The sequence below is a fragment of the Scandinavium tedordense genome, from assembly GCF_024764965.1.
Taxonomy (GTDB): domain Bacteria; phylum Pseudomonadota; class Gammaproteobacteria; order Enterobacterales; family Enterobacteriaceae; genus Scandinavium; species Scandinavium tedordense.
In genome coordinates this window covers 230,685-287,415 of the sequence record NZ_JALIGG010000053.1, presented here as the reverse complement: position 1 = coordinate 287,415, position 56,731 = coordinate 230,685, and the positions used below count along the sequence as shown (strand labels likewise).

Here is a 56,731-nt window from a genome sequence, read left to right as displayed (position 1 = left end):
GGTAATGCCCCTCACGCACGAAAGCCGCGACCGCCAGCTGTGTGGTGGGCACGTTGGTGCCGGTGGCGGCGTATTTCATGTGCAGCACCCGGTCGTGGTAGCGGCCAGGCACAATCCAGCCCACACGCAGGCCAGGCGCGATGGTTTTGGTGAAGGAGCTGCACAGCAGCACGCGGCCGTCGATATCCCAGGATTTGATGGTGCGCGGGCGCGGATAATCGTTCGCCAGTTCACCGTAAACATCGTCTTCGAAAATGACGATATCGTGACGCTGAGCCAGCGCCAGCACCGCACGTTTACGCGCATCCGGCATGATAAAACCGAGCGGATTGTTGCAGTTCGGCACCAGGATCACCCCTTTGATCGGCCACTGCTCCAGCGCCATTTCTAGCGCTTCTACGCTGATCCCGGTTTGTGGATCGGTTGGGATCTCAATCGCTTTAATGTCGAAACCGCGCAGCAATTGCATGGTGCCGTAAAACGACGGCGATTCAATGGCGACGATATCGCCCGGTTTGCACACTGCCAGCAGGGCAATCGCCAGCGCCGCGTGGCAGCCGCTGGTGATGATAATGTCGTCGGCGCTGACCACCGCTTCACTGTCGAGCATCAGGCGGGCGATTTGTTCACGCAGCTCGCGACGGCCAGCGAGTTCGTCATAGCTGAAAATATCGGTGGCATGATGCTGCACAAGGCGCGTCATTTCACGCCAGAGCGGTTTCAGACTCGGCTGGGTGATATCCGGCGATCCGCCGCCGAAGGGGATTATCGATTTGTCGTGGCGTGCATCCAGCATGGTGAGGATCTGATCCCAATGGGTGACATCCACCGGGCGCTGCACCGGGCGTGACATCGCCGGCACAGGCGGCTGGGCTTTACGCGGCGCGATAAAATAGCCAGAACGCGGCTGCGGCGTTATCAGCTGCAGCGTTTCCAGCGTCTGATAGGCCTGCTGTACGGTGCTGATACTGACGCCGTGCTCCTGACTTAGCGCGCGCACCGACGGTAATTTCTCGCCATGACGGTACAGCCCCTGTTCGATCCGTTCGGCGATCAGATTCGCCAGATGCTGGTAACGCGTCATCGCTGTATCCTTATTTGATGCCATACAGATGGCAAAACCAGTACAGATTGGCGTGAAAAACGCCGTGCAGATACTGTTTTAGCGGATCTGTATGTTAAATAAAAGTACAATTTGAATCTGTATTGTTAACCCTTCTCGCGGTGAAAATAGCGTCATTGACAGCGTGAGGAGGTGCAGGATGGAATTTCATGAGAATCGCGCGAAAGCGCCATTTCAAATCTTCGTATTGATGGGCCGCTGGCTGAGACAAACCTGGCGTATCTGGAAAACGCGCCGGGAACTGGACCGGCTCAGTGATGCGCAGCTGAAGGACGTTGGGCTGCGACGCGAGGATTATTGATTGCATCACCCGGCCTGAGCGCCGGGTTTTTTATTTCGCATTCCATGCTCTTTCGCTAAGACGTTTCTTGATACCTATCAGGGTAAGTATTAATCTTCTCCTGCCTTGTTAAGGAGACCCTATGACTGAAGATGCTTTGTTCGCCCGCCGCCCGATGGGGATGCGCATGGCGATGGTGGTGCGCCAATGGCGAGCCATTATCGACAACGCAATAACTGACACCGGCCTGACGCAGTCCAGCTGGACGACGTTGATGCAGCTGCAACAACTGGGTGATAACGTCTCAACCAGCGAACTGGCGGAAGTGCAGGGCATTGAACTGCCGCCGCTGATGCGCACGCTGATACATCTCGAGGAACAGGGCTATCTGCTGCGTACGATATCGCCGTACGACAAACGATGCCGCTTGTTAATGCTGACCCCGAAAGGCCGTACAGTACTCGAACGGTTGACCCACGTGATCGAAAGCTGCCAACAGCGGGTCACGGAAAATATTCCTGCCGACGTCATGGACGCCTTCAGCAACACGCTTAACCAACTCGCCTGCAATATGCGGAACATCCGCGACGACATTAAATAAGACCTAAAAAAATGATGAGCCCCGAACAAAAATTTGCCCGCTGGGTAAGGGTAAGTATTGCCTCTTTCCTGCTGATGTTTGTCTATTTCATCGTGGCGGATATCTGGATCCCGCTGACGCCCGATTCCACCGTCATGCGTGTGGTAACCCCAGTCTCGTCGCGCGTCTCCGGCTATGTGGCCCACGTCTACGTGCACAACAACAGCCCGGTGAAAAAAGGCGATCTCTTGTATGAGCTGGACCCGACGCCGTTTATCAATAAGGTGCAGGCGGCGCAAATCGCGCTGGAACAGGCGAAGCTCACCAACCAGCAACTGGACGCGCAAATTGCTTCCCAGCAGGCCAATCTCAAAACCGCGCAAATCACTGCCCGCAATAATCAGGCAACGTTGAGTCGTTATCAGCGTCTGGCGACGATGCAAAACGTGTCGCAGCAGGACCTGGATAACGTCCGCACCGCGTGGCAAAACAGCGAACAGTCGGTGAGTGCTATCACCGCGAGTATTCATAATTTGCAGATTCAGCGCGGCGAACGTCACGATGATCGCAACGTCACGCTGCAAAAATACCGCAACGCGCTGGAAGAGGCGCAGCTCGATTTGGGCTGGACGAAAATCCGCGCGGAAGCGGCGGGCACCGTCAGTAACTTGCAGTTAAGCCCCGGCCTGTATGCTTCGGCAGGCACCGCACTGCTGGCAGTGGTGAATGACGAGACCGATATCGTGGCGGATTTCCGTGAAAAAAGCCTGCGCCATACGCAGCCCGGAACCGATGCGGCGGTGGTCTTTGACGCGCTGCCGGGCAACGTTTTCCGCGCCCATGTGACCAGCAGCGATGCCGGGATCCTGGCCGGGCAGGAAGCAGTTAGCGGCAAACTTTCGCAACCAGAAGAATCCAACCGCTGGGTACGTGATGCTCAGCGGATGCGCATTCACGTGGCGCTCGATGAGCCCATCGATAAAACGCTGCCAACCGGGGCGCGTGCCACGGTGCAGCTATATAACAGCGAAGGTGTGCTGGCCCGCTTTTTCTCCGGGGTGCAAATTCACCTCGTAAGCTGGCTGCATTATGTCTATTAACACCCTGGCGCGGGTATTTACCCCGCACGACAACATCGTCTACAGCGCCAATGATTTTCGCCAGACGCTGCGCATTGTCTTCGCGGGGATGATTGCGCTCAGCATTTCCACCTTCTACAACGTGCAGTACGGCGTCTTTTTTGTCGTTTATCCGGTCATGCTGCTGTCGCTGGTGCCGGTTTTTAACCGTCATGTGGCAACGCAGTTTATCTTTAGTGCAGCATTGAACTGTGTCGAAATGGTGCTGATCATCGGCTATCTTTCGCAATGGCCAATCGTCATGACGCTGGTGGTATTTGCGCTTTACGTGATGCGTTTTCGCTTTATGAGTCAGGGCCCGTTGTTTCTGTTTGGCTCGATGGGCGTGGTGTGCCAGAGCGTGATGCTCAATTTTATGAGTTACCCCGCCAACAGCTGGCACACGCTGCTGTCGTCCAATATGGAAGCCAGCGTCATGGCCGTTAGCCTCAGTGCGTTGATGCACTTCCTTCTGCCCGACGTCGAACCGCGCCAGCCGCCACCGCGCATTGAAAAGAATGCGGCGCGCGTGCGCCATGAATCCTTGCTGTCCGGCACGGTGGCGACGGTTATCTTTGTGATTTTCCAGGTCTGCGATCTCAGTGATTCACTGTCGGCGCTGATGGCAGGGATCCTTATCCTGTTTCCGATGCATTACCGAGGGGCAGTACTGAGCTCACTCTGGCGTGTGGTGGGTGTAGTGCTGGCCTGTCTGTATATTCTGCTGGTGCAGCTGATCCTCTACGATCACAGCAGCCATATGCTGTTGATGATGCCGCTGATTGGCCTCGGGCTGGCGTTCAGTGCCCGCCTGCACGTGATGGAAAAAGTGGGGGCAGGCGTTGGATTTGCCAGCATTACCACCATCGGGATCATGTTTGGGCAGAATCTCCATCCCGAACAGGATCTGGTGTTCAGCGATCTTTACCGCGTGGTTTCGGTCACCGTGTCGCTGCTGGCAACGCTAACGATGGTGTTTCTGGTTCACCTGATCCTCAACCGCTTTGCCGCCACGCGGTTCGTGGTGAATAACCCGAACGCGTGAGTTCCAGACCCGTAAGCGCTTTTTTGCCCGGCAAGCGTCAGCGTGCCGGGCGCCACCCTAATGTATTAACGGCATCACCAGCGCCGGGAGCTGTGAAAGCAGCCACAGGATCAGGCCAATCGTGCCGCCAACCAGCGTGCCGTTGATGCGGATAAACTGCAGATCCTTACCGATGTTCAACTCAATCTGATGCGACATATCGCGCGCGTCCCAGCTTTTCACTGTGTCGCTGATATGACGCGTGAGGAAAGTGGCGAAGTCTGGCGCCACACGGCGTGCAGCCTGTTCGAGATGCCCGTTGAGCGAGGCACGCAGCGCGCCGTCGGTCACCAGCGCTTCACCGAGCCACATTCCGGCTTCCGCAATCCGTTTCTGCGTGCGCGAATCCTCGGTCTGTAGATCGTTCTTCAGCCACTGACGGAGATCGGCCCACATTTCCCCCAGATAACGGTTAAACGCCTCATCGTCTTTCAGGTAGCGTTTGATGTTCTCCGCCTTCTCGGCCATCTCCGGATCGGTTTTCAGGTTGTCGATAAGCTTTCTCACCGCTTTATCAAACGCGTGGCGCACCTGATGCGCGCTGTCCTGGCTGACATCGTCCAGCAGCGTATTCACCGCCTCAGTGACCATTTCGGCGCTGTGTTCGCCGAGCCATTCGGTCGGCAGTATTTTGGCTTTTAGTGGGTGCTCTTTCTCCAGCCAGTGAATGATTTGCCGGGCAATAAATTCGCGGCTGCTGTCGCGCTGGAGCAGGGCTATCAGCTGCGCAATCAGCGCGTCGAGCAGCTTCTGATGCCGGTTGTTTTTGGTCATGCTTTCCAGCATCAGCGCGCTGGTGCCAGTTAAATCGACCTTATCAATCGCTTTATGCACCGCGCGTTTGAGCAGGCCCTGAATGCGCGAATCATCGGTCAGTTCGAGAAAACCGCTCATCACCTTAATCAGATGTTGCCCCACGCGCTGGGCGTTTTCGGGCTGGCTGAACCAGTTGCCAATCATCAACGCCGGTTCATGCTTCTGAATTAAATTCACCAGCGACTGAGTGTCGAGAAACTTTTCTTGCACGAAATGGCCGAGATTGTCGCCGATCCGGTCTTTATTGCGCGGAATAATCGCCGTATGCCGAGAGATGAACGGCAGCGGCACGCGACGAAACAGCGCCACCACGGCGAACCAGTCTGCCAGTGCGCCGACCATCGCCGCTTCGGAAATGGCTTTCAGCGCGCTGACCCACCGCGCAGGGGGCAGGAACAGCGTGGTCACAAAAATGGCTGCCGCAATGAGCAGCAATGAGAGCGCCAAAAGTTTGGCACGTTTGAGTTCAGCTAATTTATCCATGATCTAAGCATAGAGCGGGACGGCGGTGGAGTGCAAAGCCTGGCATTAAATCGCGACACGGCGGCTGATCTCCACCACCTGATCGCCCGGCAGTCGATAATAGTGGGTGGCATGTGTGCAGTTGCGCACCATGAAAGCGAAACAGCGGCGCTGCCACTGGGCGATACCCTCTCCGTCTTCGCGCCCAACCAGGGTTTCATGGCCCAAATAGTAAGTGGCGTCGGCCAGTTCAAACGGGCAGTTTCGTTTCTTAATTTCGTACTGTAACGCCGGGATGTTCGGATGTTCCATAAAGCCGTAATAGGCCACCGCGCGCCAGTAGTCGGGTGCGGCTTTACGGATGACCAACCGGTTCACATTGGCAATATGCGGCACGTTAAGAATGGTGACGGTCAGGGCCATCACCTGCTGCTGCAATGCGCGATTGCGTATCACATGCCAGCGCATTACCGGCGGAACACCGCTTTGTGAGCGGGTTAAAAACACCGCCGCGCCTGGCCCGCGGGGAATATCGTTCTCGCGAAGTTTATCGAAAAAGGCCTCTGTGTTCATGCCTGTATCGTTCAGCGCCCGCAGCGTGGCGGTATGGCCGCGATGCCAGATAACCATCACGCAGCAAATCACGGCGGCCAGCAGCAGCGGAATATAACCGCCTTCCAGCACCTTAATCAGATTGGCAATCAGGAAACAGGTATCAATGGTCAGGAACAGCAGGGCGGCCAGCGCGCTGGCGGTGCGGTTCCAGTGCCAAATCCGCCGCATGGCGACGTACAGCAGCCCGGATGTCATCAGCATGGTTAACGACACCGCGATACCGTACGCGGCAGCGAGGTTATCAGATGATCGGAAGAACACCGCGAGAAACACCGTCGCCCCCATCAGCAGCCAGTTGACGATGCCGATGTAAATCTGGCCGTAGTTATCTTCAGCCGTCTGTTTGATCCGCAAACGCGGCAGCCAGCCGAGCTGGATGGTCTGGCGGGTCATCGAGAACGCGCCAGTAATGATGGCCTGGCTGGCGATAATCGTGGCCAGCGTGGCGAGGATAACCAATGGGATTTGCAGTGCGGGCGGGCACAGGCGAAAGAAGATGTTGTGCGAAATGTCCCCGCCGGAAAGCAGCAGCGCCGACTGCCCGGCGTAGTTCAGCAGCAGGCTCGGGAACACCAGGCCGAACCACGCAATCCAGATAGGCTTTTTGCCGAAATGCCCCATGTCAGCGTACAGCGCTTCCGCCCCCGTCACGCAGAGGAACACCCCGCCGAGTACCAGAAAGCTGACGAAACCGTGCGACAGCAAAAAATGCACGCCGTAATACGGATTAATCGCCATCAGCACTGCCGGATGTTGGCCGATTCCCCAGATGCCCAACCCGGCAATCACCAGGAACCACAGCATCATAATTGGGCCGAACACAATGCCTATTTTGGCCGTGCCGAAGGGCTGAATGGCAAACAGCGCCACCAGAATGGTCACGGTGCCCGGCAGGATCAAATGCTGGGCCTCGGGGAATACGATGTTCAGCCCCTCAAGCGCCGACAGCACGGAAATCGCCGGCGTAATGGCGCCATCACCGTAAATCAGCGCCGCGCCGAGCAGTCCGGCAAAGATGATCAGCGCCCGGCCCTTGCCGTTATGCTGCAAAAGCGACATTAACGCCATGATCCCGCCTTCGCCGCGGTTATCAAAACGCATCGCGAAGGCTGCGTATTTTATCGAGGTGACGAGGATTAGCGTCCAGATAATCAGCGACAGCAGACCGAGAATAATGCCGGGCGTCGGGCTGCTGCCGGAAAGGAGGATGACGGTTTTGAGGGTATACAGCGGGCTGGTGCCGATATCGCCGAACACCACGCCGAGTGCGCTGCCTGCCAGCAGAAGCGCGTTAGGCGGTTTTTGTGCCGTGTCGTTTTCCGTCGCCAGTGCCGTCTGGTCCATGAAAACATCCTGTGAGTGAATGTGGCCCTTTTACACTATAGCCCTGAATAATGCGTCTCACGGCGGCAGGCAGTTATTGGTCGCGCAGTGCCTGTAAAAAGCGGGCGAAAAGATCCGGCAACGGTTCGTCGTACCACAGCGCGTAGAGATCGGCGGGGATCGACTCTTCGAGTTGCAAAAAAGCCACGCCAGGCCAATGGATCAGCGCGCAGGATTCGGGCAGCAGTGATACACCGTTTCCGGTGCTGACCAGTGCCAGCGCGGTTTGTGGTTCAAAAACCTGATGGGTGATCAGCGGCGACACGCCCAGCTCGAGGCAGCTGTCATACACCTGACGGGCGAAATCACTGCGGTTGAAGGAAAGCGAGATAAAGGCGCGATCGGCCAGATCTTTCAGGGAAACCGTGGCGCGCGCACACAGCGGATCGTTCTCATGCACCGCCACGCATATTGCCTCCCGGGCAAACAGCTGACAGCGGATCTTCGCTTCCACGTGCGGGATAACGTTGCGGTTAATGGCGATATCGATGGTTCGCGCGCGCAGAGCTTCGGTTTGTTCCTGTTGGCCCAACTCATGCAGCGACCAGTTCACGTCCGGGTTGGCTTCACGAAAGGCCTTCATCCGTGTCAGCAGCGGGCCCCACATCGCGCTGCCGATAACGCCGATGTTGATGTGCTGTTTTTCGCTGCGGCCAATCTGGCGAACGTAATTCAGTGATTGCTCGGTGGCACTGAGGAGTTTATCGACCTCCGCTTTCAGTACTTTTCCGGCGTGAGTCAATGCGACTTTACGACTGGAACGTTCGAACAATTCAACGCCGAAGATCTCCTCAAGCTCTTTGATTTGCATGCTGAGCGGTGGCTGGGAGATGTTTAGCCGGGCAGCGGCCCGGCCAAAATGCAGTTCTTCGGCGAGGATTTGAAAGTAACGCAACATCCGCAAACGAACGCGGCTATTAGCCTGGGGATCGAGCATGCCGGGCACCGAGAAAAAGGAGGGTGGCGGTATCATGCAACCCTCCCTGAAGGCTGTCAAACCGCGACCGCCTCGCCCTGATGCAGGCGTTCTGCTTTGCTGCAGGCAATTGCGGCGAGCAGCGTCACCATCAACAGCGCATACGCGCAGGTGGACGCATTGACCGCGCCGTGCAGGCCGTAATGGCTGTTGACCAGCGAAGAGACGGTGGCGAACAGCAGCGTGCCCACAGTGCCGCAGGTGAGCAGCGCCGAAATCAGCGTCGGTGAACTGCGGCTGACCTGCAACGTACCGTAACTCATCAGGCCGGAGAACAAACCAGAGTTAAAGAAGCCGAACGCGCCACAGGCAATCAGGATAAGCGTGGTATTGGTGCTGTTGCTGATAAGCGCAATCGAGCCCAGCCCGACGGCGGTACACATCAGCAGGAAGGTGCGCAGCTTCATCCATTTCACGGTGAACTGATTGAGGAACAGGCCGGTGGCTTTCGCGACCCAGTATACGGTGGTGAACAGTGCCGCTTGTTCAGGTAAGAGCTGGAAGCGCCATTGCAGATAACCCGGAGTCCACAGGGTGAAAATCGGTTCAGCCAGCAGGAACAGGAACAGCGCGGCGCACAACAACCATACCGAGCGACCCCACGGTTCGTGAGTCACTGCATCCTGATGCGTGTCCACCGGCGCTTCGGTAGCCGGGTAACGGCTGCGCAGCGTCAGTAGCAGCATCAGCACGCCGAGGCCACCCATAATGCCGTACATCGCAATCCAGCTGGCACCCATTTTGAACAGCCACGCCAGCAGGAACGAGAGTGTGGCGCCGGCCAGGCTGAAGAAGAAGTCTGTGAAAATCAGGCTCGACGAACGGCTTTTCTCGTCCGGATTGATACGCACCACCAGATAGCTACCAATGGTCATGAAGATACCGCCGCAGGCGCCGATAATAGCGACCGCCACGCTAAACATGGTCAGCGTTGGAGTGATGAACAGCAGGGCGCTGATGAGGATAGTCAGCGCGGAGGCGATCACCAGCGGTTTTTGCAGACCCCATTTTTTCATCAGGATACCGCCGAGCATAATCGGCACGAACATGCCGATATTCATCAACGTAAAGACCTGGCCGATAAAGCTCGGATCTTTGTTGAACGCGGCGCACAGCGGGCCGAGGACGATGCCGAGCGTCGAAACCAGTGCGCCGACAAAGTAATAGCTCAGATACGAAATCGCGTTCAGATTACCGCGAGAGTAATTTTCTGACATCTGCACTTCTCCTGACGGGCTGTGCGCCCGCCGCTGGATGGGAATTTAGCGGCAGCTCTTCACGAACTGGCTAATCAGGCGAATGAAATCATCGGTGACCATCGCCGCGCATTTCAGGGTTTGTTCGTGAGACAGTTCCACGTCACTCAGGCCTTCCGCCATATTGGTGATTGCCGACACCGCCAGCACCTTCAGGCCGCAGTGGCGTGCGACGATAACCTCCGGCACGACCGACATGCCGACCACATCGCCGCCCATGTTTTGCATCATGCGAATTTCCGCCGCGGTTTCAAAGTTTGGTCCTGGATAAGAGACGAAAACGCCTTCGTGCAGCGTCAGGCCCAAATCACCGGCGGTGTGCTGCAGTTTCGCGCGCAGGTCTTTGTCATACGCGTTGGCGAGGCTGAAGAAACGCGGGCCAAAGCGATCGTCGTTCGGCCCGACCAGCGGCGTCGACGGCATGGTGTTGATGTGGTCGTTCAGCGCCACCAGGCTTCCGGCAGGGATATTCGGGTTGAGTGAGCCTGCGGCGTTGGTGCAGAACATAAATTCACAGCCGAGCAGCTTAAAGGTGCGCACCGCGTGGGTCATGATGCCCATCCCGACACCTTCGTAGAAATGCCCGCGACCCTTCATACAGATGATGTCCACGCCGTGCAGCGAGCCCATCACCACTTCGCCCGCATGACCAATCACGGTACTTACCGGGAAGCCGGGCAGTTTTTCGTAAGAGATGACGGTCTTGTTATCGAGCTTATCGGCCAGCGACCCAAGGCCGGAGCCGAGGATAAACGCGATGCGCGGCTTAAAACCAGGCTTAACGGCATTGATGATTTCAACGGCTTCGTAGGGGGTGTCATTAATCACGGAATGAGACATAAAAACTCCTGAATGCTTTGGGGTATATGTCCATTCTGAGAAGTGAGTGATTGGGAATCCAATTGTATAAAAGGGGTTATTGATAGTATTTATCGAATGAATTGGCGTGGGAATAGAGAAGCTCGACGGAATTTCAATGAGTTACGATGCGGTTGCGTGACTGGGAGGGACTGATAGCGGAAAAGCGCATGGCGGAAGTGTGATGGGGTTCACTGGTGTGCTCATTCGCGAAATTGAGTGCGTGGATCCTCATTCTGTCATCCTTCAGTCATCTTTCTGTCATGTCACATTCTTATGGTGTTTCACATTCATAAAAAGGTGACAACAACATGAAAATTAAACTTATTTCTCTGGTGGTTGGCAGTACCCTTTCTCTCTCAGCTTTTGCAGCGGAGCCAACCGCAGAGCACTTTGTGGTGAGTTTTCCTGAAGGCTCACACGTCAATTACCGTGGTGCGTTTTCCAGCGCGTTTCCGAACGGTTTACCGGTGGGGATCGGCTCTGGTTTACTGTTTACCGGTAAGCAAGGCGATGCGCTGACCTTTGCGACGATAACGGATCGCGGTCCGAACGCCGATTCTCCTGGCGTGGGTAAGCAGGAAGCGAAAGTTTTTGTGACCCCGGACTTTACGCCGTTACTGATGTCCATTCGGGTTGAAAACGGCAAAGCCGAGGCGACCCATCTGCGCCCGCTGCATGATGAGAAAGGCAATATCAACGGTCTTCCGCTGCAAAGTGGGGTGATTGGATCGACCGACGAAGTGGCGCTGAGTGATACTCTGAAAACGCTGACGGGCGATAACCGCGGGCTGGATACCGAAGGCATCACCCCGGACGGTAAAGGCGGTTTCTGGCTGTGCGATGAATATGGCCCGTTCATGATTAACGTCGACAGCAATGGCAAAATCATCGCGAAGCACGGCCCGCAGGCGCTGGACGGTGAAAAGTCGGTTGCCGGTGGTCTGCCGAATATCATCAAGTGGCGTCAGCCAAACCGTGGCTTCGAGGGCATCACCCGGATGCCGGATGGGCGCATTATCGCCGCCGTGCAGAGCACGCTTGATATTGATGGTAAGAGTAAGAAGAAAGCCCTGTTTACCCGTCTGGTGAGTTTTGACCCGGCGACCGGTAAAACCGCAATGTACGGCTATCCGATTGATAACGTCTACAGCAAAAACAGCGATGCCAAAATCGGCGATATCGTGGCGCTGGATAATGACCATATCCTGCTGATCGAGCAGGGCGGCGATAAAGATGACGTGATGCGCAATAACATCTACAAGGTCGATCTGAGCCAGGCCAGCGATCTGGCGGCGTTTGATAAACCGGGTGAATACCCGGAGTTTGATAGCGCGGATCAACTGGCGACGCGTGGGATCACTTTAGCGAACAAAACTCTGGTGGTTGACCTGCGTAAACTCGGCTGGAAGCAGGAAAAAGCCGAAGGGATGGCGCTGATCGACGACAAAACCTTGGCAGTGGCGAACGACAATGATTTTGGCGTGAAAACGACGCTGAAAAGCCCGATTGAAGGGAAGAAGCTGAAGGATTATCGGGTGAATGAGCAGGGGAAATTGACGGTGGATGACCAGGCGGTGGCGACAACCCTCGGCATCCAGCCACTGGAAAAACCGGCGTCAGATAGCGAGCTGTGGGTGATTACGGTGCCTGAATCGTTGTTGTAGTTTTTGCAGTTTTCTCCTCACTCTGACCCTCTCCCCATAGGGGGGAGGGTATCGTGCCGTTAGCGCTTCAGACCCGCAAATGCGTTACGGATTTCCGCTTCCGGTAATTGAACGCCGATAAACACCAGCACGCTGTGCGGTGTTTCGTCGCCCCACGGGCGGTCCCAGTCGGCGCTGTACAGGCGTTGCACACCCTGGAACAGCAGGCGGTTTGGCTCGCCGTCAATCCATAACATCCCTTTGTAACGTAGCAGCTTATCGGCGAAATCGAGCAGCAGGTTTTCCATTACGCGGGAAACGTCGCTGATATCGACCGGGTAATCAAGCTCGACCACAATCGATGAGATGTCGTTTTGCTTATCCGCCATAAAGTGAAAACGCGGCTTAGGCTGAATGACGTTTTCTTCGAGCATAAAGCCGTTGGTATTGAACAATAATTCGAGGTCAATATCACCGTGCGTCACGGTGTAAATCGGTGCACGGGCGTTGATGCGCGTCAGGCGCTCGCAGAGTTTTTCTGCGTCCTTCGCCACGTCAGTTTTAGTCAGCAGAATGCGATCCGCGTAGCCTACCTGCGACTGCGCCAGCGTGAACTGATTCATTTGATCGTCGGCGTGAACGGCGTCGACCAGGGCGATCACCCCGTCGAGCATGTAGCGCTCGCAGAGGATCTCATGCGAGAAAAAGGTCTGCACGATCGGGCCGGGATCGGCCATGCCGGTGCATTCGATGATCAACCGGTCGAATTCGATATCGCCGCGATCGTGACCGTCAAGGAGATCCAGCAGCGCGTCTTCAAGTTCATTGGATCGACTGCAACAAATACAGCCGTTGGTCAGCGTGGTTATCTGCGTGGCGCGATCGCCAATCAGCTGATCGTCCATCGAGACTTCGCCGAACTCGTTTTCGATCACGGCAATTTTGAACCCGTGATCCGCGTTGAGAATGTGACGCAGCAGGGTCGTTTTACCTGCGCCGAGAAAACCGGTGAGTAGGGTGACGGGGATCGGATTCATTGTCTCTCCTTTAACAGCAGCGTACGCCGCCTTCTCCACTGCCGCCGTAGCGCGCTTGCTGGCGCTCGCGGAAGAATTCTTCGTAAGTCATGTACGGTTTATCCGGATGATTGGTCTGCATGTGTTCGACGTAGTTGTCGTAATCCGGGATGCCAATCAGCATCTTTGCCGCCTGACCGAGATATTTTTTTGCCTGACCTAAGTTACCAAACATAATTCATCCTGATAAGACAAAGCCCCGCCTGAGCGGGGCTGAATACAATTAATGGTGTGAAGAGGTCTTCACGCCACCTTCTGGCACCGGAACATACGGCGTTTCCTTATCGGTTCGAGCGTCGATAGCACGCGCCTTCAGACAGGTTTTGATGCCGTAGAAAATGATGCTGTAAACCACCACCAGGAACAGAATGCTCAGCCCCGCGTTGGTGTAGTTGTTGATAACGATGTGGTTCATGTTAGCGATCTGCTGAGCAGTCAGGTCAGCGTTGCCCGCAGCAATTTTCTCTTTGTACTGGTTAGCCATGAAGAAGAAGCCTTCCAGTTGCGGGTTGGCGCTGAACAGCTTCAGGCCGAGCGCCCAGGTGGTGCACAGCAGCAGCCACAGCGCCGGAACCACGGTGACCCAGATGTATTTGGTGCGCTTCATTTTCACCAGCACTACGGTGCCGAGCACCAGTGCCACGGCCGCCAGCATCTGGTTGGAGATACCGAACAGCGGCCACAGGCTCTTCACGCCGCCCAGTGGGTCAACCACGCCCTGATACAGCAGATAACCCCACAGGCCGACGCAGCCCGCCGTCCCGGCGATACCCGCCACCAGAGAGTCGGTTTTCTTCAAGAATGGCACGAAGTTACCGAGTAAATCCTGCAACATGAAGCGGCCCGCACGGGTGCCCGCATCCAGCGCGGTGAGGATGAACAGCGCTTCGAACAGGATGCCGAAGTGATACCAGAAACCCATGTCGGCCATCGGCATGACTTTGTGGAACACGTGGGCGATACCGACGGCAAGCGTCGGTGCGCCACCGGCGCGATTCAGAATCGATGGCTCGCCGATGTCTTTCGCGGTCTGCATGATTTGCTCAGGCGAGATCACGAAGCCCCAGGAGCTGACCGTCGCCGCAGCGTGAACGCTGGCATCTTTCAGCTGTGCCATGATCATCGCCGCATTTTCGCCGCCCATTTCGTGCAGATTCGGCATGGTGATACCGAGGCCCGCAGGTGGAGTATTCATCGCGAAGTACAGGCCCGGCTCGATAATAGATGCCGCAACCAGCGCCATGATCGCCACGAAGGATTCCATCAGCATCGCGCCATAACCAATCAGACGCGCGTCTTTTTCATTCGCCAGCAACTTCGGCGTGGTACCGGACGCAATCAGCGCATGGAAACCGGATACCGCACCGCAGGCGATGGTGATAAACAGGAACGGGAACATCGCGCCTTTCCACAGCGGACCGGTGCCGTCGATGTACTGCGTCACCGCAGGCATTTTCAGTTCCGGGTTGAGGATAACGATACCGAGCGCCAGGCCGACAATGACCCCAATTTTCAGGAAAGTGGCGAGGTAATCGCGCGGCGCCAGAATCAGCCACACCGGCAGCAGCGCAGAAACAAAGGCATAGCCAATCAGTGCGAAGGTGATGGTGGTGTCTTTAAAGGTCAGGGCCGGGCCCCAGTACGGGTCGTGGGCGATCACCCCGCCGAACCAGATGGAAGCAACCAGCAGCACGATGCCGATAACCGAGATTTCGCCCACGCGGCCGGGGCGAATAAAGCGCATGTAGATGCCCATAAACAGCGCAATTGGCACGGTGGAGCAGACGGTGAATACACCCCACGGGCTTTCGGCGAGGGCTTTCACCACAATCAGCGCCAGCACCGCGAGGATAATAATCATGATAAGGAAGCAGCCGAACAGGGCAATCGACCCCGGCACGCGGCCCATTTCCTCTTTTACCATTTCGCCAAGCGACGAACCGTTACGGCGCGAAGAGATAAACAGCACCATGAAGTCCTGCACCGCCCCGGCCAGTACCACGCCTGCCAAGAGCCACAGGGTACCGGGCAGGTAGCCCATTTGCGCTGCCAGCACCGGGCCGACCAGCGGGCCTGCGCCTGCAATCGCCGCAAAGTGGTGACCAAACAGGACATAACGGTTAGTCGGGACGTAGTTCAGGCCATCATTATTGATAACCGCAGGCGTGGAGCGAGTCTCATCGAGTTTCATCACCTTTTGGGCGATGTACAGGCTGTAGTAGCGATAGGCCACCAGATACACCGAGACCGAGGCGACCACGATCCATAGGGCGCTGACGTGCTCGCCGCGACGCAGGGCAACCACCGACAGGCAGAATGCCCCGATGATCCCGATAATGGCCCACGGCACATGTTTGAGTAGTTTTTTCATATCCATCGTTAAAAACCTGGCGTTTATAAGAATGAGTGAAGTGTTACAACGACTTCTGGAGGTATTGATGCTGGTAGCTATGGTGCCAGAGCTTCGCGCGCGGCCGCGGTAGAAAATGGGTGAGTGGTTGTATGGGCGGTTAAGCGGTCTTTTGCGGGGGCGAGCGGTTGGGGCGCGAGGAGGAAGGTGTTAAACATGTGATTGAGATCACAACGTAATTAGACCCTCTACCACAGGGAGAGGGTCAATGGGCGTGCTCGACAATCAGAATAGCGTGTCCAGTTCCTCAACCACGTTATAGGCATCGTCGACCAGCAGTAACGTTTTCCACTTATCAAACGTCAGGCACGGGTGCGAAGTGCCGAAGACAAGAATATCGCCGACCTGAACATCGCTGCCCTCGGCCAGTTGGAGCATACAGTGCTGGTCCATAATGCCGGTGCTGGTGATAGCGCCTGGCGTAAACACCAATGCTTCACCCTGGCGGTAGTGAGCGACGGGCTGCGGCAGTCCGGCATCGAAGGCGCTGTCGCGTTTGCCGAAGTTAACGACCGCGCGATCGCTTTCGGGGACTGACTGCACCATCGCGACAAGCTCAAGTGCGGAAGTCAGATCGCCGCCAATATCGCATGCCACGCGGTCGCGGGCTTTCAACTGTTGCTGAGCTTCGTCGTAGATCCCGGCATCGTGGGTGATGTAGCAGCCTGGGCGGATAACGATCCGGCACTCTGGCGGTTTTTCAGCGGCCAGCCAGATGTTGCATACCACGTCATACCAGACGGTGCCTGCCCCGGTCAGAATAAATTCACCGTCGACGTAGCGCGCCATCTCGCAGGCCAGTTTGGCTGCATCGCGCAGCAGAGCTTCAACCTGTGGCTGCGGATTTTCGCCGTGCAGCACGCCTTCATACAGCTCCAGGCCGCGCAGACGAAGACCGGGCAGTTGGGCGATTTTTTGCGCCAGCGCCAGCCCCTGTTCAACCGTACGACAACCGCAGCGCCCGCCCGGCACGCCGAGCTCGACCATGACATCCAGCACCAGGTTTTTTGCCGCGAAGAAGGCCGAAAGCGCGTTGACGTTGGCCTCGCTGTCGACGCAGCAGATGAAATCTGTCTCGCGATAGTGTTGTTTTAGCTGAGCCACCACCTGCATGTTTGCTTTGCCCACCAACTGATTAACCATCAGCACGCGCTGAATACCGCTGGCCATTGCGGCGCTGGCTTGCCAGGCGCTGCCCACCCCGATCGCCCATGTGCCAGCGTCCTGCTGAGCCTGAAAAATCCACGGCGTCATGGTGGTTTTGCCATGCGGCGCAAGCGAGACACCTCGTGCGTCGGCATAGCTCTGCATCCAGCGAATATTGTTTTCCAGTGCCGCCTTTTTAATCACCGCAGCAGGCAGGCATACGTCTTCGGCCAGGACGTTGGCAGGGGAAAAGAGCTGCGCAGATTTGTGAGGGATAACCGTATCTGAATGGTATTTCATTTCACTATACTTCTCAGGGTTGAATGTGGTTATGTGTTTGTATCACTTATAACATTATGAATTTTATCTTCATTTGTTGGTTTTCGGTTGTACTGTGAATAAAAGTATCATTTTTTGTTGATCGCTTTGCGTAGTTTTTCACTGTTTTTACGGCTTGTAAATGGTTAACTTATCCGCAGAACAGAATGAGAGTGAGGCGTTATGAAGGTGAACTGGCTGTTTAAAAATGTCACCGTGATAGACGGCAGCGGTGGTCCGCAGTACCGCGCCGATGTGGCCGTTAAGGATGAGCGGATTGTGGCGATTGCGCCAACGCTCGACGTTGAGGCGGAGCAGGTGGTCGAGGGGCTGGGGCGCGTGTTGTCGCCGGGCTTTATTGACGTGCATACCCACGATGACATCAACGTTATTCGTATCCCGGAATACCTGCCGAAAATTAGCCAGGGCATCACGACGGTAATCGTGGGCAATTGTGGGATCAGCGCGGCAACGGCGGTGATGAAAGGTGACGTGCCGGACCCAATGAATCTGCTGGGCGAGAAACCGCACTTCATCTATCCCACCGTTGAAGCCTATGCTCGCGCGGTGGAAGAGGCGCGTCCGGCGGTGAATGTCGGAACGCTGATTGGTCACACGGCGCTGCGTAATAACCATATGGACGACCTGTTTCGCTCCGCGACCGACAATGAAATTGCCGGAATGCGCACGCAGCTTCGCGAGGCGTTAAAGCAGGGGGCACTCGGCCTGAGTACTGGCCTTGCCTATGCCAGCGCGAATCAATCATCCACTGAAGAGGTGATGGCTCTGGCGGAAGAGCTAGCAGCGGAAAAGGGGATTTACACCACCCATCTGCGTTCTGAATTTGAGCCTATTCTTGAAGCACTTGATGAAGCCTTCCGCATTGGTCGTCACGGCAAAGTGCCGGTGGTTGTGTCGCACCACAAATGTGCCGGGGCGAAGAATTGGGGGCGGACAAAGGAGACACTGGCATTCTTCGACAAGATGCGCCAGCACCAGGATATCTCCTGCGACTGTTACCCGTATTCGGCAAGCTCCTCGACACTGGATATGAAGCAAATTACCGATGAGTTCGACATTGTCATTACCTGGTCTGAGCCACATCCGGAAGTGGCCGGGCAGACGCTGCAACAAATTGCAGATGGCTGGAAAATGTCGTTGCATGAGGCCGGAGAGCAGCTGATGCCTGCGGGGGCGATTTACTACAACATGGATGAACAGGACGTGCGGCGGGTGATGCGCTATCCGGTGACGATGATCGGCTCTGACGGCTTGCCGAATGATCCGATGCCGCATCCGCGTTTATGGGGCGCGTTCCCGCGCGTGCTTGGCCATTATTGCCGTGATGAGCAGCTGTTCCCGCTGACCCTGGCGGTGCATAAGATGACCGGTATGTCGGCGGCGCGTTTCCAGCTGCCGCAGCGAGGGCTAATAAAAGTAGGCTATTACGCCGATCTGGTGCTGTTTGATCCACAGACGGTGCGCGATGTGGCGAGCTTCTCTGACCCGAAACAACCGGCGGCAGGGATTGAGGCGGTGATGGTGAACGGCGTAATGAGTTATGGTAGCGATAAACGTATTATCGGACGCGCAGGGCGATTCTTGCGACGTCAGGACACGATGAAGGAGTGAAGATGAGCATTAAACGTTATGGCGTGGAAGGCGGAACGGGCACCGGTGGTCAGCACCTGCCTTTCGCACGCGCAGTGGAGGCGGGAGGCTGGTTGTATGTTTCCGGTCAGACCCCGATGAAAAATGGCGAAGTGGTGGAAGGCGGCATTGTCGATCAGTCCCGACTGGCCATTCAGAACTGCGTCGACATCATGAACGAAGCGGGCTATACCCTGGCAGACGTTGTGCACGTTAAAGTGATCCTCACAGACTCCCGTTATTTCCAGTCGTTTAACAAAGTGTTCTGTGAATTTTTTGGCGAAAATCCCCCGGCACGTATTTGTTGTGTCGCGGATTTAGTCGTCGACTGTAAAGTCGAAGTCGATGTGACCTGTTATAACGCTTCCCGGATATAAGCCAACGGCCCTCGGTTATGGGGGCCAACGTCAATTATAAAAATGTAAAAGCGGTACATTTTCGGAATGTTATCTGAAAGTACTCTTGGCCTTTTTACGCCTTTTTTCAGGTGACCGTCACGTTAACGCATAATATTTGCAACGCCAGATATTATTTCTGATATTGGATGTGAATTATGAACAGTATGTCATTTCTGATTTGGTTTAGCATTTACGCCTGCGCCATGATTACGCTGGGGTGGTATGTTTCCCGACACCAAAAAAATGGTGACGACTTCCTGCTTGGGGGCCGCTCCTTACCGATGATTCTGACGCTGGGTTCCACGGTGGGCACCATGGTTGGCACGGGGTCGAGCGTAGGTGCCGTAGGGTTTGGGTATACAAACGGCTGGGCCGGAATGCTGTATGGCCTGGGCGGCGCGGTCGGTATATTGCTGGTGGCGTGGCTGTTTGCGCCGGTGCGTAAATTCCGCTTTATGACCATGAGCGAAGAAATGTCTTATTACACCGGTGGCAGCAAAATAATAAAGAACCTGGTGGCTGTATTGATATTTATCGCCTCTATTGGCTGGCTTGGTGCCCATATATTGGGTGGCGGATTATATCTTTCGTGGGCCAGTGGGATTGATATTAATGTCGCTAAAGTCATTATTGCCTTTGCATTTATTGTTTATGTCGGCATCGGTGGATATTCCGCCGTGGTGTGGATTGATACGATTCAGTCGATTGTCCTGTTCGTTGGTTTTATTCTGATGGCGGTTCTGGCGGTGCATCATGTCGGTGGCTGGAGCCATATTCAACATGCAGTCGATCCGGCGGCACAAAGTCTGTTTGCCGTCGATAAACTCGGGGCATTACCCGCGTTTTCACTGGCGCTGGTGATAGCCGTTGGCGTGCTGGCGACGCCGTCTTATCGTCAGCGTATTTACTCCGCAAAAACCGTTTCTTCGGTGCGTCAGTCCTTCACTATCACGGGCCTGCTATACCTGATGTTTTCATTCCTGCCCGCGATTATCGGCATGGCGGTCTGGACCATGAATCCTGAGCTTGCAAACAGCGGTTTCGCTTTCCTGTTTGCGACTCAGGTCCTGCCGCCGGTGCTGGCAATGGCGGTGCTGATTGCCGGGATGTCGGCCAATATGTCCTCCGGCAGTTCGGATGCGATTGCCGCGGTGTCGATTATGCTGCGCGATCTCTACACCCTCGTTACCGGGCATATGCCCGCGCCGGAAAAGGCGATTCGGACGTCACGGATTTTCCTCGTGGTTGTCATCGCTCTGGCGCTGGTTTTTGCTCTGACGTCCAACGACATCATCAGCTACATCACCAAAATGATCTCCATGATTATGTCCGGCATGTTTATCTGCACGATGCTCGGTCGCTTCTGGACACGCTTTAACTGGCAGGGCGCGGTGGCCGCCCTGGCCGGTGGCGCGATTGCCTCGATGGTGGTGCTGATGGACAGTAGCTGGATGGCTTTCTGGGGCAACCCTTGTCTGCCGTCGGTGCTGACGAGTCTGATTGCTGGTGTCGGTGTGACGTTGATAACCCCTGCCAGCAGCATGAGTCGTGAAGAAGCGCTGGAGATGATCACTCGCGAACGTGAAAGTCAGCCGACACCGCCGCCGCTGCCGATTGGCAAACGCAAGCCGTCGGAGGGCTAACAATGGAACGCTATATTGCCGTTGACTGGGGATCCACACACCTGCGCGCCTGGCTTATCGAAAGCGGGACCTGCATCGACACATTGAATGTGCCCTGTGGCGTTACGCAGATGGCCGCAGGAGAAGCACCTGAACTGTTCGGTCGCTATATTGGCCCGTGGCGAAAGGAGGCGCTGCTCCCGGTGCTGATGGCTGGGATGATTGGCAGTGAAGCCGGCTGGCGTCCGGCAGGATATCTGCCGTGCCCGGTATCGCTCCACCAGGTCGGGGAACAACTCTGCGAAGTGGCGGAGCAGGTCTGGATTGTGCCTGGCCTGAAATGGGCACAAGACGGGGAGTACAACGTGATGCGCGGCGAAGAAACCCAGTTGCTCGGTGCGATGCAGTTGGCTCCTTCTCCCTGCTACGTAATGCCGGGCACCCACAGTAAATGGGTCAGCGTTGAAGGCGGGCGGGTCACGCGTTTTGACACGGTGATGACCGGTGAACTGCATCACTTATTGATGAACCACTCGCTGATTGGCCAAGGGCTGCCGCCTCATCAGCCTGATGAAACCGCATTTGTACAGGGGCTGGAGAGAGGGCTGAATACCCCTTCATTGGTCAACCAGCTTTTCGCTACCCGCGCGGCTTGGGTACTGGGCGCGTTGGAAAAAACGGCCGTGAGCGATGCTCTTTCGGGGTTGTTGATTGGCGCAGAAGTGGCCACGTTAACACAGCGCTTTCAGCCGCAGCAGATAACGCTGGTGGCGAGTGAGGTACTGAGCCCGCGCTACCGGCAGGCGTTTGCCCGGCTGAATATCGCGGTCAACGAGTGCGGCGCGCAAGCGGCATTCTTACAGGGAATAGAGAGGATTATCGATGCACGACGTTAAGCTGGTGGCTATCCTGCGCGGCATCACCCCGCAGGAAGCCGATTCCCATATCGAGACGCTGATCGAAGAGGGTTTTCGTTATATCGAAATCCCGCTGAATTCCCCGGACTGGCAGCGCAGCATCCCGCAGGGGGTTGCCCGTTTTGGTGAGCAGGCGATGATTGGCGCAGGTACTGTGTTGAACGTGTCGCAGGTGACGACGCTGGTGAATGCCAAAGCCAGGCTGGTGGTAACCCCGAATACCCAACCTGCGGTCATTCGCCATGCGGTGGAAAATGGCATGTTGGTGTGCGCCGGTTGCGCCACCGCCACCGAGGCGTTTACGGCGCTGGAGGCCGGAGCGCAGTGGCTGAAAATTTTCCCGTCGTCGGCGTTTGGTCCTGCCTACATATCGGCGCTCAAAGCGGTGTTACCGCCGGAAGTTCCGGTACTTGCGGTGGGAGGCATTACGCCGGATAACCTGTCAGATTACCTTACTGCAGGTTGTGCAGGTGCGGGATTGGGCAGTGATCTGTATCGCGCCGGGCAGACCGTCGAACAGACGCGCCAACAGGCGCGACGGTTTATGCAGGCGTGGCACGCGGCGCATTAATCGCCAAGCGGTTGGCGGTCAGCGCCGCCGCGATGGCTATCGAGAACCAGTTTGATGCGGCGCATACGGTCTTTGGCCTGCGCCTTATTCGCCATTGCCAGTTCGGTGGCGAGCACATCGATCATCGCCAGCATCGCGTAACGCGAGGTACTGGGCTTAAAGATATAGTCGTTTTCCCTCACCAGCAGCGGCAGTACCAGATCGGCCTGCTCCGCGAGCGGGGTATCTTCCGGCGTTATGACGATTACCTTCGCCCCATATTGCCGGGCAATCGCGGCACTTTCGGTAATTTCTGGGGTGTATCCGCCCAGCGATAGCGCCACCACCACGTCCTGCGGCGTCACCGATGAACACATCATGCGAACCAACAGCCCGTCGTTCTGGCTTACCACTGGCAGACCGAGGCGGAACAGGCGGTACTGCATCTCTTGCGCGCAGATAGTTGACCCTCCACCCATACCAATGGCGAGGATCTGACGGGCATTGCTCAGCCAGTTCACCGCCTGATTGAGTGACTTGGCGTTGAGGGCGCGACGGTTAGTTTCCAGCACGCTGATAATGGATTCGTAAATCCCTTGTACCCCTTCGAGATCCGGCACGTCGAGAATGAAACGCTGACCGACCGCCAGCGACTGCGCCAGTTTCAGCTTCAGTTCGCGCACGTCTTTGCAACCCAGCGCGCGGGCAAAGCGGGTGACGGAGGCCTGGCTGGTATGGGTCAAACGCGCCAGTTCGGCGATCGGCAGTTCTGCGGCACTGGCGACATCGTCGAGAATAAACTGAGCGATGCGCTTTTCAGTGGCCGTCAGACTCATAAAGCGGTCTGTGATGCAGGAAATGATGTCGATTGTCCAGGCCATATGCAGTATCACCCAATCAATTAAGAATGATACTTTGTACCATAAATCAGGAGGTATAGCAGCCCGGCGGACAGTAGACGCAGATCCTCAAATGCGCCAGTGAAAATGCGTGGCGTAAACGTGATACAGCAGGAATTTCCTTAAAGTTTTCTCTTTTCAGGCCGAATTAACTATTAACTTCCCACAGGAAAGAGAAAAAATGTTAAATCGCATCAAAATTGTGACCAGCCTCGTGCTGGTTTTGGTCATATTTGGCCTTTTACAACTGACATCCGGCGGCTTGTTCTTTAATGCGCTGAAACACGACAAAGAAAACTTCACGGTTCTGCAAACCATCCGCCAGCAGCAGGCCACGCTGAACGGTAGCTGGGTTGCACTATTGCAAACCCGTAACACCCTCAACCGCGCCGGGATCCGCTATATGATGGATCAGAACAATATCGGCAGCGGCGCGACCGTGGCGGATCTGATGAAGGTAGCCACCGCTTCTCTCAATGATGCGGAAAAGCGTTGGGCCGAATATGAAGCTCAGACTCGCGATCCGCGCCAAAGTGAAGCGGCCGCGCTCGACATTAAACGCAATTACGATATCTATCACGGCGCGCTGGCGGAGCTGATCCAATTGCTGGGCGCGGGCAAGATCAACGATTTCTTCGATCAGCCGACTCAGGGCTATCAGGATGGCTTCGAGAAAGCCTATGTGACGTATTTCCAGCAAAACGATCATCTTTACGAGCTGGCAGTAGAAGATAACAGCAGCTCATACGCGCAGGCGATCTGGGTGCTGGTAAGCGTGCTGATCGCGGTGCTGGCGGTGATCGTTGTGGTCTGGCTGGGGATCCACAAAGCGTTGATCCAGCCGCTGAGGCGCGTGATCGACAGCATTCGTCATATTGCCGGGGGAGACCTGGTGAAACCTATCGATGTGCACGGCAGCAACGAAATGGGCCAGCTGGCGGACTCTTTGCGTCATATGCAGAGCGAGCTGGTGCGTACCGTCGGGGAAGTGCGTAACGGTGCCGATGCGATTTACAGCGGTGCCAGCGAAATTGCGATGGGCAACAACGATCTCTCTTCCCGTACCGAACAGCAGGCTGCTTCTCTGGAAGAGACTGCAGCGAGCATGGAAGAACTGACCGCGACGGTGAAACAGAACGCCGAAAATGCCCGTCAGGCGAGCCATCTGGCGCTGAGCGCGTCGGAAACAGCGCAGAAGGGCGGAAAAGTGGTGGATAACGTGGTGCAGACGATGCGCGATATCACCAGCAGTTCGCAGAAAATTGCCGACATCATCAGCGTTATTGACGGAATTGCTTTCCAGACTAACATTCTGGCACTGAATGCCGCGGTGGAAGCCGCACGTGCCGGTGAACAGGGCCGTGGTTTTGCGGTGGTCGCCGGTGAAGTGCGCAACCTGGCGCAGCGCAGCGCCCAGGCGGCACGTGAAATCAAGAGCCTGATTGAAGACTCAGTGAGCCGGGTTGATATTGGTTCAACGTTGGTGGAAAGCGCCGGTGAAACCATGGATGAAATCGTGAATGCGGTAACCCGCGTGACCGACATCATGGGTGAAATCGCGTCGGCATCCGACGAACAGAGCCGTGGTATCGATCAGGTGGGTCTGGCGGTGGCCGAGATGGACCGTGTGACGCAGCAGAACGCCTCGCTGGTGGAAGAGTCCGCTTCGGCAGCCGCCGCACTGGAAGAGCAGGCGAGCCGTCTGACGCAGGCGGTGGCGGTGTTCCATATTCAGCAGTCGCAGCTGACGGCCAAGCGTGAGACTTCAGCAGCAAAACACAGTTCCCCCTCTCCGACTCTGCGCAAAGCTGCGGTCACTGATAGCGGCGATAACTGGGAAACGTTCTGATAGTGTAATGCCCGGCGGCACAGGTTTGCCGGGATGACAATAATGCCCGATGGCACTGCGCCACCGGGCATTTTTTTACCCTTCCGATTTCACAACTTTGATTTCCACCATCCCAATTCCCAACTGACGTGGGGCGTGGCCGAGAATATTGCCCTCGTTGGTGGTCTGCGGATCCGGCGGCGCGATGGTCAGCAGGTTGCTGTTCGTCGGGTTGTCGAAATGCAGTGTGGTGGTGGTGACGTCTTTGCCCAGGGTCAGCGTTTGCTCGCTGTTTCCGACCCGCACCGGAATCGGTTTGTCAGCATTTTCGCCATAGGCTTTGGCGGTGATCACCAAGTCGAATTTCTGCGGCAGCGGCGTTTTGTACTCAATCTTCACTTCATTGCCCAACTGTGCGTTAGACCAGCGGCCCCAGCTTTCCGGACGTGAAATCCCGCTGAACTGTTTGACCTCTTCCGGCGCACCGGCGATGTTGAAGATGAAACTGTCTGCTTTATAACGAATGTCGTTATCGACGATTTTCAGGGTATCGACGTTGCCTTTATAGCGCTCCATGTCGATAACCGTGTCTTTAAACGCGGCTTTGCTTTTCCATTGTGCTTTATCGACGTGTTGCACGATTTGCTGGCCGCCAAGCTGGCCCTGAGACACGCACCAGTCGGTGGAAAGAGCCAGTTCCGGTGCCCACAGCTGGGCCATTTTGTAGCAGCGGTCAATCCACATGAAGTTGTCGCGCGGGGCGAAATCTGCCAGCTGGTAACGCAGCGGGGCGGAGTATTCACTTTCCGGCAGCGGCTCAACGCGGTTATTCGACACCCGCAGCAACAGCGGCAGACGGAAGTGCGATCCGGAGAACCCAATCATCCCTTTCTGCTCGTCGATGGTGAAATCTTTGATCGATTTCGGGAAGTTCCACAGGCGAATAATGTCCGGCTTCCACGCCAGCACTTTCTCTTTCATGTTGAGGAACACTTCCGCCAGCGACTGGCCGGACAGGCTGCTGCGGCCCAGGCCGATAAAGTTATCGCCGCCCAGAATATCCAGCACCGTCGCGCCGTTATCCATGGTGCTGCGCTTCACACCCATGACTTCCTGTTGCGGTTTATCGCCACGAATCACGAAGAACAGGTTGCTGCGATCCTGTTTGTTGAGATAATCCCATGCGGTGTTTTTCATCGCCAGATGGTCAGACGACACCACGATCACTGTGTTCTTAAAGTACGGCGAGGCTTTGATTTTTTCGATCAGCGCCGCCACGTGCTCCTGGCTGCAAGTCACCGCGCTGAATGACTGGTTGGTTTTACCGTCAATCTCATACTTTTTGCGATTGCAGGTGCGGGAGATAAATCCATCCGGGTGATGGGTATCGACCGTCAGCGTGAACAGCGAGAAGCGCTGGCCGGATTCCGACAGCTCTTCGTACTTTTTCCACACTTCGTCGAGAACCGTATCGTCGTAGAAGCCCCAGTCATTGCGGTAGCCTGGGTCTGGAACGAGGGTTTTCAGCTCTTCGGCACCGTAGAGATGGTCAAAGCCGTGTGATTGCAGGAATACGTCTTTCCCGGCGAAACGCAGGTTGGCGCCCTGCATAAAGTAGTTCTTGTAGCCCGAGTTTTTCAGGATGTCGCCGAGGCAGATGTTCTGCGGGAAGAAGCTCGATACCGAGGCCGAGGCGTTGCCTTCGAACGGCGCAAACAGCGGAATACCACACTGGGAGGCGACCATACCGGCGATGGTGTAATCGGTGCCCGGCAGCTGCATGGTGTGGCTGAAATCGATGCTCTCATTTTTGAGCTTACCGAGTTCCGGCGTCAGGTTCGGGAACGCTTTATCATCAAAATACGTACGCTCGAGGCTTTCACCGTAGATATACACCAGGTTCAGCTTCGGATTCGGAATGGTTTTCGACGGCTCTTTATACCAGGCGGCAAAGTCCGGATCGCCATCGCGGGACTGGGATTTTACCAGTTCAGTTATCTGGCGAAATGCCGGGCTGGCATCCACTGACGCGAGAGCAAGCCCCAGCGCGAGGACGCTGTAGCCAAGATGATGTGGATGATGGCGACGACGGCGTAGCACCCAGCCTAGCCCACCAAAGACCAGTACCAGCGCCACGATCAGACCAATGCCGGGCAGGATGTATTTGCTGATACCCGCGCCGGTCAGGCTGTTGGTCAGGGTATAGAGCACGGCATCGTTAATGCCATCGCCCGTGAAATAATCGCTGGCGTAAAGGGTCAGGTTCAGGACCACAAAAAGTCCAAGCACCATCAGGATGGACGCAAACCACCAGGTATTACGTCCCGCTTTCCATGAATAAATCACGACGGAAGCGAGAAACAGAGCAATAGAAACAAGCTCGGACACAGCACATCCTCAGTCACACAGGCCATCCGCTGACCCGATACTATTTTTTGACCCTACACTTTAATTGCAGTGCCATATTGCTGCAATTATAGCGTCATCAAAATGTGCGCTGATTCAGAATTGGATTAGAAATAGGTGATTTTTAACCCGCTCACATCCGGTGTGTGCGGGTGTTTAGCGACGATCAGGAGAGGAAATTGGCGCCTTGTTTGAGCACCAGATCGCAAGCCTTGGTTTTCACTTGTTTTCCGAGGTCTGAATCGCCCAATGAGCTGAGATTCAGCTGCTGGCCATTTTGGGCGTTAAGCAGACCCTGAATACCGTCCATATAGTTGGTATCGGCTTTCTGTTCTGGCGCGGTGTCCAGACCCAGCTTATCCAGCACCTGATTCTTCACGTTTTCGGTATCGGTAACGGAAGTCAGTTTCTGTTGGGCACAGTAGCTGAGAATACCCGCGGCGTTGTTCATGTTGTCGGCGCTCAGCGATTTGCCGCTGTCGTTAAGCAGGCTGGTCAGCGAGGACAGCGAAGTTGTGCCTGTTGACGAGGTGCTTGAGCCGCCCAGTTCGCTTGCAGCGCTGGAAAGCGTGTCACTCAGGGAAATTGCGAAGGTACTGGTGGAGAGCAGGGCGCTGGTCAGCGCGGCGGTGCAAAGAAGACGTTTAGCAGTATTCATAGGTTTTACTCAGTTGACTGAAACCCGGTCAGTATAGCGCTGCCGGGGTTCGGAAAAATCTCAATACTCTTTGCCAGTGACGCGGCTGCGGTAGCTGTCCCAGTTGAAAATCACCCACAGGCTGTTGCCCAGACGCATACGGTCCATTACACGTTCGCCCAGCAGCTTATTCATTTCGTCCATGTTGCTGTTGGTCAGCATTCCGGTCGGGCGTTTTGACGAAGATCGGCGGTCAACGATCTGGTTGATGATCACTTTTTCATAGCGCGATTCCGTCTGGACGCCGATCTCATCGATCACCAGCAGATCGACATTGCTCAGATCGTTCAGCAGCTTTTCTTCGGTGGTTTCGCGGTTAGTAAAGGTGTCTTTCATCGCGGACATGATGTCGGCCACGGTGATGATCAACACTGATTTCCCGCGCAGCAGCAGCTCATTGCAGATGGCTGCCGCCAGATGGTTTTTGCCGGTTCCAGGCTTACCGGAAAAGATGAAGCTGGCGATGTTGCCGTCGAACTCTTCGACGTACTGACGCGCTTTGGATAACGCGTTCATCTGCCCGTCGCTTTCCACGCGGTAGTTATCAAAGGAACAGTTCTGGTGCAGCGGACGAATGCCGGAGCGGTTGAACGTCCGCTGCATTTTCATCGCCCGGTTTTCACGTTCCAGCGCGGCAGAACGCAGCTGGCCCTGTTCTTTTTGCCACGCCAGCAGCTCTTCACCCGTTTTGAATGCCGGTTCAATATGTTTCGGCATCATTTTCTGCAGGCGCAGCATCAGATCACCAACATTTTTCATTATTAACCTCGGAAACCTGGGGGAATTTGATTATCGGGCTCGGAGAGCGTGTTGAGATCACGTCTCGGCTGCCCACCGTTGCTGGCTCGCCCGATTTGCAGGCTACGCGCCAGTTTCTGCTGCCACTGAATGTGATGGAATACTTTGCCTTCTGCCTGCCAGTAGGCGGTAAAAGAGGCCAGCTCTTCCGGCGTGGCAGGCTGCGTCAGCGAGATGCCCCACAGCGCGGCCATCCGCTGAAAATCAGCATCCGGCTGCCAGTCGGCATACATGGCGAATTTGCCCATTGGCACCGCAACCGGCGCGGCCGTCGGCTCCTCGAAGAATTGACCATCCAGCACCACGTCACTGCCCGGTCGGGAGAGTTTAGCCTCCAGCTCAAGCAGTTGTGACAGGCGTGCGGGCGCAATGGCATAAAACGCCGGTGCATTGTTGACAAACACCGCGGTAGCACCGTTTTCGGCATTGTTTAACACGCCGTCAGGATCGCGCAGAAACGCATCAATCCCAATGACGCTGGACGTTAAAATTCTGGAGGACATGGCAATTACTCAAACAAAAAGACGACAGGTATAACATGGGCTGATAGTAGCACAGACCAGCGCGCGGGAGGATATTCCCCAGGCGACGCGCGGGTAGGGTGGTCAAACGCGCGGGCGTTTACGGTACAGCCACAGACCGGGGATCGATAATCCAACCGACAGTGCACCGACGATCGAGGTGGCTTTGAGGAAGTTTTCCAGCAACAGCATCATCAGGTCATTGCTGTAGCCGACGTGGCTGATTTTCACTGCGGAGATCATCGCGGTATAGGCGGAGATCCCAGGAAACATAGGTATGACCGCGGCGACGGTGAAAATTTTAGGGTGCGCCAGATACCAGCGTGACCATTGGATCCCAATGCTGCCAACCAGCATTGAGGCGATAAACGTCGCCCATTCGATGTTCATCCCTGCCAGCATGATGACCATCCGCGAACTGTGCCCAATCGCGCCCAGTAGCGCACACCAGGCCAGCGCGCGGTGCGGCACGTTAAACACCATCGCAAAACCCAAGGCGGGAATGGCGGACAGCAGCATGTCTTGCAGCAGCGCCTGCAAGAAATCGATTATACCCATCCGCGCAGCCCCCACAGCGTCATTGCCATCACTACCCCGATACACGTGGCGAGCGTCAGCAGGCTGGCGATAGCCCAACGTGCCAGCCCGGTATTAATGTGACCTTTGAACATATCGGCGACGGCATTGATAAGCGGGAAGCCCGGCACTAGCAGCAGCACGCTGGCGGCCATCGCTACCGTAGACGTTTGCTCGAACGCGGGCAACCGCAGCATCCACCCGGAAATCGTGGTGGCGACAAACGCGGTGATGCAGAAGTTTATTTGCGGATGCATCGAGCGATGGGTCAGCATCTGGCGAATATACATGGCCAGCGTGCTGGCGCAGAGAGTGACAAAGGCCCCGTCCCAACCGCCGTTATTGAGTTTGCAGAAACAGGCGCAGGAGAGGCCAACCATAGTGACAACCAGCCAGCGCGGATAGCGCAGCGGTTTTATCTGTGTAAAACGCTTATCGACATCTTTGGCATTCAGCAGCTTATGCTCAGCCATGATCACGATGTGCTGGACCTCAGTCACCACATGCATGTTGATGCCGCGATCGTTGTTTTTACGAGTCGAGGTCAGGCATTTCCCGTCCAGAATCGTGGTTAACACAATGGCGTTCGAGGAAATGGCGCTTTCCACGCCGTCCATGCCCAGTGCTATCCCTAGCCGGGTTGATAGCTCCTCGACCAGCGCGCTTTCTGCCCCGTGTTGCAGCAGCAGCAGGGCGCACTGAATACACAACCGTGTGACTTTTCGTTGCTCTGCGCTATCTGCTTCCATAACGACCGTTCTTGGTTGGCTATTGTCAGGTTCTGAAACCAGGTTTTACCTGAATGGCATGTGAAGCAAGGCCCGGCGAGATCAAACATTGTGCACATGACCTCCGGTTAGCGTCTGTTTTTTGAACTGCTCCACAATTTCACAAGATCGTTGAAAAGTGCACGTTTTGCCTGATTTAAGCCCTTCTTTTTCCGCTCCAGCTTATCAAAAATGCAACAACACACTTTATGGATACAAAAAATAAACAAATAATTAACCATTATGGAGAGGAACTCATGAAAACGCAGGTCGCTATTATCGGGGCGGGTCCATCAGGGCTGTTGCTTGGACAGCTGTTACACAATGCCGGGATTGCCACGGTTATCCTCGAACGTCAGACCCCGGAATACGTGTTGGGTCGTATCCGGGCTGGGATTCTGGAAAGCGGTACCGTTGATTTGCTGCGTCAGGCGGGCGTTTCTCAGCGAATGGATACCGAGGGCCTGGTACATCATGGCGTGGAGTTTTTGTTTGATGGCGTGCGGATCCCGGTGCCGTTGAGTGAGCTCACAGAGGGCAAAAGCGTGATGGTGTACGGCCAGACCGAAGTAACGCGTGACTTGATGGAAGCCCGCGCCAGTAGTGGCGCGCCGATTATGTACGGTGTGAGTCATGTTGAGCTGCACGATATGAAAACGGACAAGCCTTTTGTCACCTTTGAGAAACAGGGCGAAGCCTGTCGGATTGACTGCGATTTTATTGCGGGCTGCGATGGCTTTCACGGTGTGTCGCGTCAAAGTATCCCGAAATCGGTGCTGCGTGAATATGAAAGCGAGTGGCCATTTGGCTGGCTGGGATTGTTATCCGACACGCCTCCGGTCAATCCGGAGCTGATCTACGCTCATCATGAACGCGGTTTTGTATTGTGTAGTCAGCGCTCACTAACCAGAAGTCGCTACTATTTGCAGGTGCCACTTAGCGAGAGCGTTGACGCCTGGAGCGATGAGCGCTTCTGGCAGGAGCTGAAATGCCGCTTGCCATCCGAGCTGGCGAATACGTTAGTGACTGGTCACTCACTTGAGAAAAGCATTGCGCCGCTGCGCAGCTATGTTGTCGAGCCAATGCAGTTTGGCCGACTGTTTTTGGTCGGCGATGCGGCGCATATCGTACCGCCCACTGGGGCAAAAGGGCTTAATCTTGCGGCCTCTGACGTGAACTATTTATGGCGAATTCTGTGCCAGTTCTACCATCACGGGCGCGAAGATTTACTCGCCAGCTACTCCTCGTTTGCTCTCAACCGGGTATGGAAAGGGGAACGTTTCAGCTGGTTTATGACCCATTTGCTGCATGATTTCCACGATAAAAGCCCATTTGACCGAAAAATGCAGGAAGCCGATCGCCGCTATTATTTAGGATCCCGGGCCGGACTGACGACGATAGCGGAAAACTACGTCGGCCTGCCTTACGAAACGGTCCGATAATTACGCCTGCCGCAGGAGTGTGTATGACGCAACAGAGCACGATCCCCGTCTTTAAGCTGTATGGCGAACAGCTTGGTTGGCCGACACCGGAGCTTCTGCATTGTGAATCTATCCATCAGCGAAGTAGCCTTTATGAGTGGCATATCCGCGTGCATCAGCATGCGGAAATGGTGCAGCTGCTGTATCTGCACAAAGGGCAGGCCGAAATTGAAATCGAAGGGGAAAGGAAAGTCGTAAAGGAAGCCAGCATTCAGGTGGTGCCTTCGCTGTGCGTGCACGGTTTTCGTTTTTCGCCCGGCACGCAGGGCTACGTTTTGTCCTTAGCATTACCGCTGCTCAGCCAATTCGAAGCTCAGTTTGGCCGTCAGCTTGGGGTCCTGAATCAGCCACATTGCGTCAGCGTAATGCACTCCCGGTCGCACATTCGCACACTGTTTTCGACGTTGCTGGAAGAATATCAGCAGGATAACGACGCCCGCGAATTAATGCTGCATGCGATGCTCAGCGCGCTGCTGGTGTGGCTCAATCGCCAGTGTCAGGGAGCGCTGCCTGCAGAAGACCGGGCGGATCGCCGACGCGCAGTGATGCAACAGTTTGCCCGTCATATTGAAAGCCATTATCGGGAACATCTTCCGATGTCCGATTACGCACAGGCTGTGGGCTTATCCGTCACACATTTGAATTATTTGTGCCATGAATTCCATAACTGCAGTGCGCTGAATGTGTTACACCAAAGGCTGATGCTTGAAGCGAAGCGGAGTCTGCAATACACCAGCATGTCGATTATACAACTCTCTGATTACTTAGGTTTTAGCGATGCCACCTATTTCTCTCGCTTTTTTCGGCGCTATGCGGGGATGCCGCCTAAAATATTCAGGGAGAAAATGAAATAAGCTTAAAACATATAATTATTTTCTTGATGAATCGTCTTTAACGGTTTTACGCTGGATGTGAGGCGATGGAGTCTTTATTTTTAATATGATAATGTTGAAAGGTTATTTTGTCTTTTACTTCTTTTATTTAACGTTGCAACAAATTAAATTATAGCCCGAGTCAATGGAAACGTCCTAAGAATAATTCTAATCATGAATGATTGGATGGTTTTAATCAATTGTGTAAATAATTCTGGAACATAAAAGGGAGGTGTTATGCTCACGGTATTTAATAAATGTGGCGTAATGATTAGCAATGTCCCCATCATTCAAGCGGGTCTTCTGTCCATCATGAAAGACAACTTTCCCGAATATGAGGTCAGTTGTCATCATCGAGTCGATGAACTCACGAAAATGCAGCTCCAGCGAACGAGCTTGATGGTATGCGATCTGTCTGGCGATCGTTTTCAGGTTAAATCGCTCTGCGAGAAATATTATTCATTAATGACGCAGTATAGAGAATGTCGTTGGGTTTTTATGCTGAATCAAGCTAATTATGCGCTCGCGGTTGAATATTTATTGCGCCCGGAAAGTATCTTGCTTTCTGACGCTGAATCTATTCCTGAACTTATTGCGGCCATCCGCGATCAGGGTTCCGAGGCGAATCGCATCAGTACGTCGTTGATGTCGCCTGAAGTCACACCCGCACGCTCTTCTCAGGGATTAAAAACCTCATTGTCTCTCGCTGAGCGTCAGGCCTTACGATTGCTTGCTAAAGGCTGGGGCGTCAATCAGATAGCGATGCTGCTCAGAAAAAGCAACAGGACCATTAGCGCGCAGAAAAATAGCGCTATGCGTCGCTTGTCGTTGCGCGGTAACGCAGAGTTATATGCCTGGCTCAACAGCGAACAGGGGATGAAGGAGTTGAATCTCCTTTCCGTATGGGGAGAGCCAATGCCATGGAAAAGCGCACCGCAAATAAACACGTCGCTGTCGTTGAAAACTGTGTGATGACGGAAGCAGGGCTGCGCGGGCTCTTTTCTCGTTGTGCGGGTTCGTTTTATGAATTGCAGGTCTATAAAGAAAGTCAGGAATGGTTTGCTCAGACAGAGCAGCGCTTTTATGACATGGTGATTTACTCTGTCGCGGGGGCTCGTGACTCACGCCAACAAAGTATTCGCTTTTTTTCCGAGCTTGCTTGCATGCAGCCTGATGCACTTCGGGTTCTGCTTGCAGAGGATGAAGGACAGGCAACATTAATTCATCACCTTTTACCTGTCCCATTACATGCGGTATGGTGCAAAACCTCTTCCGTTGAAAAGCTTCTGGTGCAAATTAACGGCTTAATAACCCAGAAAGATTCGCTGCATTCGGCCTGTAAGACGCTCAATGCTATTTCAGGCTCAGTAGGATTAAGCCCGACTGAACGCGCGATTCTTTATTATATGGGAAAGGGCTTTTCCATTCCGGAGATTGCCGTTCAGATGGCGCGGAATCCAAAAACTATTCGCACGCATAAATTCAATGCGATGAATAAGCTCGGGGTGAAGAACTACACGGGATTGCTCTGTGCGGCAGATATCTTACGTTATCTGCCGTTACAGGCGCTGAATGTGACCTGGTGAGGCGGTTTGTTGACTGAGTTTACAGACAGACGTCGATCCAGGTGGCATTGGTAAGTTCTGCCAGACGTTCAGGAGAGATACGCACCGCGCTGTGCGTTGCGCCAGCGGCAGGTAATACTTCGTCAAATGCTTTCAGGGAAACGTCGCAGTAAACGGTCAGTGGATTTTCCAGACCAAAAGGGCAGACGCCGCCAACCGGGTGTCCGGTCCAGGTGACGACTTCATCGCAGCTGAGCATCCGGGCTTTGGCACCAAATGCCGATTTTAGCTTTTTGTTGTCCAGGCGCGCATCGCCTTTTGCCACAACCAAAACGACTTCATCTTTGACTTTCAATGACAGCGTTTTCGCAATCTGGCCTGGCGCCACGTTGTGCGCCGCTGCGGCAAGTGCCACGGTCGCAGTACTCTGATTCAGTTCTATAATTTCGATATCGGGGGCGCGGTCAGCGAAAAATTGCCGCACGGTTTGCAAACTCATAGTTCTCTCCTGATATAAACGAAATTAATCTGTCACAAGCGACTGAGGCTGTAAATAAGAGGATGAGCATTCCCATCATTTTATGGATTTCTCGATCCCCTTCACATTCACTGCAACCGGTTACAGTAACCGGTTGCAGAAGTGTGTCATGCCGATTAATACTGAATGCGTAACTTCCTCTGTATCGCTAAAAAAATAAGAGCCGTGTATGAAATCTATCTTTATCTGCTGTAGCTCGGGCCAACCCCCCGGCGTGGTAGTGAACTCACAGTTCGAGATTGCACATCGCGGCACACTAACCGTCGCTGTGCTTACGTCTATCGTTCGTCAGGAGAGCTGCTATGTCTGCTAACCATGCTGCGTTTAATTTGATTTTCCGATTTGTAGAAAACTATATCAGTCCTGTTGCCGGGCGTATCTCGTCCCAGCGCCATGTGATGGCAATCCGTGATGGTTTCATCTCCGCGATGCCATTCATGATTGTCGGCTCGTTCCTGTTGGTGTTTGCTTATCCTCCTTTCTCGCCGGACACCACCTGGGGCTTTGCTCGCGCGTGGCTGGACATGGCGAAACAGTTTGAAGGCCGGATTCTGACTCCGTTCGATATGACCATGGGCATTATGTCCATTTATATCTGTGCGGCGATTGCCTATAACTTGGGCAGACACTACGAAAAAAGTTACCAGCTTGATCCCTTCATGAGTTCAATGCTGTCGATCATGGCGTTTTTGCTGGTTGCTGCGCCGAAGACTGACGGCACGCTGCCGGTTCACAGTCTGGGTGGCACCGGGATTTTCACCGCTATTCTGGTCGCTGTGTACTGCGTAGAATTGATGCGCTTCCTCAAGGCCCACAACATCGGTATTCGTCTGCCAGACCAGGTGCCACCGATGATCAAAAATTCGTTTGATCTGCTTATCCCGGTGCTGGTAGTTGTGCTGACCCTGTATCCGCTGAGCCTGTTCATCCAGAGCCAGTTCGATATGCTGATCCCTCAGGCGATCATGTCTATCTTTAAGCCGTTGGTATCCGCGGCGGATTCCCTGCCTGCCATTCTGCTGGCGGTCCTGATCGGTCATCTGCTGTGGTTTGCAGGCATTCATGGTGCGGCTATCGTGTCCGGTATGCTGCAGATGTTCTGGCTGACTAACCTCGGTCTGAACCAGACGGCGCTGGCACAAAGTGCTCCGCTGCCGCACATCTTTATGGAAGCATTCTGGACCTTCTTTATCGTTATCGGCGGTTCTGGGGCGACGATGGGACTTGTGTTCTGCTACCTGCGCAGTAAGTCCGCGCACCTGCGTTCGATTGGTCGTCTGGGCGTGGTGCCGAGCATCTTTAACATCAACGAACCGGTCATCTTCGGTACGCCAATCGTGATGAACCCAGTATTCTTCATTCCGTTCCTGCTGGCACCAATGGTCAACGCCACGCTGGCCTGGGCTGCAATGAAGCTGGATTTGATTGGTCGCGTGATTTCCGTTGTTCCATGGACCGCGCCAGCCCCTATCGGTGCAGCATGGGCGTTAGGCTGGGATTTCCGTGCCGTGATCCTGGTCGTATTACTGGCCTGCGTGTCTGCCATCATCTACTACCCGTTCTTCAAAGTGTACGAGAAGCAGCTGCTGGAACAGGAAGCCGAAGAAGCGCAGCGCTCAGCGGAAGAAGCTGGACAGGCCGCATAAGGTTGAGTTAAAGCAAAACAAAAGACCCGGTCGCGTTGCGTTACCGGGTCTTTTTGTATTCAGGGATGTGATTATTTCAGCGTGCAGTCGCCACACTGTTGGACGTCCGGCAGACGGTAGCGCTGACAGCAGGTGCGACGCACCAGCAAACCATCACGCATCACCACGGTGCGCCACAGCGGATTATCCCGCCCGTCAGAGAACTGTTTTTCAAAGAAGAGATGCTGACGTAGGCTGTTGACCTGTTCATCGCCGAGCAGTGTTTTCATTTCACCCAGATACCAGTTAATGAGATAGCCGGTATTACTCCAGATGAGTTTCCCGTTGATCTCCCCGGTCGCTTCAAGAGCCTCGATAACCGGCACCAGCGTCTGCGTCACCAGGTTTTCCATGCGAACCGGTGAAGATTGCTGAGTCAGATAAGGGTCTTCTTGTACATCTACCCAAAATTTGGCGGCACGGCCCGTTTCGTGAAACTCAACGTGATAATGTAATGGTGAGAGGCTCAGCGCCCGTTTTTCAGTAAGCAGCGCCAGCATCAGCGGCGGCACCTGTAGGCCGATATACCACTGCGCCCACAGAGACAACAACGGTTTTTTCTCGCGCGCCTGAGTTGGATTATTGCGATAGATATGATCGGAATACTGCGCGCAGAGCGTAGTCAGCTCGCTGTTGTGGCTCCACTGTGCCAGCATCATCGCCTGATGTGGATGAGGTTCGTCAAGACGAATGAAATCCAACAGGTGGGGGCGGTGTTCAGCAAATTTATCCTGCAACAATGCCGCAAGCCCTTGTTCACGCTCAAAGAGCGGGGCGCGCCAGATAATATCGTCAGTGATCGGTGCAGAACGGTAGGCCATGAGCGTAGCTTGGATACAAATCTAAATGATAATGATTGCCAATCCTAATCATAGCCATAAACAATCGCAACCCTTTTTACGCAACTACCGCACTTCATGCACCCTGCAGCGCTTCGCTGGTCAGAATATTATTACGCCCCAGATGTTTGGCCTCGTACAGCGCTTTGTCAGCCAGCGCCAGCGCACCGTCGATATCTTCGCCGAGTAGCGGCGCAAGCCCGATACTGACCGTTACATTGGTTGCGGCGCTCTGGTTAAACATGTGCGGGATTTTCAGGTCGTACACGCGCTGGCGAATACGCTCTGCCGTTGCTAAGGCGACTTCCGAAGTGGTCGACGTCAGTAACACCATAAACTCTTCGCCGCCGTAGCGGGTCACAATATCTCGAGAGCGCACGGCATTGCGTATCGCGGCCGACACCTGGATCAGCGCCTGATCGCCCATCATGTGCCCATAATGATCGTTGTAGGCTTTGAAATAGTCGATATCCAGCAACAAGACGTAATGCCCGCTGGCATCCAACGACATCAATGTTTCAAGGCGGTTTTGCAGACCACGACGGTTATAAAGCCCGGTCAGCGGGTCGAGCATGCTCAGGTCGTTCAGGGTCTGACGCTCTTCCAGCAGCTTGTACATTAGCCCTTGGGCAAAGTTATCGTTGCGTCGTTGAATCACGCTCTGAATGGAAATGCCGATAACCGGCAGGGCGAAACAGTACACCATGCGCAGCCACTGATCGCCTTCGCTAAGGGCGAGGCAGGTGATAAGCACGGGCAAAGAATGAAAAGTAAAGGCAATGATATTATTAGAAAAAGCAATTGCACCAACAAACAGCACGCTTAATAAAGCGATCACCAGATAGTTAAAATTAGCGTTATCCAGTAAGGGTAATTTAAGGGTGATATGCCAGGCCCACAGGCAGCCAAACAAAATGGAGATGGCGGGAATATTGATTTTTTTCTCGGCCCAGGCCCAATGACCCAGCAGCAAACCTGCGCTGATAACGGTTATTAGCACCAGCGGAAGGGTGATCGCCAAAATGGAATACACCGGGTTAAGCATAGAAAAAAGTGATGAAGCTAAATTAAGAAATAAAAAAAGTCGTAATGAAAATTGATATTTTTTAATGCGCAGCGAACGCCAGGATTGTGATGTCATGTCAGGAAATCGTTTTTATTGTGTGATTGCAGAAACACTAAGCATCAGGAAAGACATATTTCGCTCGGGAACGTTTCGCGCGAAAATATCAGTAAAACTAATCAATTCGTATAATCCGCACAATTTATCACCTTAAAGCAACACTGTCACCTGCGTGAAAGTAAAGAGCGCGACGGTTTTCAGCGCAACCTTGCAAATGATAAAAATTATCATATGATATTGGTTATCATTATTGTTTGGGGGGTCAAAACCATGTTGCAGCGCGCGTTAGGCAGTGGGTGGGGGGTGTTGATTCCTGGCGTGCTTTTAGCTGGGTTGGGCTTTGCCGGCCTGTCAATTGATACCTGGCGAAGTCTGATAGCGCTGGGTTTACTGCTTTCTTGTGTGATGATCTGGCATCGTCAGCTGCGGCATTTTGTGTTGTTGCCATCGGCGTTTGCGTTAATAAGCGGGATGATGTTGATGATGATGAATTTGAAGCTGATGGGGTAATGAGAAAATCAGGGAGAAAGTAAAGAGAGATAAGAAGCTGGTGCGAGGGGGGGGACTTGAACCCCCACGTCCTTACGAACACTAACACCTGAAGCTAGCGCGTCTACCAATTCCGCCACCTTCGCACAGTCGTCTTATCTTGATATTGTCTCGTTGGTGCGAGGGGGGGGACTTGAACCCCCACGTCCTTACGAACACTAACACCTGAAGCTAGCGCGTCTACCAATTCCGCCACCTTCGCCCAGTGCGAGCAATATCTTACGTGGTATATGGTGCGAGGGGGGGGACTTGAACCCCCACGTCCGTTAGGACACTAACACCTGAAGCTAGCGCGTCTACCAATTCCGCCACCGTCGCATACCATCGACTCTTAAAAAGAATCTTTACCACGGAGGCGCATTCTAGTGGTTTTCGGATTTTCGTCAACAGTTAATTGCAGCAGAATTTTCCGACAGCTGTAAAAATGGGCGCTTTTCGACATAAAGGGCAGTGCGGTGAGAGCGCCCACAAGTCAAAGCCTGCGGGCGGGGTAAGCAATTACTTCTTTGCTTGTCGAGTCATCACCGTGCGATAGACCTTAAAGCGGCCTGTCTGCGCGATCACTTCGTGGAAGCCGAAGGCTTCGTCCAGAATTTTTGGATAGGCCAGGAAGGCGTTGGCCACAATGCGCAATTCACCACCGCTATTCAGATGACGTACTGCTCCGCGGATCAGCTGCTGAGCGGCTTCAAGGCTGGTCTGCAGCCCGTCGTGGAACGGCGGGTTGGAGATAATCATATCGAAACGGCCGGTCACGTCAGAGAAGATGTTACTTGCCAGAACTTCACCTTCGAGGCCGTTAGCGGCAAGCGTTGCACGGCTGGCTTCGACCGCCGCAGCGCTGACGTCACACAGGGTCAGGCGTACCTTCGGCGAATGGCTCGCCAGCACGGTGGATAACACGCCCGCGCCGCAGCCTACGTCCAGCACTTTGCCTTTGGTGTGTGGCGTCAGGGTGGAGAGCAGCAGCTTACTGCCGGTATCCAGGCCATCGCGGCTGAACACGCCCGGCAGGGTTTTGACGGTCAAACCGTCAAGCTGGTACTCAGCCCAATTATCTTCGGCGTTAAACGACGGCTGTTTTTCCAGACGACCGTGGTACAGGCCGCAGCGACGCGCGCTGTCGACTTTATTCAGCGGGGCGAATTCAGCAAGCATCTGCTCAGCGCTGCGCACGCCGCTGCGGTTCTCACCGACGATAAAAATATCGGTGCCAATCGGCATCAGCGATAAAATGTTGGTCAGCTGATACAGCGCTTCTGGTTTATTTTTAGGCCAGTAGTAAATCAGCGTATCGCAGTCGGCAACGTCCGCCGCTTCTGCCGTAAGGCTAAAGCGCACGTTCTCACCCATCTCGCGACTCAGGTTCTGCCAGTGGTGATATTGTTGCGTATGGGCGCGGCTAAACGCGGTATCCAGACGAGCGGGCAGGTCATCCTGCAGATCACCGGCAAACATAATGCGGCTTTGTTCGAAATCATCACTGTGGCGCAGCAAGACTTCACTTGCCGGGGTCAATGCAGACATAACGCGTAATCCTCTATTAACGACGGCCGCGATTATACACACTATCTGCCTTCTCTGCGCGGGAGCCTCCTTGCTTTATTGGCGCAAGTTCGACGAATTTGCTATATTTCCGCGCCTGACAGACAGGAGAAACCCGCGATGACATCCCGACGAGACTGGCAACTACAGCAACTGGGCATTACCCAGTGGTCTTTGCGTCGTCCTGCGGTTTTACAGGGCGAAATCGCTATCTCGCTGCCTGACCATATTCGTCTGGTGATGGTGGCGCAAACGCTGCCGCAGCTGACCGAACCACTGGTGAACGATATCCTCCGTGCGCTGGCCGTAACGCCGGATCAGGTATTACAGCTGACGCCGGAACGCGTCGCAATGCTGCCTGAGGGCGGCCGCTGTAACAGCTGGCGTCTTGGCGAAAGTGAACCGGTCGCGCTGGAAGGCGCGCAGGTCATCAGCCCGACATTCGAACAATTGCAGTCCAGCGCGACGGCCCGCGCCGAACTCTGGCAACAAATTTGCGCCCATGAACACGATTTCTTCCCTAAGCCAGACTGATTTACCCCGCGCCCTGCTGATTGAGCAGCGCGCTCACGCTTTCCCGTGGAGCGAACAGACCCTCGCCAGCAATCAGGGCGAGCGTTATCTCAACCTGCAGCTGACGGTAGACGGCGAAATGGCGGCCTTCGCCATTACCCAAATCGTGCTCGACGAAGCCACGTTGTTTAATATCGCCGTTGATCCAGCGTATCAGCGCCGAGGGCTAGGGCGCGAATTGCTCGAACAGGTTATCGACGAAGTAGAAAAACGAGGCGTGGTCACGCTGTGGCTGGAAGTTCGCGCATCGAATGTGGCCGCCATCGCACTGTATGAAAGCCTGGGCTTCAACGAGGCGACGATTCGACGCAACTACTATCCGACCGCGGAAGGGCGTGAAGACGCAATCATAATGGCACTGCCAATCAGTATGTAAGACAAGGGTTTACGATGAAGATGTGGGACTGGATTTTCTTTGATGCCGACGAAACACTGTTTACTTTCGATTCGTTCAGCGGCTTACAGCGGATGTTTCTTGATTATAGCGTGACCTTCACCGCAGAAGATTTCCAGGACTATCAGGCCGTGAACAAGCCGCTGTGGGTGGATTACCAGAACGGAGCCATTACTTCGCTGCAGCTGCAGTATCAGCGTTTTGAAAGCTGGGCTTCACGCCTGAACGTCAACGCGGGTGATTTAAACGACGCTTTTATGAATGCGATGGCCGAGATCTGCGCCCCGTTGCCGGGAGCCGTGTCACTGCTGAATGCCCTGCAAGGGAAGGTAAAAATGGGCATCATCACCAACGGATTTACCGCGTTGCAGCAAATTCGCCTTGAGCGTACCGGTCTTCGTGATCATTTTGATTTACTGATTATTTCTGAGGAAGTGGGCGTGCCAAAACCTGACGCGCGCATTTTCGACCATGCGCTTGAACGCGCGGGCAACCCGGATCGTTCACGGGTGCTGATGGTAGGCGATACCGCAGCATCGGACATTCTGGGTGGCATGAACGCCGGTCTTTCTACCTGCTGGTTGAATGCGCATCAGCAGGAACTACCGTCGCACATCAAACCGACCTGGACGGTGACATCACTTGCCGAGCTGGAGCAACTCCTGTGTAAACATTGATTGTCAGCCCCCGGCTAACGGGTAAAATAGCCGCAATTTCGTATTTAACATGCGCGGTTTGCTGCCGCGTTTACTGAAGAAGAACTGACTATGACGTTGTCTCCTTATTTGCAAGAGGTGGCGAAGCGCCGCACTTTTGCCATCATCTCCCACCCGGATGCCGGTAAAACGACTATCACCGAAAAGGTGCTGTTGTTCGGACAGGCCATTCAGACCGCCGGTACGGTAAAAGGCCGTGGCTCCAGCCAGCATGCGAAATCTGACTGGATGGAGATGGAAAAGCAGCGTGGTATCTCCATTACCACTTCTGTAATGCAGTTCCCGTATCATGACTGCCTGGTCAACCTGCTGGATACCCCGGGTCATGAAGACTTCTCCGAAGATACTTACCGTACTCTGACCGCAGTGGATTGCTGTCTGATGGTTATCGATGCCGCGAAAGGCGTCGAGGATCGGACCCGTAAGCTGATGGAAGTAACCCGTCTGCGCGATACGCCGATCCTGACCTTCATGAACAAACTTGACCGCGACATTCGTGACCCGATGGAAGTGCTGGATGAAGTGGAAAGCGAGCTGAAAATTGGCTGCGCGCCAATCACCTGGCCTATCGGCTGCGGCAAGCTGTTTAAAGGCGTTTATCATCTCTATAAAGATGAAACCTATCTGTACCAGACCGGTAAAGGGCACACCATTCAGGAAGTGCGTATCGTTAAAGGGTTGAACAACCCGGAACTTGATACCGCAGTCGGTGAAGATCTGGCCGCGCAGCTGCGTGATGAGCTGGAGTTGGTGCAGGGCGCATCGAATGAATTCGACCAGGAGCTGTTCCTGGCAGGTGAAATCACCCCGGTATTCTTCGGGACCGCACTCGGTAACTTCGGTGTAGACCACATGCTCGACGGTCTGGTGGAATGGGCGCCCGCGCCGATGCCGCGTAAATCTGACACCCGTGAAGTGGAAGCGAAAGAAGAGAAGTTCTCCGGCTTCGTGTTTAAAATTCAGGCTAACATGGACCCGAAACACCGTGACCGCGTGGCGTTCATGCGTGTGGTTTCCGGGCGCTACGAAAAAGGCATGAAGCTGCGCCAGGTGCGCACCGGTAAAGACGTAGTGATTTCCGACGCGCTGACCTTCATGGCGGGCGACCGTTCGCATGTGGAAGAAGCGTACCCGGGCGATATCATCGGTCTGCACAACCATGGCACCATTCAGATTGGCGACACCTTTACCCAGGGTGAAATGATGAAGTTCACCGGTATTCCGAACTTCGCCCCTGAGCTGTTCCGTCGTATTCGCCTCAAAGATCCACTGAGGCAGAAACAGCTTCTCAAAGGTCTGGTACAGCTTTCCGAAGAGGGTGCGGTTCAGGTCTTCCGTCCGATTGCCAACAACGATCTGATCGTCGGTGCGGTCGGTGTGCTGCAGTTCGACGTGGTGGTTGCGCGCCTGAAGAGCGAGTACAACGTTGAAGCGATTTACGAATCGGTGAACGTGGCCACTGCCCGTTGGGTTGAAAGCACGGACGTGAAGAAGTTCGAAGAGTTTAAGCGTAAGAACGAAATCCAGCTGGCACTCGACGGCGGTGACAACCTTACGTACATCGCCCCAACCATGGTTAACCTCAATCTGACCCAGGAACGTTACCCAGAGGTTCTGTTCCGCAAAACCCGCGAGCACTAATCGCTTCCAGAGCACGGCCACCGCCGTGCTCTGTCATTTCCCCTCCTTCTTGATTCCCTTGCAGAAAGTTCTTAAATGAGCCCGTTCACGCCCTAAAACGCCACTTTTTAGCCGTTTGCTCGGGCGAGTTAGAAATTGTTGGCTATATTTAACAAAGCGATGACAATTTTGCTGGCTTAATCCGCTAATTAACGCATGTTAAGTAGCCTATCGGCCCATGAATATTGATTTTCGCGCTATTAATAACTGTGAGATTGTGGTGATGTTCACCCCTACAGCAATGCGATCATGAAGATCGCCTGAGCTCAAATTCTGAGCAAACTACAGGAATCGAGATGATGACAAGCCAAAAGATGTCCAAAACGCTGCTGGCGATTATGCTGGGTACTGCGATGATCAGCGGTTCTGCACTGGCAGAAACGACGATGGATAAAACGCAATCCGCGGCTGACAGCGCCGGGCAAAAAGTCGACAACTCCATGAATAAAGTCGGCAACTTTATGGACGACAGCAGCATCACGGCGAAAGTGAAAGCGGCGCTGGTCGATCATGATTCGATTAAAAGCACCGATATTTCGGTGAAAACCGACGATAAAGTGGTCACGCTGAGCGGCTTCGTTGAAAGTCAGGCTCAGGCGGAGCAAGCGGTTAGCGTCGCAAAAGGCGTAGAGGGTGTTTCCTCCGTCAGCGACAAGCTCCACGTGCGTGACAGCACTAAAGAAGGTATGCAGGGTTATGCGGGCGATACCGCAACCACCAGTGAAATCAAAGCCAAACTCTTGGCTGACGACATCGTTCCGTCCCGAAAAGTGAAAGTAGAAACCACTGATGGGGTGGTGCAGCTTTCCGGTACGGTTGACTCCCAGGCACAAAGTGAACGTGCCGAGAGCATCACCAAAGCGGTTGATGGCGTGAAAAGTGTGAAGAACGACCTTAAAGTTAAATAAATCTGTTTAAGACATTCTTCCCCGGCAAATAGTCGGGGAAACGAGTCTGTCGTTTTGAGTGCCTGAGCGTTCATCAAAGCGGTCGACATTCACTATGGTAAGGAGAATCGTATGTTTCGTTGGGGCATTATATTTCTGGTTATCGCGTTAATCGCCGCCGCTCTGGGCTTTGGTGGTTTAGCCGGTACGGCAGCGGGCGCAGCAAAAATTGTCTTTATCGTCGGTATCATTCTGTTCCTGGTTAGCCTGTTCATGGGACGCCGGCGTCCATAGCGGATTTAATTTTCGTAACACAAAGCCAGTCCATTGGACTGGCTTTATCAGTTTAAGAGAATCCTTATCTGCGTTATGGTGATGTAACAAAACAATCAAAAACGGGAAAGCAGTGTGGGACAGCGAATTCCGGTAACGCTTGGCAATATTGCGCCACTTTCGGTGAAACCCTTTCGTCCAGGACAGCTCGCGCTGGTTTGTGAGGGCGGTGGGCAGCGCGGCATTTTTACCGCCGGGGTACTGGATGAGTTCATGCGTGCGCGATTCAACCCGTTTGATCTGTTCTTAGGCACTTCTGCCGGCGCGCAAAACCTTTCTGCCTATGTGTGTAACCAGCCGGGCTACGCCCGCAAAGTCATCACCCGTTACACCACCTCCCGCGAATTTTTCGATCCGATGCGCTTCGTGCGCGGCGGTAATCTTATCGATCTCGACTGGCTGGTCGACGCGACGGCGAGCAAAATGCCGCTGGCGATGGACGTCGCTGCGCGTCAGTTTGACGGTGGAAAATCCTTCCTGATGTGCGCTTCCCGAGCCGATGACTATTCGCCTGGTTACTTTTCGCCTACCCGCGAAACGTGGATGGATCAGATTCGCGCCTCCAGTGCGATTCCTGGTTTTTATCGTCCAGGTGTGACGCTCGACGGCATTAACTGGCTGGACGGTGGCGTAAGTGATGCTATTCCGGTGCAGGAAGCGGTGAAGCGTGGCGGAAAAACCATTGTGGTTATCCGCACGGTCCCGTCGCAGATGTATTACACGCCGCAGTGGTTCAAACGAATGGAACGCTGGCTGGGCGAAAGCAGCCTGCAGCCGTTTGTGAATTTAGTCCAGCATCATGAGAAGACCTACCACGCCATTCAGCAGTACATTGAAACGCCGCCGGGAAAAGTACGGATCCTCGAAATTTTCCCACCTAAACCGCTGAAAAGCATGGCGCTTGGCAGTGGGCTGCCAGCGCTGATGGAAGATTATAACGTCGGTCGCCAGTGTGGACGCTATTTCCTGGCGACGATGGGAAAAATGCTGGCCGACCAGCCACCGATATCCCGTTTCCGTCCACGTATGTCAACGCCTGCGCCGCTGGTAGTTCCCCCCGCAGCGGCTGCTAACGATCTTCACAGCGCAACGCTGGTCGATGCGCCGCAGGCCAACGACGCCAATTTTGATAACGAGGGACTGGCGTGAGTTTCCGCTTTATCGATACCCACTGCCATTTCGATTTCCCACCATTCGTGGACGATATCGAGCACAGCCTGACGCTTGCGGCGCAGGCGGGCGTCACTAATATTGTTATCCCAGCGACGGAAGCCTCGCGCTTTGATTGGGTGCTGTCATTGGCGGCAGAGCACTCGCCGCTGTATGCCGCACTGGGCCTGCATCCGATAGTGATTGAAAAGCATAATGATGAGAGCCTGGCGCAGCTTGCGACGCTGCTGGCCCGAAAGCCGCCAAAACTGGTGGCGGTGGGGGAGATTGGGCTTGATTTGTATCGTGACGATCCACAATTCGATAAACAGCAGGCGCTGCTCGATGAGCAGTTGAAGCTTGCCAAACGCTACGATCTGCCGGTGATCCTCCATTCGCGTCGCACTCATGACAAACTTGCGATGCACCTGAAACGGCACAATTTGCCGTGTACCGGTGTGGTTCACGGTTTTGCCGGAAGCTTGCAACAGGCGCAGCGATTCATTCAGCTTGGTTATAAGATTGGCGTCGGCGGCACCATCACCTACCCGCGTGCGAGTAAAACCCGGGAAACGATCGCGCATATTCCTCTTTCTGCTTTAGTTCTGGAAACTGATGCGCCCGATATGCCACTGAACGGCTTTCAGGGGCAGGCGAATCGCCCTGAACAGGTCGCACGGGTGTTCGAGTCGCTGTGCGAGTTACGCGCCGAATCGCCTGCTGTCATTGCCAGCACCCTGGCTGATAACACAGAAAAATTATTTCCCGCCTTATTATTTGCGTCACGTTTAGTGACGTAGATCTCATTATTTGGTTTTGAATTCAGATTATTGCCAGAAATGTGTGACACGGACTCACAGAATAGTTACGGATCGTTATAATCGGCGCGATTGCTGAGTTTTTTCTCATTTTAAACCTTTCACTTTCAATACACAGGGACTCTGTATGCAAATCCTCATGGGATTAATTGGCATGATGGTGCTGCTCGCCATCGCCGTGCTGCTCTCCAGTAACCGTCGAGCTATTAACCTGCGTACCGTGCTCGGCGCGTGGATAATTCAGATAGCCATAGGGGCGCTGATCCTTTATGTCCCTGCCGGACGTAAAGTGCTGCTGGCGATGTCCGAAGGCGTGGCCAATGTTATCGCCTATGGTAACGAAGGCATTGGCTTCCTGTTTGGCGGTCTGGTGTCCGACAAAATGTTCGAAGTCTTCGGCGGCGGCGGGTTTGTTTTCGCCCTGCGCGTACTGCCGGTTATCGTCTTCTTCTCATCGCTGATTGCCGTGCTTTATTACCTCGGCATCATGCAGTTTGTTATCCGTATTCTGGGCGGTGGACTGCGTGCACTGTTGAAAACCTCCCGGACCGAATCGTTGTCTGCCACCGCGAACATTTTCGTCGGGCAAACTGAAGCGCCGCTGGTGGTGCGTCCGTATATTGCAACCATGACCCGCTCTGAGCTGTTTGCGGTAATGTGTGGCGGTCTGGCATCGGTGGCCGGTTCTGTTCTCGCGGGCTACGCGCAGATGGGCGTGCCGCTGGAATACCTGATTGCTGCGTCGTTCATGGCGGCGCCAGGTGGTCTGCTGTTTGCGAAAATCATCCTGCCGGAAACCGAAACGCCAAACGATTCGCCAGATCTTGAAGCGAACATGCCGGCAATTGATCGTCCGTCTAACGTGCTGGATGCTGCTGCATCAGGCGCAGCATCGGGTATGCAACTGGCGTTGAACGTCGGTGCGATGCTGTTGGCCTTCGTGGCGCTGATCGCGCTGCTAAACGGCATTCTCTCCGGGATTGGTGGCTGGTTTGACTATCCACAACTGTCGATGCAGCTGATCTTTGGCTGGGTGTTTGCGCCGCTGGCATGGGTCATCGGTGTACCGTGGAGTGAAGCCAACGTGGCCGGATCGTTTATTGGCCAGAAAGTCATTATCAACGAATTTGTGGCTTACCTGAACTTCGGGGAATACCTGAAAGACGATGCGGTGGTTGCTGCTGCAGGCTTGCAGGTCATTTCTGACCACACCAAAGCGATCATCTCCTTTGCCCTGTGCGGCTTCGCGAATCTGTCGTCGATTGCGATTTTGATTGGCGGCCTCGGCAGTATGGCGCCAACCCGTCGTCAGGATATCGCTCAGCTCGGTCTGAAAGCGGTAGCGGCAGGTACGCTCTCGAACCTGATGAGCGCTACCATTGCCGGGGTATTTTTGTCACTCTGATCTACAAATAAAGTGCCGGGAGGATAACGTGCTGTATTCCCCGGCTCTGCAGTGCCTGCGCAAGTGGCTCAACGTCCCCGGCGCAGGTGCTGCGCCATGTTTGCGCTTCGCCGTACACCCCATGCGCATGAAAGGCATTCAGCCTTACCGGTACATCTCCCAGCGAAAGAATAAAGTCAGACAGCGGATCGATACACTGTAGATAATCCGTTTGATCCGGAATGACCAGCAGACGCAATTCCGCCAGCAAATGGTGCGCTGCCAGCCAGCGAATACTGGTTTTAATACGCATGTTGCTGCGTTCGGTCAGCGCCTGATGGATGTTCTCTTCCCACGCTTTTAGGTCCACCATCACGCCGTCACAGACGGGATGTAACTTTCCCCAACCGCTTATACCCAGCTCGCCGTTGCTGTCGACCAGGCAGGTAAGGTGTTTCAGCGTGGGGGTATTTTTGAGCTGCGTAAACAGTTCAATGATAAATGGCAGTTGGGTGGTCGCTTCGCCGCCACTGACGGTTACTCCTTCGATAAACGGCGCGGCACGGGCGATGTGTTTCAGCACATCATCTATCGACAGCGATTGTGCCATCGGCGTGGCCTGCTGCGGGCAACTTTTCAGGCAGGTATCGCACTGTTGGCAGTTTGCTTGCAGCCACACAACGCGCCCGTCCTGGATGGATAACGCCTGGTGAGGACAGGGTGCTACACAGTCTCCGCAGTCGTTGCAGCGCCCGATAGTCCAGGGATTGTGGCAGTTTTTACAGTGCAGATTACAGCCCTGTAGAAACAGCGTCAGACGGCTGCCGGGGCCGTCGACGCAGGAGAACGGAATAATGTTACTGACTAAAGCGCATCTGCTGCTCATGGCTGATGACTCTCGGCTGTCTTTCCAGAATACGGGTGTTGCGTGCGGCTTCTTCACCGAGCCAGGTGGTGTTGGTGCGTGAACCTTCCTCGCGGAATTTCTCCAGGTCGGAGAGTCGCACCATATACCCGGTGACGCGCACCAGGTCATTGCCGCTGACGTTGGCGGAAAATTCACGCATCCCGGCGTTAAATGCCCCGAGACACAGCTGCATCACCGCCTGCGGGTTACATTTGATGGTTTCATCGAGGGTCAAAATGTCACTGATCCCTGCATGATAAAACGCGTGATGTGGAGCAACGGTCAGCAGGTGGCTTACCGGGTCCGGTTCGCTGCCGTAAGGAATGCGCGCGCCCGGCGTGGTACCGCTGTCGGAGCTGATTCCCGACTGCGCATGGAGCAACGCCCGCTGCTGCCAACCGTATTTCACTGGCGTCATTTCGACGAATTCTGCCAACTGCGCACTGATGCGCCAGGCCAGCTGATTGGCCGTGTCATCTTTGCCGTAGCGCGCCGGGCTGCCTGCTTTTTCACACAGCACGTTCACCGCTTCGGCAAGGGCATAAATTCCGAACATTGGGGTAAAGCGCTGCGGGTCAATCAACCCTTCTGCGACCAGGAAGCTATTCTCAAAGAAGTGCGATTGTTCGTAGAGGAAGGCGCAGCGGGCATCAATGATGTCGATTTGCTGCTGGCAGTAGTAGGGCAAAACGCGAGTGAGGAAGTCTGCTTCTGATTCGCTTCGCAGCGCAATTTCCTTCAGGTTGAGACGCACCAGTGTGCTGCCACCGCCAGCCAATGGCAGCGAGTTGTAACAGCTGACCACGCCGTAACGGCTTTTTGTGAAAATTTTATCATTCACCGAACCGTTAGCTATGTGCGGTTTACTGCACTCGCAAATATTTTTGCTCACTTCCAGCAGCAAACTATCCGGGGTGATTTCTGGATCGTAGATAAAGGTCAGATTCGGTGCGACCTGCTTCAATTCAGCATCGGCGCGTAAAATAGCACGCGTGACAGGTGTGTCTTTCGGGCCGATATTCACATGGGTAAACGCATCCGGCAGGGATCTGTCGAGATAACGCCAGAAACGTTTTATTCGAATATCAATTTCGTCTTGTGTTAGAATTTTAACATAAGGTGAAAGGATCATATCCAGATGCCCAAGATAAACCGGCATCGACGTTACCGAAGGTACGTGGTGAAAGAGAATCGTGAGCAGCGACAGCGCGTCGTCTAAATCCTTCGCGCCTTCCAGCTCCAGCCACTGCGACCCGTTGGCGAGGAAGCGGGCATAGTCAGGCAAAACGTAGCGTGGTTTGTAGGGCGCGTGGCCTTCAAACATGTCGCAGATTACGCCGTCATCCAGCGCCATCCGGGCTTCTGTTGACAGCTCTGGGTAAGGTAACGCGTTTTCTGCTTCGAGCGCCAGGAAGTGACGTTTTTGCTCGGGGCTCAACGTATTGCTGGTCACAATGTTCTGGCAGCGTTGCTCAAAAGAGTCAGACATAGAAGTTCCTCAGACGCGATGGCGATGAGGGCATTGTAGAGAAAAGCGTCGGCGGGGCTTTTGATCCATATGCCCTCGCCGTCGCTTTAAAGAGTGATAAATGTCTCATTACAGGAATGCAAATTTGTATCTGTATTTCATTAACTGTGATGGGGATCGAAGTGAAACGCTGGGTCGGTGTTAAAATAGTCACAGACCCGCAAGGTAAAATTACACACCGGAGATAATATGACCGATTTAACAGCAAGCAGCCTGCGCGCGTTAAAACTGATGGACCTGACCACCCTCAACGATGATGACACCGACGCGAAAGTGATAGCCCTGTGCCATCAGGCGAAAACCCCGGTGGGCAATACTGCGGCAATCTGCATTTATCCGCGCTTTATCCCTATTGCGCGTAAGACCCTGAACGCGCAGGGCACGCCTGACGTGCGTATCGCGACCGTCACCAACTTCCCGCATGGTAACGACGACATCGACATCGCGCTGGCAGAAACTCGCGCAGCCATCGCTTACGGCGCTGACGAAGTTGATGTGGTGTTCCCATACCGTGCGCTGATCGCCGGTAACGAGCAGGTTGGTTTTGACCTGGTGAAGACCTGTAAAGATGCCTGTGCGGCAGCGAATGTTCTGCTGAAAGTGATCATCGAAACCGGTGAACTGAAAGAAGAAGCGCTGATCCGTAAAGCGTCTGAAATCGCCATCAAAGCCGGTGCTGATTTCATCAAAACCTCTACCGGTAAAGTACCGGTAAACGCGACTCCTGAAAGCGCGCGCATCATGATGGAAGTTATTCGCGATATGGGCGTGGAAAAGACCGTGGGCTTCAAACCAGCGGGCGGCGTACGTACTGCTGAAGACGCGCAGACCTTCCTTGCGATTGCTGATGACCTGTTCGGCGCCGACTGGGCCGATGCGCGTCATTACCGCTTTGGTGCATCCAGCCTGCTCGCGAGCCTGCTGAAAGCGCTGGGCCATGGCGACGGTAAGAGCGGCAGCTCTTATTAATTCAAAAATTGCCGGATGACGCTTTGCTTATCCGGGCTACTGGATCGTAGGGCGGGTAAGCATCGCGCCACCCGCCACAATTCACCCGATTCCTCATGGGGGGTACCGTGTTTCTCGCACAAGAAATTATTCGTAAAAAACGCGATGGTCACACGCTGAGTGATGAAGAAATCCGTTTCTTCATCAATGGCATCCGTGATAACACCGTGTCGGAAGGGCAGATTGCCGCCCTGGCGATGACCATTTTCTTCCACGACATGTCCATGCCGGAGCGCGTCTCGCTGACCATGGCGATGAGGGATTCCGGCACCGTACTTGACTGGAAGAGCCTGAATTTAAACGGGCCGATTGTAGATAAGCATTCCACCGGCGGCGTGGGCGATGTGACGTCGTTAATGCTCGGCCCGATGGTTGCGGCCTGTGGCGGCTACGTGCCGATGATTTCCGGGCGTGGTCTGGGACACACGGGTGGCACGCTCGACAAACTGGAAGCGATCCCGGGGTTTGATATCTTCCCGGACGACAACCGTTTCCGCGACATTATTAAAAATACAGGCGTGGCGATTATTGGGCAAACCAGCTCCCTCGCGCCTGCAGATAAACGTTTTTATGCGACCCGCGACATTACCGCAACGGTTGACTCCATTCCGCTGATCACCGCTTCCATTCTGGCAAAAAAACTGGCCGAAGGGCTGGACGCACTGGTGATGGATGTCAAAGTGGGTAGCGGCGCATTCATGCCGACTTACGCGCTTTCCGAATCGCTGGCTGAAGCCATCGTTGGCGTGTCCAACGGGGCTGGCGTACGCACCACCGCACTGCTGACCGACATGAACCAGGTGCTGGCATCCAGCGCAGGGAATGCGGTCGAAGTGCGTGAAGCCGTGCAGTTCCTCACCGGCGAATACCGCAATCCTCGCCTGTTCGAGGTGACCATGGCGCTGTGCGTTGAAATGTTGATTTCCGGTCGTCTGGCGCAGGACGAAGCCGAAGCTCGCGCTAAACTGCAGGCGGTACTGGATAACGGTAAAGCGGCGGAAATCTTTGGCCGCATGGTGGCTGCGCAGAAAGGCCCGACAGATTTCGTCGAAAACTACGCGAAATACTTGCCGACGGCGATGCTCAGCAAAGCGGTTTACGCTGACACCGAAGGCTTCGTGTCGGCGATGGACACTCGCGCGCTGGGAATGGCGGTCGTTTCAATGGGCGGCGGTCGTCGTCAGGCCTCTGATGCACTTGATTACAGCGTTGGCTTTACCGATATGACGCCTCTGGGCGACAGCGTTGACGGACAGCGTCCGCTGGCAGTGATTCACGCTAAAGATGAAGCAAGCTGGCAGGAAGCCGCTAAAGCAGTGAAAGCGGCAATTAAACTGGACGATAGCGCACCGAAAGAAACCCCAACGGTCTATCGTCGAATCACACAATAGCGGTATACTGATCTGATCGCTTTTTTGCAGCGCAAAACGTACGGAGAAGATATGAAACGTGCATTTATTATGGTGCTGGACTCCTTTGGTATCGGCGCCACTGAAGACGCAGAACGTTTCGGCGATGTCGGGGCCGACACCATGGGCCATATCGCAGAGGCCTGTGCAAAAGGTGAAGCAGACAAAGGCCGTAAAGGCCCGCTGAACCTACCAAACCTGACCCGTCTGGGTCTGGTGAAAGCCCACGAAGGCTCGACTGGCAACGTTGCCGCGGGCATGGACGGCAACGCTGAAGTTACTGGCGCATACGGCTGGGCGCATGAACTTTCTTCCGGGAAAGACACCCCGTCAGGTCACTGGGAAATCGCCGGTGTGCCTGTGCTGTTTGACTGGGGCTACTTCCCGGAACACGACAATAGCTTCCCGCAGGAGCTGCTCAACAAACTGGTGGAACGCGCGAACTTGCCGGGTTACCTCGGTAACTGCCACTCTTCCGGGACCGTGATTCTGGACGAGCTGGGCGAAGAGCATATGAAAACCGGCAAACCGATTTTCTATACCTCCGCTGACTCCGTGTTCCAGATTGCCTGCCACGAAGAAACTTACGGTCTCGATAAGCTGTATGAGCTGTGTGAAATCGCACGCGTTGAACTGACCGAAGGTGGATACAACATTGGCCGCGTGATCGCGCGCCCATTCGTTGGCGATAAAGCCGGTAACTTCGAGCGTACCGGTAACCGTCACGATTTGGCCGTTGAACCGCCAGCACCGACCGTGCTGCAGAAACTGGTCGATGAGAAAGACGGCCACGTGGTCTCCGTCGGTAAAATCGCGGATATCTACGCTAACTGCGGCATCACCAAAAAAGTGAAAGCTACCGGTCTCGACGCGCTGTTTGATGCCACCATCAAAGAGATGAAAGACGCAGGCGACAACACTATCGTCTTCACTAACTTCGTCGATTTCGACTCCTCATGGGGTCACCGTCGCGATGTGGCGGGTTATGCTGCTGGACTGGAGCTTTTCGACCGCCGTCTGCCTGAACTGCTGGAATTGGTGGGTGAAGATGACATCATCATTCTCACCGCTGACCACGGGTGTGACCCGACCTGGACCGGTACGGACCACACCCGTGAACACATTCCTGTGCTGGTGTATGGCCCGAAAGTGAAAGCGGGTTCTCTGGGCCATCGTGAAACCTTCGCGGATATCGGCCAGACGCTGGCGGCGTATTTCGGTACCTCAGCAATGGACTACGGCAAAAATATGCTGTGATGGGAGTGCCCGGCGGCGTGAGGTTTGCCGGGCCTACGGTTAGGTTAACTGGGTTCGATATCCGGTGAATTAAACATAAAAAGGAAATAATGATGGCCACTCCACACATTAACGCAGAAATGGGTGATTTCGCAGACGTCGTACTGATGCCGGGCGATCCGCTGCGTGCGAAGCACATTGCTGAAACCTTCCTCGAAGATGTCCGCGAAGTGAACAACGTGCGCGGTATGTTGGGTTTCACCGGGACGTACAAAGGCCGTAAAATTTCCGTAATGGGTCACGGGATGGGTATCCCGTCTTGCTCCATCTACACCAAAGAGCTGATCACCGATTTCGGCGTGAAGAAAATCATCCGCGTGGGCTCCTGTGGCGCTGTGCGCATGGACGTTAAACTGCGTGATGTGGTTATCGGCATGGGGGCCTGCACCGATTCCAAAGTAAACCGCATGCGTTTCAAAGATCACGACTTCGCGGCGATTGCTGACTTCGGCATGGTGCGTAACGCCGTCGATGCAGCGAAAGCGCTGGGCGTTGACGCGCGCGTCGGTAACATCTTCTCTGCGGACCTGTTCTATTCCCCGGACGGCGGCGAAATGTTCGACGTGATGGAAAAATACGGCATCCTGGGCGTGGAGATGGAAGCAGCTGGTATCTATGGCGTTGCGGCGGAGTTTGGTGCGAAAGCGCTGACCATCTGCACCGTGTCTGACCATATCCGTACTCACGAGCAGACCACTGCTGCTGAGCGTCAGACCACCTTCAACGACATGATCAAAATCGCGCTGGAATCTGTATTGCTGGGCGATAAAGAGTAAGGGAAACCTGCTTAGAATAAAGGGACCTTCGGGTCCTTTTTTTTCGTCATTTTTGGTGCTATTGATACGTTTCCGCGCCTGAATGGCGTTTATCCTTCAGGGATGAAGAACATGCTCACAACTCCCGCTGCATTTAGCCTCAAAACAGGTGCGTTGCTGTTAGTGCTACTCATGGTTTTCACTGGTGTAATGGCGAGCGACAAGGCCACTTGGTTGATGGAAGTGATTCCGGTGATGGTTATCCTCCCGCTACTGTGGTTGACTCACCGACGTTTTCCGCTGACCTCGTTGCTTTATACGTTTATCTTTTTCCACGCCATCATCCTGATGGTCGGCGGACTTTATACGTACGCCAAAGTGCCCATCGGTTTTACGGTTCAGGAATGGTTTGATTTAAGCCGCAACCCTTATGACAAACTGGGGCATTTCTTCCAGGGGTTGGTGCCTGCGCTGGTAGCCAGAGAAATTCTGCTTCGCTGTCACGTGGTACGGGGAGCGAAGATGTTGAATTTCATTGTCTGCTGCATTGCGCTGGCGATCAGTGCTTGCTATGAATTTGTCGAGTGGTGGGCAGCACTGGCAATGGGGCAGGGCGCGGATGAGTTTCTGGGAACCCAGGGCGACCCCTGGGATACCCAATCAGATATGCTTTGTGCGCTGCTAGGCGCTATCTTCACGGTGACGTTCCTCAGCCGCTGGCACACACGCCAGCTAAGCCTGACCGCGACGTAATTTCGGGCTACAAAAGCAAGTGAATCAGCGAACCGCTAGCGCTATCCATGCTGATAATTCTCGCAGCTCTTTTTCTTGTTCGGGGAAATCAACTAATAGCGCGTCACATTCCTGTTGCAGACTCTCTGCGCGATACAGGCTGCCTTGCAAACGCGCCGCAAGGGCTTC

General features: G+C 54.5%; 55 protein-coding genes and 3 tRNA genes (2 of these 58 only partly in view). 31 read left to right on the top strand and 27 right to left on the bottom strand.

What is annotated here, in order from left to right; all coding sequences use genetic code 11:
• Window positions 1-1,084, bottom strand: the 5' portion of a protein-coding gene (locus tag MUU46_RS09020; protein ID WP_258965347.1) for an aminotransferase-like domain-containing protein. It extends 329 nt beyond the left edge of the window; 1,084 of the gene's 1,413 nt are visible here — the first part of the coding sequence; it begins with the start codon at window positions 1,082-1,084; the stop codon falls past the left edge of the window.
• Between the two features lie 178 nt (window positions 1,085-1,262).
• Between MUU46_RS09020 and MUU46_RS09015 the strand changes: the two genes are divergently transcribed.
• From MUU46_RS09015 to MUU46_RS09000, 4 genes are all read left to right on the top strand, one after another.
• Window positions 1,263-1,424 (top strand): DUF1127 domain-containing protein, encoded by a 162-nt coding sequence (locus tag MUU46_RS09015; RefSeq protein WP_258965346.1) that lies wholly within the window; start codon window positions 1,263-1,265, stop codon window positions 1,422-1,424.
• Between the two features lie 121 nt (window positions 1,425-1,545).
• Window positions 1,546-2,004 carry a MarR family transcriptional regulator gene (locus MUU46_RS09010; protein ID WP_258965345.1) on the top strand — a complete coding sequence of 153 codons (459 nt, stop codon included), beginning with the start codon at window positions 1,546-1,548 and terminating at the stop codon, window positions 2,002-2,004.
• An 11-nt stretch (window positions 2,005-2,015) separates the two neighbouring features.
• The gene (locus MUU46_RS09005; RefSeq protein ID WP_159761825.1) at window positions 2,016-3,083 is read left to right on the top strand and encodes an HlyD family secretion protein; all 1,068 of its coding nucleotides are present in this window, start codon (window positions 2,016-2,018) and stop codon (window positions 3,081-3,083) included.
• Window positions 3,073-4,146, top strand: coding sequence for a DUF2955 domain-containing protein (locus tag MUU46_RS09000; protein ID WP_258965344.1), 1,074 nt, complete (start codon window positions 3,073-3,075; stop codon window positions 4,144-4,146). The genes MUU46_RS09005 and MUU46_RS09000 overlap by 11 nt, the downstream gene beginning before the upstream one ends.
• Window positions 4,147-4,203: 57 nt before the next feature.
• Here MUU46_RS09000 and MUU46_RS08995 read toward each other — a convergent pair whose 3' ends face one another.
• The 5 genes from MUU46_RS08995 to xapA form a co-directional block, all read right to left on the bottom strand.
• Window positions 4,204-5,484: a DUF445 domain-containing protein gene (locus MUU46_RS08995; RefSeq protein ID WP_159761823.1), complete on the bottom strand. Its 1,281-nt coding sequence runs from the start codon at window positions 5,482-5,484 to the stop codon at window positions 4,204-4,206.
• Window positions 5,485-5,529: 45 nt separating this feature from the next.
• Window positions 5,530-7,407, bottom strand: coding sequence for a potassium transporter Kup (locus MUU46_RS08990; RefSeq protein WP_374685001.1), 1,878 nt, complete (start codon window positions 7,405-7,407; stop codon window positions 5,530-5,532).
• Window positions 7,408-7,495: 88 nt separating this feature from the next.
• A complete protein-coding gene (locus MUU46_RS08985) occupies window positions 7,496-8,434 on the bottom strand; it encodes a LysR family transcriptional regulator (protein WP_258965342.1) in 939 nt (312 codons plus the stop codon).
• Between the two features lie 20 nt (window positions 8,435-8,454).
• A complete protein-coding gene (gene tsgA / locus MUU46_RS08980) occupies window positions 8,455-9,654 on the bottom strand; it encodes an MFS transporter TsgA (protein WP_258965341.1) in 1,200 nt (399 codons plus the stop codon).
• Window positions 9,655-9,699: 45 nt separating this feature from the next.
• Window positions 9,700-10,533 (bottom strand): xanthosine phosphorylase, encoded by an 834-nt coding sequence (gene xapA / locus MUU46_RS08975; protein WP_258965340.1) that lies wholly within the window; start codon window positions 10,531-10,533, stop codon window positions 9,700-9,702.
• 329 nt (window positions 10,534-10,862) lie between these two features.
• Between xapA and MUU46_RS08970 the strand changes: the two genes are divergently transcribed.
• A complete protein-coding gene (locus MUU46_RS08970; protein WP_258965339.1) occupies window positions 10,863-12,218 on the top strand; it encodes an esterase-like activity of phytase family protein in 1,356 nt (451 codons plus the stop codon).
• Between the two features lie 59 nt (window positions 12,219-12,277).
• On the opposite strand, the gene yjiA is transcribed toward MUU46_RS08970, so the two are convergent.
• The 4 genes from yjiA to MUU46_RS08950 all read right to left on the bottom strand — a co-directional run bounded on the left by yjiA (window position 12,278) and on the right by MUU46_RS08950 (window position 17,129).
• The gene (gene yjiA / locus MUU46_RS08965; RefSeq protein ID WP_258965338.1) at window positions 12,278-13,234 is read right to left on the bottom strand and encodes a GTPase; all 957 of its coding nucleotides are present in this window, start codon (window positions 13,232-13,234) and stop codon (window positions 12,278-12,280) included.
• Between the two features lie 10 nt (window positions 13,235-13,244).
• A complete protein-coding gene (locus MUU46_RS08960) occupies window positions 13,245-13,448 on the bottom strand; it encodes a YbdD/YjiX family protein (protein WP_110510653.1) in 204 nt (67 codons plus the stop codon).
• A gap of 48 nt (window positions 13,449-13,496) precedes the next feature.
• On the bottom strand, window positions 13,497-15,650 hold the full coding sequence (locus MUU46_RS08955) for a carbon starvation CstA family protein (RefSeq protein ID WP_159761817.1): 2,154 nt from the start codon (window positions 15,648-15,650) through the stop codon (window positions 13,497-13,499).
• Window positions 15,651-15,908: 258 nt separating this feature from the next.
• Window positions 15,909-17,129 carry an amino acid deaminase gene (locus tag MUU46_RS08950; protein ID WP_258965337.1) on the bottom strand — a complete coding sequence of 407 codons (1,221 nt, stop codon included), beginning with the start codon at window positions 17,127-17,129 and terminating at the stop codon, window positions 15,909-15,911.
• Between the two features lie 201 nt (window positions 17,130-17,330).
• Between MUU46_RS08950 and MUU46_RS08945 the strand changes: the two genes are divergently transcribed.
• From MUU46_RS08945 to MUU46_RS08925, 5 genes are all read left to right on the top strand, one after another.
• Window positions 17,331-18,779, top strand: a complete 1,449-nt coding sequence (locus MUU46_RS08945; protein WP_258965336.1) for an N-acyl-D-amino-acid deacylase family protein — start codon at window positions 17,331-17,333, stop codon at window positions 18,777-18,779.
• Window positions 18,780-18,781: 2 nt separating this feature from the next.
• Window positions 18,782-19,174 (top strand): RidA family protein, encoded by a 393-nt coding sequence (locus MUU46_RS08940; protein WP_159761814.1) that lies wholly within the window; start codon window positions 18,782-18,784, stop codon window positions 19,172-19,174.
• Between the two features lie 176 nt (window positions 19,175-19,350).
• Window positions 19,351-20,838, top strand: coding sequence for a sodium:solute symporter family protein (locus tag MUU46_RS08935; RefSeq protein ID WP_258965335.1), 1,488 nt, complete (start codon window positions 19,351-19,353; stop codon window positions 20,836-20,838).
• Window positions 20,839-20,840: 2 nt separating this feature from the next.
• Entirely contained in the window at window positions 20,841-21,713 is an 873-nt protein-coding gene (locus MUU46_RS08930) for a 2-dehydro-3-deoxygalactonokinase (RefSeq protein WP_258965334.1), read from the top strand.
• Window positions 21,700-22,305: a 2-dehydro-3-deoxy-6-phosphogalactonate aldolase gene (locus MUU46_RS08925; protein ID WP_258965333.1), complete on the top strand. Its 606-nt coding sequence runs from the start codon at window positions 21,700-21,702 to the stop codon at window positions 22,303-22,305. The genes MUU46_RS08930 and MUU46_RS08925 overlap by 14 nt, the downstream gene beginning before the upstream one ends.
• Here MUU46_RS08925 and MUU46_RS08920 read toward each other — a convergent pair.
• The gene (locus MUU46_RS08920) at window positions 22,302-23,165 is read right to left on the bottom strand and encodes a MurR/RpiR family transcriptional regulator (protein ID WP_159761810.1); all 864 of its coding nucleotides are present in this window, start codon (window positions 23,163-23,165) and stop codon (window positions 22,302-22,304) included. The two genes, MUU46_RS08925 and MUU46_RS08920, sit on opposite strands and share 4 nt — an antisense overlap.
• Window positions 23,166-23,364: 199 nt before the next feature.
• On the opposite strand from MUU46_RS08920, the gene tsr reads away from it, so the two are divergent.
• Window positions 23,365-25,032: a methyl-accepting chemotaxis protein gene (gene tsr, locus MUU46_RS08915; protein ID WP_159761809.1), complete on the top strand. Its 1,668-nt coding sequence runs from the start codon at window positions 23,365-23,367 to the stop codon at window positions 25,030-25,032.
• A gap of 75 nt (window positions 25,033-25,107) precedes the next feature.
• On the opposite strand, the gene opgB is transcribed toward tsr, so the two are convergent.
• The 6 genes from opgB to MUU46_RS08885 form a co-directional block, all read right to left on the bottom strand.
• Window positions 25,108-27,399, bottom strand: coding sequence for a phosphatidylglycerol--membrane-oligosaccharide glycerophosphotransferase (gene opgB, locus MUU46_RS08910; protein WP_159761808.1), 2,292 nt, complete (start codon window positions 27,397-27,399; stop codon window positions 25,108-25,110).
• A 184-nt stretch (window positions 27,400-27,583) separates the two neighbouring features.
• On the bottom strand, window positions 27,584-28,075 hold the full coding sequence (locus MUU46_RS08905) for a YjjA family protein (RefSeq protein WP_159761807.1): 492 nt from the start codon (window positions 28,073-28,075) through the stop codon (window positions 27,584-27,586).
• A 60-nt stretch (window positions 28,076-28,135) separates the two neighbouring features.
• Window positions 28,136-28,873, bottom strand: a complete 738-nt coding sequence (dnaC, locus tag MUU46_RS08900) for a replicative helicase loader DnaC (protein WP_159761806.1) — start codon at window positions 28,871-28,873, stop codon at window positions 28,136-28,138.
• Between the two features lie 2 nt (window positions 28,874-28,875).
• Window positions 28,876-29,415 carry a primosomal protein DnaT gene (gene dnaT / locus MUU46_RS08895; RefSeq protein WP_258965332.1) on the bottom strand — a complete coding sequence of 180 codons (540 nt, stop codon included), beginning with the start codon at window positions 29,413-29,415 and terminating at the stop codon, window positions 28,876-28,878.
• Window positions 29,416-29,517: 102 nt separating this feature from the next.
• Window positions 29,518-29,991: a threonine/serine exporter gene (locus tag MUU46_RS08890; protein WP_159761804.1), complete on the bottom strand. Its 474-nt coding sequence runs from the start codon at window positions 29,989-29,991 to the stop codon at window positions 29,518-29,520.
• Window positions 29,982-30,758, bottom strand: coding sequence for a threonine/serine exporter family protein (locus MUU46_RS08885; protein WP_258965331.1), 777 nt, complete (start codon window positions 30,756-30,758; stop codon window positions 29,982-29,984). The genes MUU46_RS08890 and MUU46_RS08885 overlap by 10 nt, the downstream gene beginning before the upstream one ends.
• A gap of 275 nt (window positions 30,759-31,033) precedes the next feature.
• On the opposite strand from MUU46_RS08885, the gene pobA reads away from it, so the two are divergent.
• From pobA to bglJ, 4 genes are all read left to right on the top strand, one after another.
• Window positions 31,034-32,218 carry a 4-hydroxybenzoate 3-monooxygenase gene (gene pobA / locus MUU46_RS08880; RefSeq protein WP_258965330.1) on the top strand — a complete coding sequence of 395 codons (1,185 nt, stop codon included), beginning with the start codon at window positions 31,034-31,036 and terminating at the stop codon, window positions 32,216-32,218.
• Between the two features lie 23 nt (window positions 32,219-32,241).
• Window positions 32,242-33,111 carry a helix-turn-helix domain-containing protein gene (locus MUU46_RS08875; protein ID WP_159761801.1) on the top strand — a complete coding sequence of 290 codons (870 nt, stop codon included), beginning with the start codon at window positions 32,242-32,244 and terminating at the stop codon, window positions 33,109-33,111.
• Between the two features lie 255 nt (window positions 33,112-33,366).
• A complete protein-coding gene (locus tag MUU46_RS08870) occupies window positions 33,367-34,101 on the top strand; it encodes a helix-turn-helix transcriptional regulator (RefSeq protein WP_258965329.1) in 735 nt (244 codons plus the stop codon).
• On the top strand, window positions 34,050-34,715 hold the full coding sequence (gene bglJ, locus MUU46_RS08865; RefSeq protein WP_258965328.1) for a DNA-binding transcriptional activator BglJ: 666 nt from the start codon (window positions 34,050-34,052) through the stop codon (window positions 34,713-34,715). The genes MUU46_RS08870 and bglJ overlap by 52 nt, the downstream gene beginning before the upstream one ends.
• 19 nt (window positions 34,716-34,734) lie before the next feature.
• Here bglJ and MUU46_RS08860 read toward each other — a convergent pair whose 3' ends face one another.
• Entirely contained in the window at window positions 34,735-35,193 is a 459-nt protein-coding gene (locus MUU46_RS08860; protein ID WP_258965327.1) for a YbaK/EbsC family protein, read from the bottom strand.
• Window positions 35,194-35,534: 341 nt separating this feature from the next.
• Here MUU46_RS08860 and MUU46_RS08855 point away from each other — a divergent pair, with 341 nt between their 5' ends.
• Complete coding sequence (locus tag MUU46_RS08855) at window positions 35,535-36,878, top strand: PTS sugar transporter subunit IIC (RefSeq protein ID WP_159761797.1); 1,344 nt, start codon at window positions 35,535-35,537, stop codon at window positions 36,876-36,878.
• Between the two features lie 71 nt (window positions 36,879-36,949).
• Here MUU46_RS08855 and fhuF read toward each other — a convergent pair whose 3' ends face one another.
• Both fhuF and MUU46_RS08845 read right to left on the bottom strand, forming a co-directional pair.
• Window positions 36,950-37,738: a siderophore-iron reductase FhuF gene (fhuF, locus tag MUU46_RS08850; RefSeq protein WP_159761796.1), complete on the bottom strand. Its 789-nt coding sequence runs from the start codon at window positions 37,736-37,738 to the stop codon at window positions 36,950-36,952.
• A gap of 94 nt (window positions 37,739-37,832) precedes the next feature.
• A complete protein-coding gene (locus tag MUU46_RS08845) occupies window positions 37,833-38,897 on the bottom strand; it encodes a GGDEF domain-containing protein (protein WP_258965326.1) in 1,065 nt (354 codons plus the stop codon).
• Between the two features lie 252 nt (window positions 38,898-39,149).
• Here MUU46_RS08845 and MUU46_RS08840 point away from each other — a divergent pair, with 252 nt between their 5' ends.
• Window positions 39,150-39,389, top strand: a complete 240-nt coding sequence (locus tag MUU46_RS08840) for a DUF1435 domain-containing protein (protein ID WP_258965325.1) — start codon at window positions 39,150-39,152, stop codon at window positions 39,387-39,389.
• Window positions 39,390-39,427: 38 nt separating this feature from the next.
• Here MUU46_RS08840 and MUU46_RS08835 read toward each other — a convergent pair.
• The 4 genes from MUU46_RS08835 to rsmC all read right to left on the bottom strand — a co-directional run bounded on the left by MUU46_RS08835 (window position 39,428) and on the right by rsmC (window position 40,955).
• Window positions 39,428-39,514 (bottom strand) — tRNA-Leu (locus MUU46_RS08835).
• 29 nt (window positions 39,515-39,543) lie between these two features.
• Window positions 39,544-39,630 (bottom strand) — tRNA-Leu (locus tag MUU46_RS08830).
• A 29-nt stretch (window positions 39,631-39,659) separates the two neighbouring features.
• Window positions 39,660-39,746 (bottom strand) — tRNA-Leu (locus MUU46_RS08825).
• 180 nt (window positions 39,747-39,926) lie between these two features.
• Window positions 39,927-40,955 (bottom strand): 16S rRNA (guanine(1207)-N(2))-methyltransferase RsmC, encoded by a 1,029-nt coding sequence (rsmC, locus tag MUU46_RS08820; RefSeq protein ID WP_159761794.1) that lies wholly within the window; start codon window positions 40,953-40,955, stop codon window positions 39,927-39,929.
• Window positions 40,956-41,093: 138 nt separating this feature from the next.
• On the opposite strand from rsmC, the gene MUU46_RS08815 reads away from it, so the two are divergent.
• The 9 genes from MUU46_RS08815 to MUU46_RS08775 all read left to right on the top strand — a co-directional run bounded on the left by MUU46_RS08815 (window position 41,094) and on the right by MUU46_RS08775 (window position 48,928).
• Window positions 41,094-41,507 carry a DNA polymerase III subunit psi gene (locus tag MUU46_RS08815; protein ID WP_159761793.1) on the top strand — a complete coding sequence of 138 codons (414 nt, stop codon included), beginning with the start codon at window positions 41,094-41,096 and terminating at the stop codon, window positions 41,505-41,507.
• A complete protein-coding gene (rimI, locus tag MUU46_RS08810; RefSeq protein WP_159771390.1) occupies window positions 41,476-41,922 on the top strand; it encodes a ribosomal protein S18-alanine N-acetyltransferase in 447 nt (148 codons plus the stop codon). The genes MUU46_RS08815 and rimI overlap by 32 nt, the downstream gene beginning before the upstream one ends.
• A 14-nt stretch (window positions 41,923-41,936) precedes the next feature.
• Window positions 41,937-42,617 carry a pyrimidine 5'-nucleotidase gene (yjjG, locus tag MUU46_RS08805; RefSeq protein WP_159761791.1) on the top strand — a complete coding sequence of 227 codons (681 nt, stop codon included), beginning with the start codon at window positions 41,937-41,939 and terminating at the stop codon, window positions 42,615-42,617.
• 90 nt (window positions 42,618-42,707) lie between these two features.
• Window positions 42,708-44,297: a peptide chain release factor 3 gene (gene prfC, locus MUU46_RS08800; protein WP_159761790.1), complete on the top strand. Its 1,590-nt coding sequence runs from the start codon at window positions 42,708-42,710 to the stop codon at window positions 44,295-44,297.
• A 335-nt stretch (window positions 44,298-44,632) separates the two neighbouring features.
• Entirely contained in the window at window positions 44,633-45,244 is a 612-nt protein-coding gene (gene osmY, locus MUU46_RS08795) for a molecular chaperone OsmY (RefSeq protein WP_258965324.1), read from the top strand.
• A 111-nt stretch (window positions 45,245-45,355) separates the two neighbouring features.
• Window positions 45,356-45,517, top strand: coding sequence for a DUF1328 domain-containing protein (locus MUU46_RS08790; RefSeq protein ID WP_007373037.1), 162 nt, complete (start codon window positions 45,356-45,358; stop codon window positions 45,515-45,517).
• Window positions 45,518-45,631: 114 nt separating this feature from the next.
• Window positions 45,632-46,705: a patatin-like phospholipase family protein gene (locus tag MUU46_RS08785; RefSeq protein ID WP_258965323.1), complete on the top strand. Its 1,074-nt coding sequence runs from the start codon at window positions 45,632-45,634 to the stop codon at window positions 46,703-46,705.
• Window positions 46,702-47,505, top strand: a complete 804-nt coding sequence (locus tag MUU46_RS08780; protein ID WP_258965322.1) for a TatD family hydrolase — start codon at window positions 46,702-46,704, stop codon at window positions 47,503-47,505. The genes MUU46_RS08785 and MUU46_RS08780 overlap by 4 nt, the downstream gene beginning before the upstream one ends.
• Before the next feature lie 145 nt (window positions 47,506-47,650).
• Entirely contained in the window at window positions 47,651-48,928 is a 1,278-nt protein-coding gene (locus tag MUU46_RS08775; RefSeq protein ID WP_159761786.1) for a NupC/NupG family nucleoside CNT transporter, read from the top strand.
• 1 nt (window position 48,929) lies between these two features.
• Here the strand turns inward: MUU46_RS08775 and MUU46_RS08770 are convergent, their stop codons facing one another.
• Window positions 48,930-49,793 (bottom strand): YjjW family glycine radical enzyme activase, encoded by an 864-nt coding sequence (locus tag MUU46_RS08770; protein ID WP_258965321.1) that lies wholly within the window; start codon window positions 49,791-49,793, stop codon window positions 48,930-48,932.
• Window positions 49,765-51,303: a YjjI family glycine radical enzyme gene (locus tag MUU46_RS08765; RefSeq protein WP_258965320.1), complete on the bottom strand. Its 1,539-nt coding sequence runs from the start codon at window positions 51,301-51,303 to the stop codon at window positions 49,765-49,767. The genes MUU46_RS08770 and MUU46_RS08765 overlap by 29 nt, the downstream gene beginning before the upstream one ends.
• Window positions 51,304-51,531: 228 nt before the next feature.
• On the opposite strand from MUU46_RS08765, the gene deoC reads away from it, so the two are divergent.
• The 5 genes from deoC (at window position 51,532) to MUU46_RS08740 (ending at window position 56,563) form a co-directional block, all read left to right on the top strand.
• Window positions 51,532-52,311 carry a deoxyribose-phosphate aldolase gene (gene deoC, locus MUU46_RS08760; RefSeq protein WP_159761783.1) on the top strand — a complete coding sequence of 260 codons (780 nt, stop codon included), beginning with the start codon at window positions 51,532-51,534 and terminating at the stop codon, window positions 52,309-52,311.
• 107 nt (window positions 52,312-52,418) lie between these two features.
• Complete coding sequence (gene deoA, locus MUU46_RS08755) at window positions 52,419-53,741, top strand: thymidine phosphorylase (protein ID WP_159761782.1); 1,323 nt, start codon at window positions 52,419-52,421, stop codon at window positions 53,739-53,741.
• Window positions 53,742-53,792: 51 nt separating this feature from the next.
• On the top strand, window positions 53,793-55,016 hold the full coding sequence (deoB, locus tag MUU46_RS08750; protein ID WP_258965319.1) for a phosphopentomutase: 1,224 nt from the start codon (window positions 53,793-53,795) through the stop codon (window positions 55,014-55,016).
• Window positions 55,017-55,108: 92 nt separating this feature from the next.
• Entirely contained in the window at window positions 55,109-55,831 is a 723-nt protein-coding gene (deoD, locus tag MUU46_RS08745; protein ID WP_095280675.1) for a purine-nucleoside phosphorylase, read from the top strand.
• A gap of 111 nt (window positions 55,832-55,942) precedes the next feature.
• Window positions 55,943-56,563, top strand: coding sequence for a DUF2238 domain-containing protein (locus MUU46_RS08740; RefSeq protein ID WP_258965318.1), 621 nt, complete (start codon window positions 55,943-55,945; stop codon window positions 56,561-56,563).
• A 24-nt stretch (window positions 56,564-56,587) separates the two neighbouring features.
• Here MUU46_RS08740 and lplA read toward each other — a convergent pair whose 3' ends face one another.
• Window positions 56,588-56,731: the 3' portion of a lipoate--protein ligase gene (gene lplA / locus MUU46_RS08735; protein ID WP_258965317.1), read on the bottom strand. Its footprint extends 873 nt past the window's final position; the window shows 144 of its 1,017 coding nt (coding positions 874-1,017); its start codon lies off the right edge, out of view — the gene reads right to left on this strand; the stop codon is at window positions 56,588-56,590.

Bases quoted from the DNA above. Each gene is read 5' to 3' on its own strand.
- MUU46_RS09015 (WP_258965346.1), top strand. From the start codon at position 1,263: ATGGAATTTCATGAGAATCGCGCGAAAGCGCCATTTCAAATCTTCGTA.
- MUU46_RS09010 (WP_258965345.1), top strand. From the start codon at position 1,546: ATGACTGAAGATGCTTTGTTCGCCCGCCGCCCGATGGGGATGCGCATG.
- MUU46_RS09005 (WP_159761825.1), top strand. From the start codon at position 2,016: ATGATGAGCCCCGAACAAAAATTTGCCCGCTGGGTAAGGGTAAGTATT.
- MUU46_RS09000 (WP_258965344.1), top strand. From the start codon at position 3,073: ATGTCTATTAACACCCTGGCGCGGGTATTTACCCCGCACGACAACATC.
- MUU46_RS08995 (WP_159761823.1), bottom strand. From the start codon at position 5,484: ATGGATAAATTAGCTGAACTCAAACGTGCCAAACTTTTGGCGCTCTCA.
- MUU46_RS08985 (WP_258965342.1), bottom strand. From the start codon at position 8,434: ATGATACCGCCACCCTCCTTTTTCTCGGTGCCCGGCATGCTCGATCCC.
- tsgA (WP_258965341.1), bottom strand. From the start codon at position 9,654: ATGTCAGAAAATTACTCTCGCGGTAATCTGAACGCGATTTCGTATCTG.
- xapA (WP_258965340.1), bottom strand. From the start codon at position 10,533: ATGTCTCATTCCGTGATTAATGACACCCCCTACGAAGCCGTTGAAATC.
- MUU46_RS08970 (WP_258965339.1), top strand. From the start codon at position 10,863: ATGAAAATTAAACTTATTTCTCTGGTGGTTGGCAGTACCCTTTCTCTC.
- yjiA (WP_258965338.1), bottom strand. From the start codon at position 13,234: ATGAATCCGATCCCCGTCACCCTACTCACCGGTTTTCTCGGCGCAGGT.
- MUU46_RS08960 (WP_110510653.1), bottom strand. From the start codon at position 13,448: ATGTTTGGTAACTTAGGTCAGGCAAAAAAATATCTCGGTCAGGCGGCA.
- MUU46_RS08955 (WP_159761817.1), bottom strand. From the start codon at position 15,650: ATGGATATGAAAAAACTACTCAAACATGTGCCGTGGGCCATTATCGGG.
- MUU46_RS08950 (WP_258965337.1), bottom strand. From the start codon at position 17,129: ATGAAATACCATTCAGATACGGTTATCCCTCACAAATCTGCGCAGCTC.
- MUU46_RS08945 (WP_258965336.1), top strand. From the start codon at position 17,331: ATGAAGGTGAACTGGCTGTTTAAAAATGTCACCGTGATAGACGGCAGC.
- MUU46_RS08940 (WP_159761814.1), top strand. From the start codon at position 18,782: ATGAGCATTAAACGTTATGGCGTGGAAGGCGGAACGGGCACCGGTGGT.
- MUU46_RS08935 (WP_258965335.1), top strand. From the start codon at position 19,351: ATGAACAGTATGTCATTTCTGATTTGGTTTAGCATTTACGCCTGCGCC.
- MUU46_RS08930 (WP_258965334.1), top strand. From the start codon at position 20,841: ATGGAACGCTATATTGCCGTTGACTGGGGATCCACACACCTGCGCGCC.
- MUU46_RS08925 (WP_258965333.1), top strand. From the start codon at position 21,700: ATGCACGACGTTAAGCTGGTGGCTATCCTGCGCGGCATCACCCCGCAG.
- MUU46_RS08920 (WP_159761810.1), bottom strand. From the start codon at position 23,165: ATGGCCTGGACAATCGACATCATTTCCTGCATCACAGACCGCTTTATG.
- tsr (WP_159761809.1), top strand. From the start codon at position 23,365: ATGTTAAATCGCATCAAAATTGTGACCAGCCTCGTGCTGGTTTTGGTC.
- MUU46_RS08905 (WP_159761807.1), bottom strand. From the start codon at position 28,075: ATGAATACTGCTAAACGTCTTCTTTGCACCGCCGCGCTGACCAGCGCC.
- dnaC (WP_159761806.1), bottom strand. From the start codon at position 28,873: ATGAAAAATGTTGGTGATCTGATGCTGCGCCTGCAGAAAATGATGCCG.
- dnaT (WP_258965332.1), bottom strand. From the start codon at position 29,415: ATGTCCTCCAGAATTTTAACGTCCAGCGTCATTGGGATTGATGCGTTT.
- MUU46_RS08890 (WP_159761804.1), bottom strand. From the start codon at position 29,991: ATGGGTATAATCGATTTCTTGCAGGCGCTGCTGCAAGACATGCTGCTG.
- MUU46_RS08885 (WP_258965331.1), bottom strand. From the start codon at position 30,758: ATGGAAGCAGATAGCGCAGAGCAACGAAAAGTCACACGGTTGTGTATT.
- pobA (WP_258965330.1), top strand. From the start codon at position 31,034: ATGAAAACGCAGGTCGCTATTATCGGGGCGGGTCCATCAGGGCTGTTG.
- MUU46_RS08875 (WP_159761801.1), top strand. From the start codon at position 32,242: ATGACGCAACAGAGCACGATCCCCGTCTTTAAGCTGTATGGCGAACAG.
- MUU46_RS08870 (WP_258965329.1), top strand. From the start codon at position 33,367: ATGCTCACGGTATTTAATAAATGTGGCGTAATGATTAGCAATGTCCCC.
- bglJ (WP_258965328.1), top strand. From the start codon at position 34,050: ATGGAAAAGCGCACCGCAAATAAACACGTCGCTGTCGTTGAAAACTGT.
- MUU46_RS08860 (WP_258965327.1), bottom strand. From the start codon at position 35,193: ATGAGTTTGCAAACCGTGCGGCAATTTTTCGCTGACCGCGCCCCCGAT.
- MUU46_RS08855 (WP_159761797.1), top strand. From the start codon at position 35,535: ATGTCTGCTAACCATGCTGCGTTTAATTTGATTTTCCGATTTGTAGAA.
- fhuF (WP_159761796.1), bottom strand. From the start codon at position 37,738: ATGGCCTACCGTTCTGCACCGATCACTGACGATATTATCTGGCGCGCC.
- MUU46_RS08845 (WP_258965326.1), bottom strand. From the start codon at position 38,897: ATGACATCACAATCCTGGCGTTCGCTGCGCATTAAAAAATATCAATTT.
- MUU46_RS08840 (WP_258965325.1), top strand. From the start codon at position 39,150: ATGTTGCAGCGCGCGTTAGGCAGTGGGTGGGGGGTGTTGATTCCTGGC.
- rsmC (WP_159761794.1), bottom strand. From the start codon at position 40,955: ATGTCTGCATTGACCCCGGCAAGTGAAGTCTTGCTGCGCCACAGTGAT.
- MUU46_RS08815 (WP_159761793.1), top strand. From the start codon at position 41,094: ATGACATCCCGACGAGACTGGCAACTACAGCAACTGGGCATTACCCAG.
- rimI (WP_159771390.1), top strand. From the start codon at position 41,476: ATGAACACGATTTCTTCCCTAAGCCAGACTGATTTACCCCGCGCCCTG.
- yjjG (WP_159761791.1), top strand. From the start codon at position 41,937: ATGAAGATGTGGGACTGGATTTTCTTTGATGCCGACGAAACACTGTTT.
- prfC (WP_159761790.1), top strand. From the start codon at position 42,708: ATGACGTTGTCTCCTTATTTGCAAGAGGTGGCGAAGCGCCGCACTTTT.
- osmY (WP_258965324.1), top strand. From the start codon at position 44,633: ATGATGACAAGCCAAAAGATGTCCAAAACGCTGCTGGCGATTATGCTG.
- MUU46_RS08790 (WP_007373037.1), top strand. From the start codon at position 45,356: ATGTTTCGTTGGGGCATTATATTTCTGGTTATCGCGTTAATCGCCGCC.
- MUU46_RS08775 (WP_159761786.1), top strand. From the start codon at position 47,651: ATGCAAATCCTCATGGGATTAATTGGCATGATGGTGCTGCTCGCCATC.
- MUU46_RS08770 (WP_258965321.1), bottom strand. From the start codon at position 49,793: ATGAGCAGCAGATGCGCTTTAGTCAGTAACATTATTCCGTTCTCCTGC.
- MUU46_RS08765 (WP_258965320.1), bottom strand. From the start codon at position 51,303: ATGTCTGACTCTTTTGAGCAACGCTGCCAGAACATTGTGACCAGCAAT.
- deoC (WP_159761783.1), top strand. From the start codon at position 51,532: ATGACCGATTTAACAGCAAGCAGCCTGCGCGCGTTAAAACTGATGGAC.
- deoB (WP_258965319.1), top strand. From the start codon at position 53,793: ATGAAACGTGCATTTATTATGGTGCTGGACTCCTTTGGTATCGGCGCC.
- deoD (WP_095280675.1), top strand. From the start codon at position 55,109: ATGGCCACTCCACACATTAACGCAGAAATGGGTGATTTCGCAGACGTC.
- MUU46_RS08740 (WP_258965318.1), top strand. From the start codon at position 55,943: ATGCTCACAACTCCCGCTGCATTTAGCCTCAAAACAGGTGCGTTGCTG.